The following is a 57,671-nucleotide window of genomic DNA, read 5'->3' on the forward strand; positions in this document are numbered from 1 at the left end:
CGAGCCAGCCTGGTCGACCCCTACCGCGATCACCTCCGGCACGACGTACGGCCGAGCCTGGCGTATCGGTGATGCGCCTTTTCGACGAGATCACAGCCCTTGGCTACACCGGCAGCCTGAACCTGCTGCACAAGTACCTCAACCAGGGCCGAGAGCAAGGGGACCGGATCATCCCGTCCCCGCGGCGCCTGGCCTCGTGGATCATGAGCAGGCCAGCCGATCTGCCCGAGCAGCGCCGCGCCCACCTGGCTGACCTTGTGGCTGCGTGCTCTGATATGACTGCCCTTGCCTCGTTAGTCGGCGAGTTCGCGCAGCTCATTGCCAAACGCCGCGGTCACGATCTCGACATCTGGATCGAACGAGTGCGTGCGGTCGGACTGCCCGAGCTCGATCCGTTCCTCCGTGGCCTCAACCAAGACCACGATGCCGCGATCGCCGGCCTCACCCTGCCCTACAGCAACGGCCCCATCGAAGGCGTCAACACCAAGATCAAGTTCCTCAAGCGCCAGACTTACGGCAAAGCCAGCTTCGCCCTGTTACGCAAGAGGATCCTGCTCGACCAGTGATCCTCGTGCTTGATCACTAAATCAGCGCCAGAGCCGTTCTCCTGACAATTCCCTAAATGGTGCGGGTTCGCTATTAGGGCGTGGCTTTGACGTAGGTGGCGACGAAGTCGGGGTCGGCCAGGGTGTGGTCAAGGTTGGGGGAGCCTCCAGGGGAGCCGAGGTCGGCGAAGATGTCCCGACTGGCTTGTTGGAAGGGTTGCCAGTGTTCGTCGACGCGTTGGGCGGGCCGGATGGCCTCAACGGGGCAGACGGGTTCGCAGGCGGCGCAGTCGATGCATTCGGTGGGGTGGATGTAGAGCATGCGCTCGCCCTCGTAGATGCAGTCGACGGGGCATTCTTCGATGCAGGAGCGGTCTTTGACGTCGATACAGGGTTCACCGATGACGAAGGCCATGGGACGGGTGTTCCTTTCAAGCGTGGTGAGGGTTTTCCCGTAGATGCTCGGGGTTGCTCAGAGGCGTGGCGTGTGAGGAATGTTCGGGGGCCAGGCCAGCCTCGGGGTGCAGCGCGGCGGCGGCGTTGTTGACGGCGGTGGCGACTTCGCCGAAGCCCACGGAGATGAGTTTGACCTTGCCGTCGTAGGTGGTGATGTCTCCTGCGGCGTATACCCGTGGCAGGCTAGTGCGCATCGCGGAGTCGACGGCGATCGACCGCTCGTGCAGTTCCAGCCCCCAAGTGGCGATCGGCCCGAGGTTGATCTTGAAGCCCAGCGCGGCCACCACCACTTGAGCCGGGATCCGGTAAGGTGGGCCGGCGCCGGTGAGTTCGGCGGCCTCGATGTGGCCGTTGCCGTGCAGCGCCTGCACCTGGGCGTCGAGGTGCAGTGTGCACGCTGAGGCCCGCAGTTGGTCCATGGAGTGCTCGTGGGCGCGGAACCGTTGCCGACGGTGGACAAGGTGGACGCTGTGGGCGCGCTGCACGGCGGCCAAAGCCCAGTCCACCGCAGAGTCCCCGCCGCCGACGATGACGACATCGCGGCCCGTGAACAGGTCCAAGTCACTTACGAAGTAGTGCAGCCCACGCCCGAGGTACTCCTCGCCGCAGGGCAGGGGGCGTGGCGTCGCCGCCCCCACGCCGGCTGTAATGATCACCGCACCGGCCTCCACGGTCGCTCCGGTGTTGCTGACCACGATCACCGTCTCACCGGTGCGCTCCAGCCGCTGGGCTTGTTGTCCAAGCAAATAGGTCGGTGCGAAGGGGGCGGCCTGCGCGACCAGGTTGTCCACCAATTCCTGGCCTTTGACGCAGGGTAACCCGGCGATATCGTACAGGTTCTTTTCCGGGTACAGGGCTCCAACCTGGCCGCCCGGATGGGGCAGGGAGTCCATTACCGCGACGCGCAGGCCGCGGAAACCAGCGTAGTAGGCTCCGTAGAGCCCGACTGGACCGGCGCCGATCAACAGCACATCAACGCGGGTAGGGGTGTCGCTCATTGTCTCGTCTCTCACGCGCTCATGGGCGTTGGGCAGTGTGCCGCAGTACACACCGCACCGCGGCACGGGATGCCCGTTACTTAAGCCTCAGCCCGCGTACGAGTGGCCTTGGCGGCTTCGTCCTCGCGGTGAAAGCGTTCTTCGAGGTGCTCGGGGCTGGCGTCGGTGTCGATCGTGGACAGATCGGCCCCCATGGCGGATTGGATCGATTCCAGTCGCCGGGTGCCTTTGTCCATGGCGTAGGAGACCAACTCGTCTTTGCTTAAATCGAACGGTACCTCGTCCACAGCCGCGAAGACGTGCTCGATCTGCGCCACGGCGTGCGGCAGCAGCTCCTGCATCGTCTGCTCCACCACGGTCCAGTTCTCCTCGTCTGCAGCTACGTGCCGTCGGCACGTGAAGGTTCCCCAGGCCATGTGGCGCCGTTCGTCATCGCCAATCATTTTGATGATCTTCTGCATGCCGGGGAAGATGCCGCGACTGCGGCACACCTTGTCCCAGGCGTAGTAGCCGGTCAGCGCCAGCACCCCTTCGACGACGTGGTTGTAGGTCACCGACGCCCGCACCTGGGCCGCGGGACTAGGATCAGCGCTCAGTGCTCGCAGGTTCTGCGGGAGCGCCTCGTAGAACACCGCCCGATAACCCGGGTTGTCGGCCACATGCTCATGCAGATCGCCTGTCAGACCCACCGTGTCCAGCCAGCGCCGGAACACCTCGGTGTGCTTGGCTTCTTCAAAGCAGAACTGGGTCAGGTACAGCTCGTCGTGAAATCGGCCTTCGGCGGCCATGGCGGCCATGAACGGCTGCAAGTCCTGTGTGACTGACTCCTCACCGGCGATGAACTGCGCACACAGCGTAGCCGCCAAGCGCTGCTCTAACTCCGTCAGACTGGCCCAGTCGTGCGCGTCCTGGCGCATGTCAATCTCGGCGGGATTCCAAAACCCCGCGTTGCCCTTGACGAACAACCGCATCGGGAAGGACTGCCAGTTCAGCCCGCCCTCACCCAGACTCGCGAAGCCCTCACGACTCGTCCCCAACATCACATCTCCTTTGACAATGGCGGACTAGGTGTCAAAACTGTGGACTCAAACTGCAAACTTGTCAAGGCGGGTGAAGATGCCGACGGCAAGGGCCCTACCTTGGAGGCGATACCGGCCACCCGGGGAGCCCGGGCGAGGCCGTAGCGTTGGCTGTGTGCCACCGATGGGAAGCTCGTTTCGCCAGATCGTGCGCCAGCAGCTACGCACCACCGCGCTCGACGCCGCCCACAGGTTGGTCAGCGAGCGCGGTTGGGCCAGCGTGCGCATGGGCCAAGTGGCAGCAGCGGTCGGAGTCAGCCGGCAGACGCTATACAACGAGTTCGGTTCCAAAGACGAACTCGGCACCGCGCTCGTGCAGCGCGAAACCGACCAGTTCGTCACCGGCGTCGCCGAACAGCTCGCCCGCCATGCCGACGACCTCGAAAAAGCCGTCACCGCCGCAGTCGGCTACGCCCTCGAACAAGCCGCCACCAACCCGCTGGTCCATGCCGTGCTCACCAGTGCCCGCACCGACACCGCCGGCCTGCTGCCCCTGCTAACCACCCGCTCCGAACCAGTCCTCACCGCCGCCAGCACCGTAGTGATCGACTTCCTGACCCGCACCCGGCCCGACCTCGACACCGACACCGTCGAGATCGTCACCGATTCCCTCGTCCGTTTGACCGTCAGCCACATCGTCCTGCCTACAGACACCCCCGAACGCACCGCCCGCAAACTCTCCACCCTCGCACTCCGGGCCCTCACTGCACCGCACTGACCGGTGGGGGACTGCCGCAGGCGGGACTGTCCGTCGATCGGCTCTGGCTCACTTTCGGTGCTGACGTAGGGTCGGCCGACTGACCACAGAGCGTTGTGCCAGGGTAACGCTGGTGCGACGTTGATCAACTTCTTGCGTTGGAGTTCTCGGGATTGTCTTCCCTGGTCATCCTGGGTATCGAGGATGAGGCTGGGACGATTGCTGTCCGGGCATCGACGCGGTCATGGCCGGTGGCCTGCCCGGGATGCGCTGTGGAGACGGGGCGGGTACATGGCTATGTCGAGCGGTCGCTGGCCGACGTGCCGGTGGACGGAAGACGCGTCGTGGTGCGCGTGCGGGCACGGCGGATGCGGTGTTGCACTGTGGACTGTTCGCGGCAGACGTTCCGCGAGCCCCTAACCAGTGTGGCGGAGCGGTATCAGCGCCGTACCGCCCTGCTGGCCACGCAGGTGGGCCATGTCGTGCGGGAGTCGGCTGGGCGCGCCGGCACTCGGGTCCGGGCGAGGCTCGGTATCGGATTATCATGACACATCGCGCTGCGGACGCTATTGCGGCTGCCGATGCCCGACCGGCCGGTGCCGCCGGTGATCGGGGTGGACGATTTCGCCCTGCGTAAGCGGCAGCGCTACGCCACCGTGATCATCGACGCGGTCACCGGTGAACGCGTCGACGTCCTGGCTGACCGCACGGCGGACAAGCTGGTAGCCTGGTTACGCGGCCTCCCGGGGGTGCCGGTGGTGTGCTGGGATGGCTCCGGGCCTACACCGAAGCGATCCGCCGCGCACTACCCAACGCAGTGCAGGTCACCGACCGGTGGCATCTCTGGCACAACCTCGCCGAGGCCGTCCTCAAGGAAGTCGCCGCCCGCAGTGCGTGCTGGGGCAAGACAGGCCCACCACTACAGGAGGGCAAGCGCGCCACCACGACTCGGGAGCGCTGGCGGCAAGTGCATGATCTGCTTGATCGCGGCGCCGGACTGCTGGAGATCTCCCGCCGGTTGAACCTGGGGTTGAACACGGTCAAGCGCTACGCCCGCATCGAAGCGCCCGAACGACTGGTGCGCGCTCCGCAGTATCGGCCAACCCTGGTCGACCCGTTCCGCGACCACCTACGTCGCCGCCCTGCGGAAGATCCAGCGGTGTCGGTACCCCGGTTGCTTCAGGAGATCACCGAGCTCGGCTGTACCGGAAGCCAGAACCTGCTGTATCGCTACATCACACAAGGACGCGTCGAATCCGACCGGCCCGCGACCTCACCCAGACGACTCGCCCGCTACATGCTCACTCACCCGGACACGCTCCACGACCATCAGCGAGAACGGATTTACGCCGCGACCAGCGCCTGCCCCGAAATGACCGCACTCACCGCCCTTGTCCGCGACTTCGCCGCACTACTCACACCCGACCCCCAACAACGACGAGCGCCTGTCCAGCTGGATCGCGCAGGCCCGAGCCGAGGACCTGCCCCACCTCCACGCGTTCACCCGCGGCCTCGACCTCGATCGGCCCGCCGTGAACGCCGCACTCACTCTAAAATTCCACAATGGACGAACAGAAGGTGTGAACACCAAAACAAAGCTACTCAAGCGACAAATGTGCGGCCGCGTAGGCTACACTCTGCTCCACCACCGCATCCTACTCGGATGAGACACACACCGTCACCACCGAAAGTCAGCCTGAGCCGAAAACCCGACACTCCCCCGGGCCGAAGGCTGCTGGACTGACGGTGCGGGCGGGATCGGACGCAACGGGCGGGCGAGCACGGGTACGTAGGCTCATCATCGCCGCGTTCGTCGGTTTACTCACCCTGCCTTCGATGGTCGTTGACCGGGCGTTGGCCCCTGTTGCGAGATCGCGGAATCTCTCCCACGCAACACGTACTTTTGGATCTTGCCGGTGGCGGTCTTGGGGAGTTCGGATACGAACGTGATCTGGCGCGGTGCCTTAAAGTGCGCGAGGTTCGCGCGCACGAACGCGATCAGCTCGTCACCGGTAACCGGCGTCTCGCCGACGGGAACGACGAAGGCGTGGGGTGTCTCGCCCCATTTCTCGTCTGGCGCGCCCACGACCGCGACCTCTTGAACGCCCTCGTGCCGCAGCAGCACACCTTCCAACTCGACAGAGGAGATGTTCTCGCCGCCTGAGATGATGACGTCCTTGATGCGGTCCCGGATCTCGACGTAGCCGTCGGCGTGGGTGACCGCCGCGTCGCCGGTGTGGAACCAGCCGTCGCGCAGGACTTCGGCCGTTGCCTCTGGGGAGCGGAAGTAGCCATCCATGACCACGTTGCCCCGGATCACGATCTCGCCGATGGTCTGACCGTCCCACGGGACTTCATCGCCGTTCTCCTCGACGACCTTGAGCTCGCCAGAGGTGATCAGCGCGACGCCCTGCCGCGCTTTGACAGCGCTGAGCTCGTCCGGAGACAGACCGTCGTGCTCCGGCAGCGGTTCGCAGACCGTGATGAACGGGGCGGTTTCAGTGAGCCCGTACACCTGCGTGATGGTCCAGCCGAACTCCTGCTCCAGTTGCTGGATGGTGGCTGCCGCCGGCGGGGCGCCAGCAGTGACCACCCGGACGCCCGGAGGGAGGTTTCCTCGGACGTCCTCGGGTGCGCTCACTAGCGAGATCAGCACGGTCGGCGCCGCGCACAGCCACTGCACGTCCTCAGCGCGGATCAGTTCGAATACGCGTGTGGGTTCGACGGCACGCAGGCAGACGTGCTTGGCGGCGGCCGCGGTGACTGTCCACGTGTAGGTCCACCCGTTGGCGTGGAACATCGGTAGCGTCCAGAGGTAGCCCTGCCCGGTGTCCAGACGTAGGTGGATCAGTGTGCCCACCGAGTTCATGTAGGCGTTGCGGTGGGTGATCATGACGCCCTTGGGGCGGGCCGTGGTGCCGCTGGTGTAGTTGATCGTCAGCAGGTCGTTCTCGTCGATGTCCGGTCGTGTGAAGTGTGGCTCGGATGCCGCGAGGAGCGCCTCGTAGTCCTCCCAGCCGTCGCGGGCTTCCTCCAGGGCGACGAAGTGCTCCACGTGGGGCAGCTGATCGCGAATCTTGTCCAGCTTGTCCAGCTGGTCCCCGTGTGCGCACACCACCTTGGAGCCGGAGTGGTTGAGGATGTAGGCGAAATCGTCGGACGCCAGCCGATAGTTGACCGGTACCAGGACCGCGCCGAGCTGCGGCACCGCGTAGAACGATTCCAGCTGTGCATGCGTGTTCGGCGCGATGTAGGCCACGCGGTCGCCCTTGGACACTCCCATCCGCTGCAACGCCGCCGACCACCGGTCGCACCTGGTGAAGAATTCCTCGTAGGTCAGCCGAAGCTCGCCGTCCACCACCGCCTCGCGCCACGGGTGGAGCCTGCGGGTGCGGCGTGCGAACTGCAGAGGGCTCAGTGGAACTTTCATCGTTGGGCTCCGATCTTCGTGATCGTGCAATAAGGCTGTACAACACGGCATTCCTCGTCAAGGTCAATGTGGTCGCGCCGCTGTCATACTTGCCGAGCCGGAGACGCGGCGGCAACCCCATGCGAAGCACCCGGCGTCTCGGTCGGATATCTCCGGAGGACAAACGGCAAGCCTATTCACTTGGACACGCGTTAACCACCGCTTCGGGGTGCCAGCGAGGAATTGTCAAGACCTGTGTTGTGCCCTGAACGCGAAGGAGATGTCGGTGTAGGAAATCTTCAGCAGCGCTGCGTGGGACACCCGTCCGAGGATCACCATGAAAGATCGCGGCTAGATCCAGTCGTCGGTGATGAGCATGGTCACGCCACCTGTGGCGAAATTATCGATGTCCGCAGCGGCGGCTTGGCCCTCTGGGGAAGCGAGTCCGGCCTCGAGGGCTTGTTTCGAGTCGAAGACGAGCTCGGCGACCAGGTAGTACGGCGGCTTGGATCCGTCCGGGGTCGTACACTTGCCAGCATGCCACTGCCGCACTCCAGGGATTTTGTCGGCCAGCGGGCGGTGGGTGGAGTTGTAATACTGGTCGAAGGCGGCCCGGTTATCGGGGTGCCCGTAACACACGATCAAGCGATACATCAGCGGTCCTGCTTCCGATTCTTCGGCTGTTCTGCACCTAACTCAGGAGGTTTAGGCTGGGCGGGCGAGTAGTTCACCGAGGTGTTGGTCGACCTGGGGCATGTAGGTGGGGGCGACGGCGAACAGTGCGAGGTGCCCGAGTACGTCGTCGATCACCCGTAGTTCGCTGCCTTTGACCATTTTTTGCTCGGCGCGGCAGTCGCGCACGGGGAAGAACATGTCCTCGTTGATCGGCATCACGAACATGGGCACGGTAATCCGGCCGAGTGCGGCGGCCAGGTCGCCTTCGGTGTTGCGGGCGACGTCGCCGTGTTGCCATTTCCAGGCCATGCACAGCAGGTCGTTGGGGTCCATGGCGGTGAAGTACGGCTCCAGGAAGCCCTCGAGGAACTCCTCCTTGGTGTGGAACTCCAGAGCGCGCCACACCTCCTGTTTCCAGAACTCGGTGGAGAAGCCCATCACCGCCCAGATGCGGGCGTGCCGTTTCAGTCCCTCGACCACGTCGGCGTTCGACCCGTACTCGCCCCCGTTGAACCCGGGGTCCGAGGTGATCGCCTCGCACAGCACCTGGGCGAACAGGAAGTCGTGCGGCGTGTTCTGCGCGGTGCCCGCGATCGGCGCCGCCCGCCTGACCTTGTCCGGGAACCGGACGGCCCACTCGTAAGTCTGCTGAGCACCCATCGAGCCGCCGACGACCAGTTGCAGCCTCTCGATGCCGAAGTGCTCGCGCAGCAGGCGCTCCTGGGCGACGACATCGTCCCCGGTTCGCACGCGGGGGAACTTCGACATCGCGAGCTCCGCGTTGGCGCCCGCGGCGTTGTGCGGGCTGGTGGAGAGCCCACTGCCGATCTGGTTGATGACGACGATGAAGTACTCGTCCGGATTCAGCGCGTGATCTGCTCCGATGTAGTTCTCCCGCCACACCTGGTGGGTGCCGGAGTACCAGGTGGTGACCAGAATGGCGTTGTCCTTGGCCTCGTTCAGCGTGCCGAAGGTCGCGACCGCGAGCTGACAGTCGGGAATCGAGCCGCCCTCCTCGAGGTCGAGCCTGCCGATGCTGATCAGCTCGTAGTCGCCGTGGAATTCCTGGGTGTAGTACGGGTTGTCGATCATCGTTGGCCTCCCGTTTCGGTCCCTGGCGTGCGCCCACTGTGCATGTGTCGCGGGCCCGCGAAGTGTCCGAAATTGGGACACGTCACGGCCTTGACTTCTGGGGCATCATGGCAACATCTCGCTCTGTGTGTGATGCCACAAGGAGGTGGTGGACCGATGGGCGAACTCGCGGATCAGCGGCTCCTGCTTGCCGCAGCCCGCGCAGACTTGATCGAGAACGCAGACCTCCAACTGCGCGGAGTCCCAGGCCACGTGGCCGCATCCTGGCGGCGCAGCGTTGACCGAGGAGTTCCCCCACACGAGGTGGCTCCCCCCTACTCTCCAGAGCTCGACTTCGACGCTCGTCTCGTCCGCTGCGCACAGCCCGTACTGGATCAACTCTCCAAACAGATCGCCGACCTCCCGATCAGCGTGGCGCTCACCGACGAACGCGCCCGCCTGGTCAGCCGCCGGGACAGCAACTCCTGGATCGCGCGCATGCTCGATCGGGTGTACTTCGCGCAAGGCTTCGACTACGCCGAAGGAGCGGTCGGCACCAACGGCGTCGGCACGGTGCTGGAGTTCGGTGAGTCGATGCACGTGGTGGGCGCCGAGCACTTCGTGGAGTCGCTGCAGGACTTCGCGTGCGCGGGCGCGCCGGTGCGTGACCCGTTCACCGGACGGATCGAGGGCGTGCTCGACCTGAGCTGCATGAGCGAGCACTCCACGCCGCTGATGCACTCGCTGGTCCGCTCCGCAGCACGACAGATCGAGCACAACCTGCTGGCAGACCGCGACCAGGCACAGCAGGCGCTGTTCGACGCCTACTCGCGGGTGGAGACGCGCAGCAGGCAGGCCGTGCTGGCCGTCGGCCGGCGGACCGTGCTGGGCAACTCACCGCTGCGGGACCTTCTCGACGCGCGTGACCAGGAGGTGCTGCAGGACCACGTCCGGTTCGTCATGTCGCGACACGCGACCGTGGACGACGAGGTCGAACTGCCCTCCGGCACCTGCGTCCGCCTGCGCGGCGCCAGGGTCGAGGTGGGCGGTGACATCGCGGGCATGGTCGCCGTCGTCTCGACCCAGCCCGACCTCCCGCGCCCCACCCCGTTGATGATCGAGAACGGCCGGCCGCGTTCCACCACAGTCGACACCCCGCGCCACGGGATGCTGGAGAGCCGGTCGCCGGCATGGCGTGCGGCGGCGGCCACCGTCGAGACCGCGATCCGTGCCGGAACCCCGGTCCTGGTCCTCGGCGAACCCGGGACCGGCCGCTGCACCCTGCTGGCCGAGCTGCACCGGCTCGCCTCCGGATCAGGACAGGTCATCGCGCTGAACGCCGACGAGGTCGCGGCGGCACCGTCGCAGATCTGCGCTCGCCTCCGGGAGCCGGCCTCAGAGCCGACGCTGTACGTACTCAGAGACATCGACCGGCTGCACGCCAAGTCCCTCAGCAGGCTCGCCGAGGCGTTGGGCCCCGCGCCCGACGGTACCCCCGGCAGGGTCTCGGGGACGGTCGCCGCGACGGCCTCGGAGGCTATCGTCGAGCGGGCCTCCTACCAACGGCTGCTGGCCACCTTCGGCGCCTCGGCGATCGTTCCCGCGCTGCGCCATCGCCGGTCCGATCTGCCCGGCCTGGTAGAGGCGTTGCTAACCGATCTCGCGCCGCATCGCGATACCTGCCTGTCCCGCGATGCCATGCGCGTACTCGGCGGCTACGACTGGCCGGGCAACGTCCGGCAGCTCAAACGAGCCCTGTCGGCCGCGCTCGCACGGCGGCCGGTGGGTGTCATCGAGGCCGCCGACCTTCCCACGTTCTGTCAGAGCGTGCCGCGCAGCTCGCTGCGCCCCGTGGACGAGACCGAACGCGACGCCATCGTCACCGCGTTGCGCGAGGCCGGCGGCAACCGGGTGGCAGCAACCAGGGCACTCGGCATCGCCCGTTCCACGCTCTACCGCAAGATCCGCCAGTACGGCATCACGATCTGAGACCCCTCGCCGCACCGCGCTGTCCGGCACTCGATTGTGCCGCCGGGACCGACGGACGTCTGGTCGTGAGTGTTGCGAGTGGTGCTCACCATGCGCAACACTCACGACCGTAGACCAGCGTGAACGCTCTGCCTGACTGCGTCAGTTCATGTCAGGTCATCCGGAAGGACGGGTAGCCCCCGACAGCCTCCTCGTCACACTTCTCGCGGTAGGTGCCCACCCCGCCGATGTAGGACAGCAGACGTCGCGGCTTGCCCGCCACGTTCGAGCCCATGTACCAGGAGTGGGTCTTCGGCACCAGCGTCGCGCTCGCGATCTCCTCATGGTGGGCCACCCAGGCATCCTCGCCTTCCTGGGTCGGCTCGATCACCGACTTGCCTTGCGCCTTCACGTGTCGGATGACGTCGGTGATCCACTCCGTCTGCTGCTGCAGGCAGGTCGTCATGTTGCACAGGGCCGCCGACGGAGCCAGCGGGACGGCGGTGGTGAGCATGTTGGGGTAGCCGTGCACCATCAGGCCCATCGTGGTGCGGATGTCCCGGCTCCAGTCCTCGGCCAGCGACCGGCCGTCCCGGCCGCGGATATCGACTCGAGTCAGAGCCCCGGTACCCGCGTCGAAACCGGTCGCCAGAATGATCACGTCGAGCTGGTGGACAGTGCCGTCGGTGAGCTGGATGCCATCAGGGGTGATTCGAGCAATCGGGTTATCCCGGACCCCGACCAGCGTGACGTTGTCGCGGTGATAGACCTCGAGATAGCCCTGCTCCAGCGGGACGCGGTGGGTGCCGAACCCATAGTCGGTGGGCACCAGAATGTCGATCAGCCGCTGGTCCTTGAGGCGTTCGCGCATCTTCTCCCGGACGAACTCGGAGACCTCCTCGCTGACCTGTTCATCAAAGAACATCTCCCCGAAGCTGGCCAGCCACAGTTTCAGCGACCCGTCCTGATAGATCTCCTCGAGGATCTCCCGACGCCGCTGAGGCGTGTATGCGGCCCACTCGTGCTCGAAATCGTACTCGAACCCGCTGAACGTGTGCGGCAGTGTGGCCCGCAACTCCTCGAACCGGTTCTTGTACCAAGCCTGCTCAGACGGCCCGTAGTCCGGATTCTTCATCGGCAGCACGTACTGCGGCGTCCGTGCGAACACGGTGAGGTGCTCGACCTCGGCGGCGATGGTCTGGATCACCTGGATGCCGGTCGCACCGATACCGACCACACCGACCCGCTTACCCGCCAGCTCGACACCGTCCTTCGGCCAGCGGGACGTGTGGTACACCGATCCGCGGAAGCCGTCCTGTCCCTCGAAAACGTTCTCCAGCGGCGCGGACAGCATACCTCCGCAGGCGACGAAGAACTGCGTGTCGATCGTCTCGCCGCGGTCGGTGCCCACGAGCCAGCGCCCACGGTCCTCGTCGAAGTGCGCGCTAGTGATCGTCGTGGAAAACTGAATGTCCCGGCGCAGGTCGAGCCGGTCGGCGACGTAGTCCATCCACCGCTCCACCTCGTGCTGGTCCGGGAACCGCTGACTCCAGCTCCACTCCTTATAGAGGACCTCGTCGAAGAAGTACTGATAGATGTAGGCCTCACTGTCGAACCGGGCGCCCGGGTAACGGTTCCAATACCAGGTTCCGCCCACGTTGGAGCCCGCCTCGTAGGCCCGCACACGCAGCCCCTGCTCGCGCAACTGGTGCAGCTGATACAAGCCGGCCACCCCGGCGCCGAGCACCACCGCGTCGAGCACGATGTCCGCCTGGCCCTGCCTAACCCGTGGGGCGGTGTCAGTCGCGGCCGTCATGGGTCCACCTCCTAGTGATGCGCGTCATAACCACAGGCATCGTCGACCCTGTCCCCACCAACCACGCTGTCCCAAAATCGAACACCTAGAGCAGCCGCACTTCTGGATGTAGCCAGACCAATCGGTGGCAGCAGGGTCTTTGAAGCGTCCCAAGTCTTCGGGGAGGCTCGTTGTTGGTGTCAGGCGACCAGGCTGGCTAACTCGCACAGGGTCTCGAACTCGGTCGGCAGCCGATGGCCACAGGCCTCGTGAAGTTGTCGGTTGCTATACCACTCCACCCATGCGCGGCGGTGGCGATTTCGACTTCTCGTTTAGGCGCCATGCCCACTACGGCTTAATCAGCTCCGTGCGTACAGGCCGATCATGGTTCCAGGGAGCGTGTTATCAAGAGCACTGCCAACCGTTCCGATCGACGCATCGATGCCCGCGTCAATCAGACACTGGGTGAACCGCAACGAGATGTACTATCCTCCCGGAGTCGGAACGGTGCACACGCTTTAAAAACACCGTCGAATACACGGTAGCCTCGATCGCGCAAACCCCGTTTCGAGAGTATCCATAATGAGATCGTCCTCATGCATACTCTGTCCACCCGACCCGACGATTCTACGGGAGAACACATCCGCGGCGAACACCACATAGACGGTGCCGGACCAGTCGCCACGTGGCTGAAGACCGTACCCCAGAGCCAGTTCGACGCACCCCGCCGCGAACTGCCGTTTCACGAGGTCAGCAGCACGGACGCCGTCCCGGACCAGGATTGTTGCACACTGTCTTGCCGCGCGCCGCCCCAGCCAGGCCGATTCAATCGGCCGCGACTCACTTGGACACCTTCCCGATTCAGCTGTCGCCATATTTTCCGAGCGCCGCACATCTGACAATTGGCGTCATGCACTTGTTGGATCTCTTCCATCAATTCCTGTCTTGCTCGTCACGCTCCGACTTCAGCACAACCGGGCGGCATAATATGTGGACGGGCGATCGTGATGCCAAAATCGGTCGGCACGGAACAGATCGGCTCAACCCCGAGTCAGCCCTTGTGTTCCGTGAAAATCGAACGGGCGTGGCGACCGCGGGTCGAGATCGCGCGCAAAGAAGGCCGACGCCGCCTTAAGTATTTCGTCTGCGCGCCGCAATTACGCATTCTCCGGTGCAGCCGCGTCAACTCGGCCGAATCCTCGCTCGAGGTGCCGGACGTCTGGCCCGCATCAACCTCCGCCGCCTGACCCACTTGCACAGCGTCTCGGTCGAGACGTTCACTTTCGCCGCGATCGAGCGGATCGCCTCCCACTGCGAGTCGTACTCCGCCTGGCGCGCCAGCACCAACGCCATCGCCACCATCGATCGCGCACGCCACGCGAGTAACTCGTCCTCCGGGGCCTGATCCACATCCCTCGCTCAAACGAGGAGTCTCCACCTAATCCGGGGCGCGTCACTCGGTGTGGTGGCCGCGGTGGGACAAGGCAGATCCTGCGCGGCGCAGGCGAGTGGGCCAGCAGCAATTGACGATAAGCGCCCTGCTGTCTATGAGACCCGCCTGTCCGTACCGGAAAGGCCTTGACGGCGCCACCCAGGGTTACCTCGGAGGCGGTTGTCGAGTGTGGCTAGTAAGGAACTCGTCGACGAGGTGGATGCAGAACTGTTCGTCGTTGGGGGTGCCGGTGACGAGGCGGTTGAAGATGAGGGGCCCGATGAGCTGGGCGAGGGCGCTGGTGGTGTCGATGCGAGTGTGGAGTGTGTTCTGGGCGGTGTCGCTGGTGAGGACGGCGTCGAAGGGTTGGCGGTATTGCTCGATGATGCGGCGGCGCAGGGTGTGTAGGCGGGGGCGGTCGCTCTGCGTGGGGGTCGAGGGTGCTGGTGCGATGCTCATGCCGAGCCAGGACAGCACGGTCAGCTGCAGGGGGGCGTGGTCGATGAGGTGGGCTTGGTTGGTCAGCAGCGTGAGCAGTCGTTCGCGTAGGGGGCCGTGGGCGGGTGCGGGTGCGACGGGGGGCAGCAGGCGTTCGAAGGCGGCGGCGAGCAGTTCGGTGCCGGTGCCGAAGTGGCGGTAGAGGGTGGCGCGGGCGATGCCAGCGGTTCGGGTGACCGCGTCGATGGTGACCGCGTCGATGCCGCCTTCCGCCAGTAGCTGGGTGGCGGCGTCGAGCAGCCGTGCGCGGGAGCGCGCCAGCCGCGGGTCTTCGTCGGGAGTGCTGGGTGTGGGGGCGGCGGTGGACATCGATCTCCTGCGAACCCGGAGGACGGCGCGAACATGAGCAAGCTTAATCGAGAACCGGACTTGTGGAACTACTAGTCTAGGTCCAATACTGTCGGTTCACAAATGTCGAGTCTGGTAGGTGATCGTGTGGCGGAGCCGACCGGGGAACCCGGAGGAGTACGCCGTGGCTGGACGCTGGCGGTGTCGTGTCTAGCCGTGGCGTTGGTGATGGCCGGGGTGGCGTCGCTGATGACGGCATTGCCGGAGTTGGCAGCGGATATTGGGGCAAGCCAGACGCAAGCGACGTGGATTGTGGATGCTTACACCTTGGTGCTGGCGAGCGTCTTGTTGCCGGCGGGTGCAGTGGGAGATCGTCTCGGGCGGCGCGGTGTACTGCTGGCTGGGCTAGCCGTGTTCGCCGTGGGTTCGGCGCTGCCGGTGGTGGTGGATACTCCGACCGGGGTGATTGTGTGCCGGGCGGCTGCGGGGTTGGGGGCGGCCCTGGTGATGCCGGCAACACTGTCACTTCTGACCGCGGAGTTCCCTGCCCGGCAGGCTGCGCGTGCAGTGGGAGTGTGGGCGGGGTTCGCTGGGGCGGGTGCGGTGCTGGGCATTCTCGGGGCCGGGGTGGTGTTGGCGGTCTGGCCGTGGCGTGCGCTCTTCGTGGCCACCGCCGCGTTGGCACTGCTGCTGGTGGTGAGTGCCTTGTTCGTGCCGTCGTCACGTGAGCCTGCGGCGCCCGAGCTGGATGTCCCGGGGGCGGTGCTGTCGGCGGTGGCGGTGGGGCTGGTGGTGTTCGGGATGATCGAGGCACCCGATCACGGCTGGGACAGTGCGCTGGTTGTCGCATCGCTCGGCGGTGGGATGCTGGCGGGGGCGGGATTCGTGCTGGTCGAACGGCGACGGGTGGCACCGTTGCTGCAGGTCGAGTTTTTCGGTGATCGCGGATTCGGCGCTGGCGCGGTATCGCTGGTGGTGCAGTTCCTGGCGGCGTTCGGGGTGTTCTTCCTGCTGATGCAGCATCTGCAGCTGGTCTGGGGCTACTCACCACTGCAGGCGGGGTTGGCGTTGGCGCCGGTGGCCGCTCCGCTGGTAGTGGCAGCGGTACTCGCGCCCTGGGTGAGCGAGCGGGTGGGGCTGCGGGTGATGACCGGTGCCGGGCTGGCGCTGGTGGCTGGCGCGCTGGTCGGGATCGGCGGGCTGGGGGTGGACGAGAACTATCCGCGGCTGGTGGTGTTCCTCGGGGTGTTCGGGCTCGGTCTGGGCATCTGCGCGACTCCGGCCACCGCCGCCATCGTGCGCGGCGTTCCTCGCGCCAAACAGGGGGTGGCCTCCGCCGTCAACGACGTCACCCGGGAATTCGGCGCTGCAGTGGGGATCGCGCTGGCCGGCAGTCTACTCGCCAGCAGCTACAGCACCCATCTCGCCCCGACGATCACTCACCTTCCGGAAGAAGCCCGCGCCCACGCCAGTGATTCGCTGGCCGTGGCTCTTCGGATCGCCAGCGACACTCCCGCAGGGCCTGGTCTTGCTGTCGCGGCGCGGCGCGCCTTCGTCGACGGGGTCCACGACACCCTCAGCGCCCTTGCCGTGATTACCGCGGTCACGGCCGTCGCGCTCACGGTGTGGGCGCCCGGACGCAACCGCGGGCACACAGTGGAAACCCACGGCTGCGACGCTACCGACCCTGCGCTTGTCGCCGAACAGGACAGGAGTACCTCGTGACCGGACGACACATCATCAGCGATTACCCACACCAGGTGGCCGGGCACTGCGGGTCGGGAGCGCTGCGCGACCTGATGCACTGGGCCCAGCTGTCCTACGACGAGACGCCACTCGACGAAGGCACCGTGTTCGGCCTCGGCGGCGAACTCGGGTTCACCTACCTGCGCCACCCCGCCATGAGGCCACCGATCTACCTCGTGGGCCGAGGCCCCGACCTCACCGGCGGGTTCACCCGCCGTCTCGGGATCACCGCTACCCAACACGCCACCGACGATCCCGACGAAGGCTGGGCCTGGGTCCGCGAGGAACTCGACCACGGCTATCCGGTGCTGTGCTGGGCCGACATCGCTCACCTCCCGTACCTGCGGGTGCGGCTGAGCATGAGCCGCCACGACATCGTGATCACCGGATACGACGATCACACCCGAACCGCCACAGTCATCGACAACGACCGCGCCGACCCCCAACCCGTCCCCTACGACGCGCTCGCCCGCGCCCGCAGCTCCACCGGATTCCCCGCACCAACCCGGCACACCGGCTACCGCCTGCGCTACCCCACCCACCTCCCACCCCTGGCCAACACCGCCGCCGACGCCTGCCACGCCGCCGCCCGAGGCCTGCGAAACCCCCAGTCACTGGTTCCTGCCAGTCAACTCGATGGAGTGACCGACTGCCCGTATGGCGCCGGCCTGGACGGCCTCAGCGTCTTCGTTGACGACCTGCGGCGCTGGCCCGACGTGTTCACCCCCACGCAACTGGACACGGTGCTCACCGCGCTGGCCGCCTTCATCGACAAGGCCGGCACGGGCGGCAGCCTGTTCCGCCGACTGCAAGCCGACTACCTGCACTACCTCGCCCACCGCACCGGCCTGCCCATCGCAGGACAAGCCGCCGACCTCTACGACCAGCTCACCCAGCTCTGGCACGACCTCGCCCGCATCGCTACTACCGACACCTCCACTACCACCCGCGTCACCGCGCTCGCCGACACCGCGGAACATCTCCCTGAACTCGAACAGCAAGGCGCCGATCTGCTCGACCTCCTCGCCCGCGAACTCAGCCCTGACGCCCCGGAGAATCTGTGACCGCCCCCCATACTCCGCAACTACCGCCGCGCGGGACTCACCCTGGCCGCTAACCACTGGAGCACGCCACCAGCCACCCCACCACGCGGCACCGCCATCCTCCTCCACGGCGCCGGACAAACCCGCCACTCCTGGCACCACACAACCGCCCGACTCGCCGAGCACGGCTGGACCACCCTCACCCCCGTCCGCTCGCGGACACGGAGGGAAGTCCCGGCGTAGTTGGTCGGCGATCTGCTCGGGCTGAGCTTGCGGTCCAGGTGGGCCTGGATGACCGGGTGCAGCTGCAGGTTCGTGGTGATCTTGCGTGGCTTGGGGCGGGGTCGCCGGGCCAGTGCCCGGTCCTGCGCGGAGTAGGGCCGGTATGCCCACTTGCGGATGTCTCCCCGCGGCGGCATCCCGTTGCGGCGGATCTCCCGGCTGATCGTCGACGGTGATCGCCCCAGCTCCCGGGCGATTGTGCGGATCCTCGCCTGTCCCGCCACCGATCCGCGATGTAGAGACGTTCCTGCTGGCCAAGGTACCGAGAACACACATCGGGGTGCCCCGCCGGACGAACCGGTGGGGCACCCTTCGTGTTTCCGGTCGGCTGCCTTCCGTTGCGCCAGCGCTTGCCGGTCCGCGGGTTGATCCCCACGATCCGGCACGCCTCTTTGCTGCTGTACGCCTGCTTCACAAGATCAAAATACGCAGCACTGTAGGGCTCGGAGACGCCCGGGCAGTCGCTCGTTGTGCCGCTCAGCCTCGACGCCACCGATGGCGCGCTGCGCACGCGGAACCGTACCCGCCTCGTGTTGTGCCGCGCATCGTGCTCAGCGGCGCCATCTAGCTGCTCCCGAGGTCAGCTTCGACAGGGGCGCACCGGAGACCACGGTACGCGCCGGGCGGATGAGAGACCGCCCCCGCATCTCACGGGTCCGTCGACCGCGATGCGGGGGCGATCTTCTGTTCGGTGCCCGGCTCGAGGGGGGCGGCCAAGCCGGGTACCGCAAGCCATGGAGGGGGATCATGGCGTCGATGACTCTAGCCGACCAGACCCGCCGAACGGTCGTCGCGCGGCGGAACTGATCACAGTTTTGCTGCGGGAACACCGCGAGGAACTCACCGCCCAGCACGGCGACCCTGGCGTGCTGGTGTGCGCCTCGGGTGGTCGTGCCGAGCAGGCCCGCACGCTGCTGGAGAGCGCCGGGCTCGATCGGCTCAGCGTGCTGCGCGGCGGCATCACCGGCTGGGAGCAGCAGGGAGGCGAGCTTAACCACGGCCGGGGCACCTGGGCCATGGAGCGGCAGGTGCGGCTGGTCGCTGGACTGCTCGTGCTCACCGGCGTCGTGGCCAGCACCGCCTACGAACCGCTGAAGTGGGTCGCCGGCTTCGTCGGCGCCGGTTTGACATTCGCCGCGGTGAGCAACACCTGCGCCATGTCCCGCGTGCTCGGACTGCTGCCCCACAACCGCACTCCCCGCACGGACGGTCGCGCCCTGCTCGAGGCCCTCACCGGCGGGGGCGGGCCGCGCGGCTGAGGGCTGCTCTCTGGCAAGTGCGTGCACGGCGTTGGCGGCGGCGGTGGCGGGCGATGAGTCCGCCACCGGGATAGGTGGTTTCGTTGTTGTTGGCAGTGGTGTTCGGCGCCGTGATCGGGTTGGCGCTGGGACTGCTGGGTGCGGGTGGTTCGATCCTCGCCGTGCCGGCGCTGGTCTATGGCGTCGGGCAACCCTTGCAGATGGCGATCCCCACCTCGTTGGCCGTGGTCGCGCTGTCCTCGCTGGGCGCGCTGATGCCCCGCGAGCGGCGCAGTGCGGTGCGGTGGCCGGTGGCGCTGGTCTTCGGCGCGGCCGGCATCCCGGCCGCCTTTGGTGGCGCCGCGCTCGGCAAGCTCTTCCCGCAGCGCTGGCTGTTGCTGGCCTTCGCCGCGCTCTGTGCTCGCCGGCGCGTCGGTTGGTGTGCTTACCGGACTGTTCGGCGTCGGCGGCGGATTCATTATCGTCCCCGCGCTGTCATTGCTGCTGGGCTTGGGAGCGCAGCAAGCGGTGGCGACCTCGTTGGTGGTCGTCTTAATCAACTCGGGAGCTGGACTCGCCGCGCACGCCGGCTCGATCGCGACCATCGATTACCGGGTCCTGTTGTTGTTCGCAGGCACGTCTCTGGTGGTTTCTATCGTGGCCGCTCGGCTGTCGGCACGGCTGGACTCGTCAACCGTGCGCCGCTGGTTCGCTTTCGTGGTGCTGGCCGTCGCGGTCTTCGTCGCCGTGGCCGCCGTCGTCAACCCCTCGGCTCTCGGATGAGGACCGCCCAGGCCGAATCGACAACTCTCTCAGGAAGAGAAAGGGAAGGTGGAACATGTGTCGTCGCGTTGAGTGCCGCACGTGCGGCAAACCGACATATGCAGGCTGCGGCCAGCACGTGGAACAGGTGCTCGCGGGAGTACCGAAATCCCAACGATGCGACTGCGCCCCGAGCGCCCAACACGGAGGCATCAGTGGGTTCCTGCGGAAGCTCATCGGCCGCGATTGACCGAAATGCCAAGAACGTAATGGAACGATGCACTTGAAGGAACGCCTTTCGCGGTTCTTCTGACGTGTTCGCTATTGATCGAAGGTTGCGCCCGACACCGCGTCTCTCGACTGACAGCACGTCTCCGCGCAGCAGAAGTGAATTGCGCCCGTTCTTCCTGCTTCACCATGTCGGCTTCCCGTCGGAGACGGGCTGTCAGGTCGAAGACACGACAGCCCTTGACCAGGCGCGAGAACAGCTTGATTGCGAAGCCCAGTACACGTAGCCGGGCACGTTGGCTCCTTCACGTTTCTCGGTCAATGCCGTGTGGCATTCCCGTGCAGGGCCTGGATTACAGGTCCGCTTAACCGGGTAGGCCCGCCATGTGCCCGGAGGAAGGAGGCGGGATGCCAGCGGACCGCATGAGTACGGATGGGGCGAGTACGGCAGCGGCGAGCCTACGAGGGCCGGGCATTCTCCTGGGCGTGGGGCTCGGTGGTTTCGTGGATGGCATCCTGCTGCACCAGGTCTTGCAGTGGCATCACATGCTGACCAGCACGAACACCGACAACGTCGGAGTGCGGTACTACGATCCCGAGACTGTTTCGGGTCTCGAAATGAACACCGTGTGGGATGGGCTGTTCCATACTGTGTGCTGGCTGTTCGTCTTGGTTGGCCTGGCGCTTCTCTACTCCCGCGTCACACACCGCCGCCGCCAAGTGTGGACCTCGCGTGTGTTGTGGGGCTGGGTTTTGGTTGGTTGGGGGGTGTTCAACCTCGTCGAAGGCATCTTGGACCACCACATCCTGGGTATCCACCACGTCCATGGCGGGCCTTATCAGCTGTGGTGGGACATCGGGTTCCTCGTCTTCGGCGCGCTGCTGGTCGCCGGTGGCTACCTGCTCCAGCGCGGCGGACAGCCGCTTGATTCCGACGTTGGGAGTGCTCAGCCGACCGAAGGGCGCACCTGATGAACCACCACGACCACGGAGCGGGCGGCGGCATTGTGGAGGTCTTGCTACCCGTACTTGCTCTGCTCGTGATCGGTGCCGTCTATCTATCCCTGGCCCGCCAGGCCCGCCGCAGCAACCCTGTGCAGGGATGGAGCCGCTGGCGCACGGCCAGCTTCCTCACCGGGCTCGCCGTGCTGGCCGTCGCGTTCCTGCCGCCCGTGGCGCCGTGGGCCTACTCCGACTTCCGAGGCCATATGACCCAGCACATGCTCATCGGCATGTACGCCCCGCTCGGCCTCGTACTCGCCGCCCCAGTCACCCTCCTGCTGCGGACGGTGCCCACCGCACGCGGCAGGCAACTGACATCCGTACTGCACAGCGGCCCTGCCCGGGTACTGACCCACCCGGCGACCGCAATGTTGCTGTCCACCGCCAGTCTCGCCGTCCTCTACTTCACTCCGCTCTACAACGCCACCACGGCACATTCGGCCGGGCACTGGCTGCTACACGTCCACTTCCTGATCTCCGGCTGTCTGTTCGCTTACGCCATCGCCGGTCCCGACCCGGCACCGGCCCGGCCTGCTGTGCGCACGCGCCTGGTGTACCTCGGCTGCGCCATCACGATTCACGCCGTTATCGCACAGCTGATGTACGGCGGCTTCTGGGTCGACATCCGCGCCCCGATCAACGAGATCCAGAACGGTGCAGAAATCATGTACTACTTCGGCGACATCGCCGAACTCCTCCTAGCCGCCGCGCTCGTGGCTACCTGGCGCCCCGAGCGCTCTCAGAGAACCGCCCCGCACAGTGGGGTCGGGGCCAAGGCATAGTCACTGGGTCGCTCCTGTGCGCGCAGTGGTTGCAGCGCAGCGAATTCGAAGGCGAGAAAAGAAAGTCGATCGGCGGGGCGGCCAGTAGAACATTGGTCAGACCCCGAACAGAAAGCCAACTACACCACCGCATGTGAACTGACACGGGAAAGGCGCTCGTACAAGCTGACTCCAAGGGTTCGGTGCGGAGTGGGGCCTGGCCCTACTGGCAGGGCTCCCACTCCGGGACCCTGCACGCCCGGCTGCTGACCAACTCGACCAGGGTGCTCGACCTCAGTTTTCTCCCTGGTGTCGTGGGCCACCGCGGCGGCGTCCGGATCTTTCGCCCTCGCCACGAACCTGCCCCTGCGCACCGTGCTCGCCACAGCAGCGGGCGGGCTGCTCGCGGGCTACGGAGCCCGGCTCGTCTACGGCAACGTCGGCTCCTACTTCGGTGGAATTGCTTTGTTCTCCCTGCACGGGTGGATCTGGGCATTCGCCGTGCTCGCGGTAACCTGGCTCGGGCTCCAGACGCGGAGACTCCTTGGCCTCGGTGTCCCCAAGCGGACCGACTCGGTCTGCTGAGGGACTGCTGTGCGTGCATGCTGGGGCCGCCGGGTAGTCATTCTAGGGAACGAACCGATCACCCGAGGAGGGCCGAATCGTGGACTACGCGCTGTCTCGGACGCTCGACGCCCCGTATGCGGAGGCCGTGCCCAAGGTGAAAGAAGCATTCCAAGCCCATGGTTTCGGCACGCTCACCGAGATCGATGTGCAGACTACGCTGAAGGACAAGCTGGACGAGGACATCGAGCCCTACGTCATCCTGGGCACGTGCAATCCACAGCTGGCGCACCGCGCGCTGGACGCGGAACGCGAGATCGGGCTTCTACTGCCCTGCAACGTCGTGGTCCGCGCCCAGGATAACGGTCGCACCCTGGTCCAAGCACTTGATCCGCAGGTCATGGTGACCGTTCCCGAACGGGAAGAGCTGCGTCCGGTGGCCGACGAAGCAGGGCGCCGCATCCGGGAGGCCCTCGACAGCCTCGGGTAGCCCGCCCATCGCGGCATCGGGAAACGCTTACTCGACGGCTGTCAAATCAAGAGCATGTCACTGCTCGAACAAGATCTCCGCTCGCAGGCGACAGCCCTGATCGACTCCGCCATCCCCGCCGAAACCTGGGAAACAGCCGTCGGCCAACTCCTACGCCCGGTTTGCTGCGCTCATGAGCGACACAGAACCCAGCACCACAGCGTTCCGAGTCCGTCTGGGGCTGACCACATTGGACCTGGTCGGCGAGCGATCCACTAAAGCGCCATCACGCAGTTGAGACAGACGGTCGTCTCCGCTGCGCTCTCCGACGCTTACGCCGCACGCGAAGCACTGAGTAACCAGACGCTCTGTGCCTACCTCACCACTGAACAAAGACACCAACTCGCCGCCGTACTCACCGTCTCAGGCCTCGGTCAACGAACGATGTCCGCAGGCCAGAACCAGGACATCAACACCGCGGTCCACCACGCCGAAGATCATTTGCGGACGCTGAGTAAGCCTCGATGACGGGCATGCGGCCCAGAGGTGTTGTTTAGGGCGAGACAACGAGCGCAACTCCGAATGCCAGTGCCGTCCCGTTGGAGGACAGAGCAGAGTTGCGCAGCCAGCCCGGTTGCGACGTCGGGTCTGCCCAGGGACGTTCCTATAAAGGTCAAGTAGCCAGTGCGAGGTTCTTGAGGTCGGCACGGAGTGTGTAGTAGATCTCGCGTGCGATGTAGCGTTTGAGGCAGCGCATGATGTCCTTTTTGGAGAGTCCTTCGGCGGTGCGGCGGGCCGTGTAGGCGCGGGTGCGGTCGCAGTAGCGCATCCTCACGACAGCGATCATGTGCAGGGCTCGGTTTGCATCGCGGTCTCCGAAGGGGTTGAGCCGGTGCCGCAGTGTCTTGCCTGACGAGGCGGGAATGGGGTCGGACCCGCAGAGGTCGGCGAAAGCGGTTTCGCAGTGCAGTCTCGATGTTCTGGCCCGCGGTGGTGAGCAGCTGGGCCGTGTGGAGTGTGCCGACGCCGAGTAGGGCCAGTGTGCGGGGAGCGCTGCGCTGGACGAGGGAGGCGAGCTTGTTCTCGAGATCCTCGGCCTGGTTGGTCAGCTCCTGGATGCGTCGTGCGAGACTGCGCAGAGCGTATTTGGCGGCATGGACCGGGTCGTGCAACCGGGCAGGGTCGGGACGCCAAGTCAGGCATTGGCGCGCTTTGCCTTCCAGACCGCGGGCAGTGAGGCTCGCGCGAACAGCCTCGGGTGCGGTCAGGAGGATTTCGCTGAGCTGGTTGAGTGCGGCCGTGCGCGCTTTCACGGCACTGCTGCGGACTATGAGCAGCTGCCGGATCGATTCCACGACGCCGGTGGTGTCTTTGGGAGCCGTGGTGCACTCGCCGGCCAGGACCTTGCGGGCGGCCGCTTCGGCGTCGATGGCGTCGGTCTTACCTCGCCGGGATTGGGTATGGATGTGGGGCCGATTGACTTCGACGACGGTGATGCCGCAGGCCTGCAAGTACCGGGTAAGCCCGGCTCCATAGGATCCTGAGCATTCGACCCCGACCTTTTCGAGCCGTCCGTGCTGGTGTAACCACGTGGTCAGCTGCCGATAGCCCTCCGCGGTCGTCGGGAACTCGCTGGCTGCGAGCAGTCGGCCACGGTGGTCGATCACGGCCGCGTGGTGGTGTCGGCGTGGCAGTCCACGCCACCGATGACATCGCTCGTGTCCGTCATGCTGCGGTGTCGCCTTCCTTTTCAAGCGGCGACCCGGGTGCCGGGACGGGCGGACACAACAATGACGAGGCAGCGGGTGGCGCAGGTTCCTATCAGGTCACATCCGTCCGGACCGGTCGCCTGAAACGACTTATCCGGTACGGTACCGGCGCGGGACCGACGCGTCCCTAGAAGGACACCCGGAGGGTCAGTTTAGTTGCAGGTCAGGTCCCGAACCGACGCCTTCCGCCATCATCATTGTTTGGTTGAACACCTTGACCTGCCCCAGAGTCAGAGTGTCAACCGAAACCTGGGCAGACCCAGCTGGGAATGTCGTCGCTGCCGGTTGTAGAAGATGAGGAGAACCAACGGCTCCGCGGCCAACTCGCGCGGACTCACGGAGCTCTGCGCGCGGCCAACACCGGTCACGTCTGGACCGGCCGCGGCAAGGGGTGAGCTCGCTCGTCCCGCACGCTGGTTGCCCAGGTCGCCGGGAGTGTTGCGTAGCCGCGGATAGGGCCGGAGTGAAGCCGCTCCGGCCCTTTGGCGGGGTCGAGTTGCCAGTCGGGGAGCCGGTCGAGCATCTCTGCCAGGGCGACTCGTGACTCGAGCCGCGCCAGTGCCGCACCCAAGCAAAAGTGGATGCCGTGGCCGAAGGCGACCTGTCGTTCAGGCTTGCGGGTGATGTCGAGCCGATCGGGGTCGGCGAACACGCGGTCGTCGCGATTGGCCGAGCCGAACAACAGCAAGACTGTCTCCCCGGCTCGCATGCGGTGACCATGTCGTGTCAGGTCACGAGTGAGGGTGCGCGACAAGCCCTGGGCTGGCGAGTCATAACGCAATAGTTCCTCGACCGCGTCCGGGAGCAAGGCGGTTTCGCTGGCTAGCCGACGGCGCTGGTCTGGGTGTTCGGCAAGGTGCACGGCGGAGTTGCCGAGCAGGTTCGTAGTGGTCTCATGACCAGCCACCAGCAACAGAAGACAAAAGCCCAAAAGTTCGTCATCGCCCAGCCGGTCGCCGTCGACCTCTGCCTGGACCAACGCCGACACCAGGTCTTCCCTCGGGTCGTCGCGGCGCTTCTGGATCACCTCGGAGAAGTACTCATACAGCGCAGCGGCAGCCGCCAAGGAGGCATCGCGCTCCTCGGCCACCATTGGATCTCCCTGCACCATCGAGGATGACCAGGTGCGAAACTGGTCGCGGTCCTCGCGGGGCACCCCCAGCATGTCGGCGATCACCATCGCCGGCAGCGGCCCGGCGAAGTCACGCACCACGTCACCCGAGCCAGCCGGAGAAAGCTCATCCAGCAGCTCGACGGCAAGGCTGCGAATCGTTGGCTCGAGCGCCGCAATCCTGCGCGGGGTGAACGCCCGGCTCACTAGCTTCCGCAACTGTGTGTGACGTGGAGGGTCCATCATGATCATCATCGGCAACAGCGCATCCATAATGTCCGGACCCTGGCCCGCTGCATCCCTCGTAGGGAACACGCCGTTGATCGAAGAGAACACCTCAGGGTGGTTCAAGGCGTCCTCGACGTCGTCATAGCGGCTCAGAACCCAGCATCCACGGGTCTCACACCAGTAGGTTGGATGCTCGTCTCTCAGGCGGCGGTAGATCGGATACGGATCGTCGTGCACGGCTGGGTCAAACGGGTCGTAGAGCTCCACCATGGCTGGGCCTCACCTTCCTGGGCGCCGGGACGGCATTGCACCGCAAGGTTAGACTGCTAGTCTAAAACCTCAGCTCAAACTGCGAAAGGGAGTCACTGTGCGCCGCGTTCCCGCCCAGATCGCCGCCCGCCTGCCAGCGGCTGCCGAACTCTTCGCAGACCGCGGGCTCGAGGACACCAAAGTCGAGGACATCGCCGCCGCGACCGGGGTGCCAAAGGCGACGCTCTACTACTACTTCGCGGGCAAGGAAGAGATCCTGGCGTTCCTCTTCCAAGACACTTTGCAACACATGGCCGACGAGGTCGCCATGGCCGTGCAGGCTCCGGATTCCGCGGCGACCCGATTGACCGCGGTCGTGGACGCCCAGCTGCGAGTGATGGCCGATCAGCCCGCCGTCTGCCAAGCCCTCGTGGGAAACCTCGGCCGGGCCGGCCGCATCCCCGAGATCGCAACCGCCATCACCGATGCCTACTACACGCCGGTGCAACAACTTCTCGACGAGGGCGTACGCGACGGATCACTCCGCCCTACCGAGGACCCAACGACCACAGCGATGGTCCTCTTCGGCGCAGTCACCATCAGTGCCCTCTCATATCTGGCCACCGACCGACCGCTCAGCCCCGAGAGCTTGAGCCCCTCGATCCTCGCCGTGGTCCTAGAAGGGCTCCGCTCTTCAGCAGACCAAGCGATCTGAGTTCGTTACGGACACCTGTCCGCGGCGCAGATGTCCTGTTCGCGCCCTCGCCACGCCGCCCCATACGCTTTTATCGACCAGCATGGCGGTCTCCACGATCGACTCCGCGGTGGCGGTGGTCTCGTCGGCGCCGAACCGTAGCGCGAAGTCGCGGCCATGCCGGTAGGAGACGTAGGCCGCGCCCACGGCCACCAGCAGCGTGCACGCGCACTGCAGGTGCAGCGATCGATCGGGGAGGGGCTTGATGTGGATGGTGTGCTGGTCATCGGTCGTCGATCTGTTCCTCGGACAGACTGCGTCGCCGCATCGGGACGCCGTGGAGGTGCAGGATCGTGCTGACGGTGCGGCGCTCGATGCCGTACTGATCACCCAGCTCGTAGACGGTGGCGCCGGACTTGTAGCCTTCGATCAGTTGCTGCACCTGGTCGTCGGGGAGTCGCCGGGTGCGGCCGGGCTTTGCCCGCTTCGGTGTCGGTTAGGACGGTGTAGCCAGGTCCGGCAGCTTCATTTGCAGTGTTTCCAGGGCGCTGACCTGGTCCTTTGTGTTCGAGTAAGCTCCCCCAGCCTCCAGCCTGGCGAGGCATGCAACCTGGTTCAGGCCCGATTGGCGACGGCGGGGCCGTTTTGGCGAGAAGGAGGCTGCTGGAGGGGAGTCAAGGTGCCTCGTGCGAGGTTTCCGAGACCACTCGGACCTAATCAGCTTTCCCGGCGGATAGGGAGCACAGTTGGACGAAAGGGTCATGGCCTGCGATAACACGGGGACGTCAGATCAGTCCTGGTAAACTCCTTTACTGCGCTGGTTAGACTTCACATCGACCTGGGAAAATGGGCTTGAGCATGCCGGTGAGTTCCCACTTGACTGGCAGTTTCGGCGCCACCATGAACATCTTCGCCGCGTGAGCGGTGGTCACACCGTCCTCGACGATCCAACGAGCTAGCCGCAGCGGCCCCTAGGTGGGTTTATGACGTGGACAGAGCCGGTGCTAGCAACCTCTCGCCCAGTGCCTGGTTTCCGGGTCGCTAGCTGCGACGGATGTAGCGGTGGTTCGGTTTAAGCTGATTCGCAGGCCCTGCGGGCCACTTGGAGTGAGTACCTCTGAGCCGAGGTCGTCCACGATGGTCGGGGGTGGAGCAGTTGCGGCGCAACCGAGTTCGGGAGGTGTCAACTCCGTATGCCTGCCGGTTGGATCCGCGTGACCTCGCTGCTGCGGAGAAGATTGCCGATTCCGCTCCTGCGTTGACCAGTGAGGCGGCTGCTGTGCTGGTTGCTCTCCTTGGCAGTCCCAAGCGGTCGGCAGCTTGTCGGGCACATCGCCGTCGGTCCGGTGGGTCTGCCCAGGGTTTGGTTGATACCTGATGTGTGAGGCTTCGGCCTCGCTTGGAAGGATGTCTGTCGTGCCCAAGCCTTATCCGCAGGAGTTTCGTGATGACCTGGTCGCTGTGGCGCGTCGTGGCGAGGCTCCGTTGAAGCAGGTCGCCAGCGATTTCGGGATCTCGACCGGTTGCCTGGGCCAACTGGATGCGTGCTGCCGAGGTCGCCGAGGTGACGGGGTGCCCTTCACGGCCGACTCGGGAAGGGGAAGTTCCCGCAAGTTGTTTACCGCGGGGCTATTTTCTTGCGGTCCTACGATCGTTTGTCCGTCTGCGCCACATCAACACGAAAAGCACCTCAAGTGCTGCCTTGCGACGTGCGGGTTTCTTGGTGAATATGGCTACCGTTGCCGCTAGTGCGATCAATGTTAAATAGATCGCTCCCGCAATTCCCGATATTCCCGGCATGGCGGTGATGGAAACGGGGGTCATTGCGAATCCTCGTTGTGCCTCAGGTTGCCTGCTCTCCCTGTTGAGGCACCTCCGCTCATCTGTTCTTTCTTCCAGAGTGTGAGCAGGCTGTCGGGGAATTCTTCCGGATTCGAGTCAACGTTTTTGTGGCAGGCTGGACACAAAAGAAGAATGTTGTCGTCTGTGTCCGAAAACGCATTCGGGATTGTTGGGTCGTGGCGAGGGCCAGAGGGTGATGCTGAATAGATGTGAGCGTAGCGGAAATTGATGATCGTGGTGCTTGCGTCAATGTACCTGTAAGTGGGCTCCGTGCACTCAGGATTTGCGCACTTGCTTGCTGTTGGAAACGGACGTTTTGCTGTTCGTCGCGGAACTGATTGAGCTGCCTGAAGGGCTTGCCGGTACGAACAGCCGTATTGTGCCTGATACGCCCTCGCTGCGCGCTTCCGCGCTTGGTTTACCTTCCGCTTCGGGGAGGAGTCACCCATGATCGCCTCCACGGGAGCCCACGCCACCCGCACGAGGTCGGGTAACCGGCGCTGCCGTCAGCGACGACTTGTCCTCATCGTCACCAGCTGCGTGGGAGCCAGGTGACTCGGAAGGGGCCCGCGTTCTGCCCGCTCTCGATTATAGCGAAGAGCGCGAACGGCTTCGATCAGCGGGTTGGTCGTTCTGAAAAGTTGCAGGTCAGAAGATGGATGACGGCTTCCCATGTATCTACGGGCCGTCGTCAACCGTGCCTGTGGCATTGTCGATGGTGGACTGGCCGGGTGTGGTTCGGATATGTCGGCGACTCTGCGTGCCCTAATTAACTCACGAGCCGAGACGGTTGGTTGAAATCGATGTCAACGGTGTCGCTCATCAGAGCCCATCGACCCCGCCGATTGGCTTGCAGTGTGACTGTGCAGAGCGCGGCCACAGTTGCTCGCTGCACATCGAGCGTTTGATCAAGAAAGCGCTGTCCAGCGTCGTCGGCGTCGAACAAGTATGTCAGCTGATCAGTACGTCCTAGCGATGCCAGTTCGGAGTTGACTTCCGCCATCCGGCTTTCCAAATGGTCAGTTGCTGTCCTGACTTGACCTGCGGTCAGCGCCCCAGTGGCATATTCCACGCCGAGCGAATCAAGGCGTTTCCGCAACCCGTGAGCCTCAGTGCGCAACTCGGCTGCCCGTGATTTCTGCCCAGTTTCCGCCAATAGTTCTGCGACGTCATCGCGCCGCAGCCGCTCGGCTACGGTGGTCAATACGAATGCATCTACCTTGTCGGCGTGTCGCGAGTTGTGGCCTGTTGCGCGGCACCGGTAGACCCGGCCGTCATCCCGGTAGTTCACTCGCATATCGGACTCGTTGCACACACCGCACCGGTAAAGCCCGCCGCCCATCCACCGCCGTGCCGTGCCGTGGTTCTGACGGCGCTTCGGATCGCTCAAGAAATGAACGGCCGCCTGCCATGTCTCTTCGGAAACGATCGGCTCCCAGGCCGTCTCGACATTGAGTCGTTCGCCCTTGTAGAAACGGATGCCCGCGTTGCGGGGATTGAGCAGCATGGCGCGGACCTCGGTGCGGGTGAACTTCCCCCCGCGGGTCGTGCGGAATCCTTGATTGTCGAGTTCGCGGGCCAGCGACACGAGCGTCTTCCCCGCGAACAGCCCGTCATACGTGGCGAGCACTGCCGCCCGCTCCCGCTCGATCTCGTCCTCGGGCACGGTGATGCGTTCGCGGCCGAGTGGGGTGTCGATCCAGTGTCGGCGCGGGTGGCCGAACGCACCCCGCGTCGGCGGTCTGCCGGCCGTCGCCGCCGCGGCCGCGTCGCGTGCGATCCGGCTGGACTGCTTCCCCGACTCGTACTCGGAGTCGACCGCGTCCTCAAGCAGTGAACGCCGGTCGCGAGGATTCCGGGGGTTGTAGGTGCGGCCGTGAGTGGTGACGTGGACGAACTTGCCGCGTTCCTCCAACAGGTCGCACAGCAGAACCCACTCTCCGACGCGGCGGGAGCCGCGCGAGGACTCCCAGATGATCAGAGCGTCGGCGCTGAAAGTGCCCGATTCAAGATCGGCGATGAGCTGGTCGTACCCCTCGCGCGCCTTCTTCGTGTACCGGGAAGCTGAGATGGACCGGTCTTCGTACGCTTCGCCGAGCGTCCATCCGTTGCGGTCAGCGGCGGCCACGTTGTCGGAGTGCTGTTCCTGGTTGGACTTGCCGCGGCCAGAGCGGTCCTGCGAAACGCGCAGGTACTCGCGTGCTGTCCGGATCTCGCTGACATCCATAGCTAAACATGGTACTTGGCGACAGTACGGATGCGTCTACTGCTTCGCGCGGCGGACTCACACATACCTGGACCTGGATTCGGGGCGTGATTTCGACAGCAAGATCGTGGTGAAGACGAACGCGGCGGCGTTGCTGCGCAAGGAGTTGGCGAGCCCGCGCTGGACCGGTGAGCCGATCGCGATGGGCACCAACACCGATCCGTACCAGCGCGCGGAGGGGCGCTACCGGCTGATGCCGGAGATCATCGCCGCGCTGCGGGATCGGGCGAACCCGTTCTCGATCCTGACCAAGGGAATGCTGATCCTGCGCGATCTGGACCTGATCGTCCAGGCAGCGCAGCGAGCCCCGGTGTCGGTGGCGACGTCGATCGGGTCGGTCGACGAGGCGTTGTGGCGGGAGGTGGAGCCGGGAACACCATCACCGCTGCGCCGGCTCGACGTGGTGCGCCGGTTCGCCGAGGCGGGAATCGGGTGTTCGGTGCTGATGGCGCCGATCCTGCCGGGGCTCAGCGACTCACCGGAGCAGATCGACGCCACGGTGGCCGCGATCGCCGAGGCGGGTGCGACGAGCCTGACGCCGATCGTGCTCCACCTGCGCTCGGGCGCGCGCGAGTGGTACCACCAGTGGCTGAGTGCTCGACGGCCAGATCTGCTGCCCCTTTACGAGAAGCTGTACCGCAACGGCGCTTATGCGCCGAAGTCGTATCAGCGGCAGGTCGTTGATCTGGTTGAGCAGGCCAAGCGTCGTCACGGGCTGACGCCTCCGCTGCGACCGGGGAGCTTCCGGACGCAGCAGCACGATCTACCGCAGTCCGACGTGGACCGGGGCCGGGAGCGCCAGCTCACGCTGTTGTAGTGGGAGGAGTCGGTCGCCACGCCTTCGTAGGCAGCCTGGCGAGCCGGTGGTGGTAGCGGCGTTTCAACTGGTGTCGCTGGTTATCCGGGCGGCCGCCTCTCTGGCCGGTACACCTAGAGACCTCTAAAGTTCGGGAGCGTCTGGTGGTCTGGGCAGTCCCTGTCAAGCGATCACCCCGTGCGGAAGATGGAGATCGCCGCCGGGGTGCGGACGCCACGGGCTCGCGTCGCGTCCGACACGAGGTCGGCGGTGAAACCGGCCATGTCCAGTGACCATTCCCGAACGCGGCAACTGAGGTGAACCTCCACGAAGTCCCCGCCCAATGGCCACCGCCCGTCAAATGTGTCGGGATCGGGCATACCCGAGGCCGGTGCATCCAGGACCTCGACAGCAATTGTGGACAACGACCGGGCTTCCACCTCGGCCACGAGGCCGGCCGGGTCGATCTCGTCCTTCGCGGGCGTGCGTACGGAGATGCCGACTTCTTCCTGATGCCCTTGCCCGACCAGCATGAACCACTGGTGCGAGGTGAGCAGTGGGCAACTCGCCGTTCTGCTCGGCGGTTCAACGAGCTGGACTTTCCCGGCGGGGATCCGCTGCTGGGGCATGATCGCCGCGTTCGGCACGTTCGCGATCGGGTTTCTCAGTCGTCCGCTCGGCGGCGCGTACCTCGGCGAGCTGTGGGACGTCAGTGCGGTGTCACCGTGCCCTGGCTGATGCAGGTGACCGCGCCACGGATGTCGTGCCAGCTCAGTCCCGTGTCCGCGAGCGGCATGATCAGTTCACCGGCCAGGCCGAAGCCGCTGATCGGGCCGCCCCAGTGCGGCACCCGCACCGAGATCCACCGGCCCCGCCGGAGGCGGACTCGTGTGACCGCAGACCAGGGCGCGGTGAACGTACCCGCATCCGAGGTGTAGGTCACCCCGCTGGGGGTGAAGATCAGCTGGAGCCCACGCATCGCGGCGTGCACTCGGTACACGCGCAGGTAGACGGCGAGAACGACAGCAAACAGCAGCGCGAGCAGGTAGTACACGTATCCGCTGATGTTTCCCAGTGCGGTCAAGGTGGTCGCTGCCAGCAACTCGACCACGACCGCCACGGCCTGGGCGATGATCGGGATCCGCATGCGTCGGAGCTCGCGCTGGTGAGCGTGCGGAGTACGGGCGATCACGAAGGTGGTCGCGGCAGGAGGTGGAACCGGATGCACCAGGACAGTGTTCCACCATCCACCAGGAAACAGCGGCAATCCGAGAGTTTGCGGGCAACTCCCGCGCGCAGCAGGGAGAGCTGGCGCAGCCCGACGCAGGGTGGGGTCGGGTGCGGTAGCTCTCCCTGCTGGGGTCGTGGTCAGGTGGTGAGTGCTGCGGGCAGGTCGGCTACTCCGGGGAGGACGAGCGTGGGGTTGTGCTGCTCCAGCTCGGTTCGGGTTTGGGCGCCGGTGAGGACCGCGACGACGTGGCCCGCGCGTGCTGCGTGGCCCGCTTGGACGTCGAGGACCGTGTCGCCCGCGGTGAGAACCTCTGCGGGGTCGGTGGTTCCGGTGAGTTCCATCGCCCGGTGGATCATGGCGGGGGACGGGCGTCCTGCCTCCACTTCGCACGCGCAGACCACGGCGTCGAGCTGATCGCCGACCTCCCAGTCCACTTCGGACATGATCAGCTCGGTGATCCGCCGGTCGAAACCGGTGGTCAGCGCGACCTTCACGCCTGATTCGCGCAGCGCAGCAAGGGTTTCCGGCACGTCCGGGAACGGTTGCGGTGGCGTGCGCGCGTAGGCCTCGCCCAGGCGGGCCACGAAGCGGTCGTGCAACCGTTTTACCGCGTCCGGATCGCCGGTGAGCGCGGACAGGGCCGCTCGCTTGTCCGCGCCCATCCAGTGCCGCAGGTCCGCGTCGGAGGGAGCCGCGCCGTGCTCGGCGACGACCTCGGCGAGGACGCGGTAGACGGCGCCTCCCTCGTCGATGGTGGTACCTGCGATGTCCAGTGCGACCAGGGCGATCACGACGTGCTCCCGAGAAGGCGGCGGATGAGGGCGGAGAGCTGGTCCACCGCGACGATCAGCACCAGCACCACCAGGATGTGGGTGAGCATCTCGTCGAACTGGAACAACTGGATCGACTGGTTGATCAGGAACCCGATGCCGCCGGCACCGACCAGACCCAGCACCAGCGAAGACCGGACGTTGACGTCGAACCGGTACAGCAGCAGACCGACCATCTGCGGCGTCACCACCGGCAGCAGCGCGTGCGCGGCGACCTGGACGCGGCCGGCACCGGCCGAGCGCAGCGCCTGCGCAGGACCGGGATCGGCGTCCTCCAGCGTCTCCGCCCACAACTTGCCCATGACGCCGACGTTGTGGAACACCAGCGCCAGCACGCCCGGGAACGGGCCGAGCCCGACGGCGGTGACGAAGATCAGTGCGAACACCACGTCGGGCACCGCGCGCAGGAACGACAGCAGGCTCCGCGCGGGCTGGTAGACCCAGCCGGGCGCGGTGCCGCGGGTCGCCAGCAGCGCCAGCAGCAGCGATCCCGGGATGGACAGCGTCGTGCCCAGCAGGCCGATCCACAGCGTGACGACCGCGGCCGACGCGCTCTCGGCGAGCACGTCCGAGCCGAGCTCCGGCGGCACGGCCTCGGACAGGAACTCGCCCATGCCGGTGGCACCCTCGACCAGCGCGGACACCGAGATCTCGGTGGCGTTCCAGGCCACCACGTGGGCGGCCAGGAGCAGCGCCGCGACGGACCAGCCGATCATCCGGAGCCGGACGCGCGGCGGTTTCGGCGGAACGGCTCGGCGTGCGGGTTGCAGGGCGGTGGTCACGACGACGTCTCCAGCAGGGCGTGCGGGTACAGGGAATCGACGGGCTGGGTGGGGTCCCCGTCGAGGACGACCGCACCGTCGTGCAAACCGACGATGCGGTCGGCGTAGCGGCGGGCGAGATCGGGCTGGTGCAGCACCGCGAGCACCGCCAGCCGCTCGGTGTGGGCGAGCTCGGCCAGCAGCTCCAGGACCTGCTCCGCAGCGGCCGGGTCGAGCGCCGACACCGGCTCGTCGGCCAGCACCACCGGTGCCCGCTGGCACAGCGCGCGGGCAATGGCCACGCGCTGCTGCTGGCCGCCGGACAGTCCGGAAGCGCGGTCGTGCGCCCGATCGGCGAGCCCGACGCGTTCCAGGCAGGCCATCGCCTCCTCCCGCACCGAGCGGGGGAACAGCGCGGGGGTGAGCGAGCGGTGCAGCGGGAGCCTGCCCAGCGCACCGGTGCACACGTTCTCCAGCGCGCTGCGCCTGCCGACCAGGTGAATCCGCTGGAACACCAAGGCGATGTCCAGCGGCCCCCGGCGTCGGCCGTCGACTGTGACCGTGCCGTCGGCCGGGGTCAACCCGGCGGCAGCGCGCAGCATCGTGGACTTCCCGGACCCGTTGGCGCCGAGCACGGCCAGCAGCTCACCCGAGGAGACCGTCACATCGACGCCGTGCAGGACTTCGCGGGATCCGTAGTGGACGGTCAGACCCGTGGCGGTGAGCATCAGACGTCGCCTTCGGTGAGCTTGAGGGAGGCGGCCAGGTCGAACAGCGGCTGGTAGGTGGAGCGGTCGACGGGCACCAGCGGGCCGGGCGGCGAGACGTCCAGCAGCGCACCGATTTCGCCGACCGTGGACGGGTCCAGGTTCAGCAGCGCGTCGCGGACGGCCTGCTTGAACGCCGGGTCCATGTCGCCGCGAACGGTGATCGGGTCGTTCGGGATCGGCGCGGAGCTCCAGATCTGGCGGTGCGCTGCGGGGTCGAAGAGCCCGGCCGCGGTGGCGCTGGCCAGCTGCTGGGAGTTGATCTCGGCGGCGTCCACCGCGCCGTTGGTCAGCGCCAGCAGCGCCTCCGGGTGGCCACCGGCGTAGTCGATCTTCACCTCGTTCTCGGGGATGTGGTTGTCGGCCAGCGCCTTTCGCGGCAGCGCGTCGCCGGAGGTGGAACCGACCGAGCCCAGCGCCAGCGACCGGCCCCGCAGCTGCTGCACCGAGGTGATGTCGGAGCCCTTGGGAACCCAGATTCCCGCGGTGTAGGTCGACAGCGCGCGGTTGGCGTCGGCGAACGAGGCCACCGCCTCGGCCTCGGCGCGCTGGCTGGCGAAGACGTAACCGAGCGGTCCGAAGATCGCGATGTCGAGCTTGTTGTTCTGCATGGCCAGGACCTCGGCCGAGTACTCCTGGGTCACCTGGACTTCCACCGGGCAGTTGAGCGACTTCGACAGCGCGTCGCCCAGCTTCTGCGCGGCCGGGGTGAGCCGGGCGGGGTCTTCGAAGGGTTCGACGCCGAAGCGGATCTTGCCGTCCGGGCAGGTCGGCGACTCGCCGGCGGTGTCACCGCCGGTGCCGCAGGCGGTCAGCGCCAAGACGGAGCTGGCGGCGATGGCGAGGGCGATCGGGCGTGTGAAGCGGCGCAAGGACATCAGGGGCTCCCGAGGGTTCAGGCGAGGGAATCGACAACGGATGGAGCGAGTCCGAAAGCGGTGGTCATACCGATTCCGGAGGTCACGGCGACAGCGGTGACGCCGGGGGAGACGCGGGTGCGGAGGAATTCGCCGTCGGCGGAGGCGTAGACGCCTTGCCAGCGGCGGACCACCGCGAGGTCGTCGCGACCGAGCAGCGCTCGGGTCTCGGCGAGCAGGAGCTCGTCGAGTTCTTCCGACGACCAGGGTTCGAGGGTGCGGGCGTAGCTGTGGGTGTCGCCGACGACGAGGTCGCCGTCCGGCAGCTGGGTGAGCATGTGGTTGACCGACGCCGCCAGCAGTTCCGGGCGCTGGTCGCTCCAGCGCTCGCGCAGCGCGCGGGCGCCTGCGGTCCCGGCCAGGGCCGGGTAGCGCAGCATCGAGGTTCCGGTCAGCAGCGCCGGGCCGAGCTTCAGACCAGGGGCCCGGAGTTGCAGCATCTGCAGCACGCAGCGGCGAACTCCGGCCGCCTCGGCCGCGTCCGGGATGATCCGGTCGAGGTCGTGGCCCGCGCAGACCACCACGTGATCGCCGTGCAGCGGGCCCTGCCCGGTGCGCACCAGACCGCCTTCGACGCTCAGCACGGGAGTGCCCCACAGCACTCGCGCCCCCGGCTGCTCGGCGAGCCACGCGGCGATCGCGGCTGCGGCGCGCCGCTGGTCGACGCGGAGGTCGCGGGGGAGCAGTGCCCCGCCGTGCAGTCCCTCGGCGGAAACCGATGCGGCGGAGGCGGTTTCGTCCGCGGTGAGCAGCCGGACCTGGTCCGGTCCTCGCAGTTCGGCGAGCTCCTCCAGCGCGGCGGTCTCCTCGGTCGACCGGGCGGCGACGACCGTGCCGCATTCGGCGACGTCGAAGCCCGCTCGCTCGCCCAGTCGCAGCCAGGTTCCCCTGGCGTGCTCGGCGAAGCGCAGCGCCTCGCCGGTCTGGGCGGTGATGCAGGCGTGCCCGAAGTTGCGGACGGAGGCGCCGACGGCGTGGTCGTCGCGTTCGACGACCGTGACCGACATCCCCCGCTCCACCGCCGCGACGGCGTGCGCCAGGCCGACGATCCCGGCGCCCACGACGATCAGGTCGGTTGAACTGCTCGAAACGCTCACATCGCTCACGGTGCCAGCGCGCGGGAAGCAAGGTCAATGACTTGTATGTACAAGTAATCTACCGTTCAACCTGGCTTTTTCGGGCGTCCATGTGCCGTGGGTCCAAGCTTGTATAGTCCACTTCGTGACGACTCCACTGCACCGCGTGCTCGCGAGCGAACTGAGGCAGCGCATCCGGTCGGGCGAGATCGCCGTGGGCGAATCCCTGCCGTCGGAATCACAGCTGTGCCAGGAGTTCTCGGTCTCGCGCGGACCGATCCGGCAAGCGCTGGCCGCGCTGCGCGACGAGGGACTGATCGGTGGCGGCAAGGGCAAGCGGCCGGTCGTGCTCGACGCCGTGCCGAGTCAGCCCTTCGAGTCCTTCCTGTCGTTCACCCGCCGTGCGGAGATCACCGGGCACGTGCCCGGCCAGCAGCTCCAGGAGATCGCGTTGCGCAGGCCCGAACCGGCCGTCGCCGCAGCCCTGCAGCTCGAACCCGACGCCCTGGCGGTGCAGCTGCTGCGGCTGCGACTGCTCGACGGCCGCCCCGCCATGCTGGAGCGGATGACCTACCGCGAGCAGATCGGCCGGAGCCTGCTCGACGCCGACCTCGACGCGGGGTCGATCTACGCCTACCTCACCGAGCAGGGCGTGGACCTGCACGCCGCGCGCCACACCTTCGACGCCGTGGCCGCCGACCCGACCGACTCGCGGCTGCTCGAAGTCGGCGAAGGCGCGCCGCTGCTCAGGGAACGACGGGTGACCACCGATTCCGCGGGCACACCGCTGGAATGCTCCGAGGACCGCTACCGGCCCGACGTCGCCTCGGTAACCGTCACCAACACCCGCAGTCGACGGGCCGACGTGACCCGGTCCGGGCCCGCGTGGACGGGCGCGGCACCTCCGGGACCCGGACTGCGGCCGTATCCGGAGACCTGATTACCGGGGTGTTCCGGGTGCGGTCTCCGGGTGTTGGTGCCCGTTCTCGGGTCAGGGGGTGATGGCCTGGCGGGGGGCTTCGCCTCGGCGTGCGGCTGCGAAGGCGGCGTCCAGCTCGTGCAGGCGGTAGCGGCCCGCGACCAGGTCGGCGAACGGGCGGGTGCGGTGCTGCTCGGTGATGAAGTCGACGGCCGTGAGCAGGTCGCGCGGGTGGTAGTTGTGCACGCCGACGACCCGGTTCAGGCCGCGCACCAGCCGCTCCGGATCCAGCCGGACCGCCGGGCCCGGCGACACCGAACCGGCCAGCACCGCGACCCCGCCGACCGCGAGGGAGTCCAGGCAGGACTGGACCGCACCGGTCGCGCCGGACAGTTCGAGCGCGACGTCCACCTCGGCGACCGGGGTCCCGGCCGGTTCCGCCTCCGAGGCCCCGAAGGCGAGCGCCCGCTCGCGGCGCTGCGGATGCGGATCGACCGCCACCACGTGGGCACCGGCCGCCGACAGCATCGCCACCGCCGTCAGCCCGAGCATTCCGGCTCCGTTGACCAGCGCCCGGGTATCGTCGCCGAAGTGGCCCGCCGCGCCCACCACGGCGGCGACCGTCGCGGTCGCGCAGGACACCGGCGCGGCGACCTCTGCGGGCAGCGACTCGTCGACCGCGGCGATCGCGGTACCCGGCATCAGCAGGCAGTGCGTGGCGAAACCTCCGCGCAGCGGCCGCTCGTCGTCCCACGCCTCGTGGCCGTACTTGCGCAGGTGCACGCACTTCTGCGGCATTCCCGCCAGGCAGCGCGCGCAGCGCAGGCAGGAGGCGGCCACCGACCACACCACGCGGAGGCCGGGCGTCACCGGAGTCGAATTCAGGCAGCGCGGCGCGTCGCCGGGTCCCACCGCGATGACCCGGCCCACCTGCTCGTGCCCGAGCACCCCTGGCGAGGGGGCGGGCCGACCGCCGGTGACCGTGTGCAGATCACTGCCGCACACCGTCGCCAGCTCGATCTCGACCAGGACCTCGCCGGCCTCCAAGTCCTCCGGGAGGGGCGACTCGACGAGGGTGAACGGCTCGCCGACGCCTTCCCACCGGGCGGAGAGGGCGACGCCGAGAGCGCGGGCAGGAGCAGTCATGCGCGGCATCCTGCCAGTCGGGACGACCGCCTGTATAGACAAGTTGTTGGACGTTCACCGAACGGCCACGCCCCGGTCAAGAGCGGGAGGCCGAGCCTGCGCCGGCTCGGCCTCCTGGCAGTTCTCGGAAACGATGGCGCTTTCGTTCGAAGCGGTCGGAATCCGAATTCTTTTGTGATGCGACTGCGTCCGGACCATTGTTTCTCGAATGTGAAGACGCGCTGATCGGGGGTTTTCGGGGTTTCTTGAATTGTTCGAGTCTTCGTTACGGCGCGTGCAGAGGGGTGAGTGAACCGATCGCTGAACCGGGTTACTCCGCTTCCGGGAGCTCCGCCGCGTTCTGCCGCTCGGGCTGCCAGCGGACGCCGAAGACTCCCATGCCGAAGTCCAGGGCGACCGCGTGCGCGCGCCCGAAGCGATCCACCTGCAGCGGCTTGGGCTGCTCGGCCTCCTGCATCGCCGAATCGCCGACGTAGCTCTCGCAGCCCGCCGGCGGGTGCGCCGGATCGAACTGCAACTCCACGACGTACTGGCGCACGGGCAGCCGGAAGAGCCGGCAGAAGCTGTGCTCCGCCTCGTTCGGACCGGTCGGCGGGTCGATGATCTCGTACTCGAGCAGCAGCGTCTCGCCCCGCGCCAGCGCGTGGTCGAACAGCAGCTCGGCGACCACCAGATCGCGCGCGTGGTCGGTGAGCACCTGGCCCAACCGGCACGAGCGGATCGGGCGGATGATCGGCGGCGTGGCCACCGACGACGCGCCGTCGAACATGATCACCCAGCGGTCGGCGTTGTTGGTCTCCGCGCGAACCAGCTTGCGGGTGCGGATTTTGCGCAGGTCACCGTGCTGATCGACGTGCACCACGTCGTGGTGCGACAGCCGGGTCAGCTTGCTGTCGTGGTTGGTGTCGATCTTGGTGAGCAGCTCCGCGGCCGACTCGTGCTCCGACCACAGCGCGCTCAGCGGCGGTGCCTCGGCGGACGCCTGCCGGGTCCGTCCGCGCGGGCGCGGCGGACCGAGCAGCGCGGACAGGGAGCTCTCCGGGACGCCCAGGACCTGCTCCAGCTGGGCCAGCGCGAGCAGCGAATCGGGGCGCTCGGGGCGGCGGCGGCCGGACTGCCAGTAGCTCAGCGCCGTGATGCTGACCGGTGTGCCTCTGGCGCGCAGGCGGTGCTGGATGCGCTCCAGGCTCAGGCGGCTGGAACGGATCGCGGTGCGCAGAGCGGCTTCGAACGGACCTGTTCGGAGCAGTTCCGCCAGCTCGGCCGAGATCGCATTGGCCTGCTGCGTCGGTTGCGGCTTCGTGGCCTGGGAGGGTGGCTGGGTCGGGTGGGCCTGCGGGGCGCCCGGCTGCATGCCGCGAACGGCCTGGCGGGCGGTCGGGCGGGCCTCGGTTTTCGGGCCGGTCATCGTTACTCCTCGTGTCCGGCGAATTCCGAACTTACGCTAATCAGTGGGTCACTGTTGCGCAACGACCGAGTTCCGGTAGGCGTCTCCCACTTTAGGAGTAGCCCACCTCGGGCGATGCCTGTGTTTTGTTGTTCCTCTCTTCCACACGTATGCAACGGCCCACAATGGTTCACTCCACCGAGCATCGAGAATTGTCGATCACGCGGGCGAATGTGGTTTGAACCAGGCTGGCACGCTGGTGGGGCGAGGTCGAGGCTCTGATCGGGTCGGCTCAGATCGCGGGACCGGCCGCCGCCCTGCCCGCGATCGCCCAGGGCAGGTTGGCTAGCCTGGAACCTCGCGTCCCGCCTGCTCACGACGCGGGAAGCGGCCAACGCAGTCGAACGCTCGAAAAGCGGAAGAAGGAGCCTGAGTACCCGTGATGCGCACGCACGAGGCCGGATCGCTCCGCGCCGGTCATGCCGGGCAGACCGTCACCCTCGCGGGGTGGGTGGCGCGCCGTCGCGATCACGGCGGGGTCATCTTCATCGATCTGCGCGACGCCTCCGGCGTCTCCCAGGTCGTCTTCCGCGAAGGGGAGATGGCCGAGCGCGCCCACCGGCTGCGCGCCGAGTTCTGCATCAAGATCACCGGCGAGGTCGTCGTCCGCCCCGAGGGCAACGAGAACGCCGAGATCCCCACCGGCGCCATCGAGGTCACCGTCACCGACCTGGAGGTCCTCAGCGAAGCGGCTCCGCTGCCGTTCCCGCTGGACGACCACCTGGAGGTCGGCGAGGAGATCCGCCTCAAGCACCGCTACCTGGACCTGCGCCGCAGCGAGCCCGGCCGGATCATGCGGATGCGCAGCGACATCAACCGCATCGCGCGCGAGACGCTGCACGGCCGCGAGTTCGTCGAGATCGAGACGCCGACGATGACGCGCTCCACCCCGGAGGGCGCCCGCGACTTCCTGATCCCGGCCCGCCTGCAGCCCGGCAGCTGGTACGCGCTGCCGCAGTCGCCGCAGCTGTTCAAGCAGCTGCTGATGGTCGGCGGCATGGAGCGCTACTTCCAGATCGCCCGCTGCTACCGCGACGAGGACTTCCGCGCCGACCGGCAGCCGGAGTTCACCCAGCTCGACATCGAGATGAGCTTCGTCGAGCAGGACGACGTCATCGAGCTCGGCGAGGAGATCCTGGCCGGCCTGTGGAAGCTGGTCGACCACGAGATCCCGCGCCCGATCCCGCGGATGACCTACGCCGAGGCGATGGCCCGCTACGGCACCGACAAGCCCGACCTGCGCTTCGGTCTCGAGCTCACCGAGATGACCGAGTACTTCAAGGACACGCCGTTCCGCGTGTTCCAGGCGCCCTACGTGGGTGCCGTGGTCATGCCAGGCGGTGCCGACCAGCCGCGTCGTCAGCTCGACGCCTGGCAGGAGTGGGCCAAGCAGCGCGGGCACAAGGGCCTGGCCTACGTGCTCATCGGTGAGAACGGCGAGCTGTCGGGTCCGGTCGCCAAGAACCTCTCGGAGTCCGAGCGCGAGGGCCTGGCCAAGGCCGTCGGTGCGAACCCGGGCGACTGCGTGTTCTTCGGCGCGGGCGGTCGCGCCTCCGCTCGCGGGTTGCTCGGCGCGGCGCGCCTGGAGATCGGTGAGCGCTGCGGCCTCATCGACCACGACGCCTGGTCGTTCGTGTGGGTCGTCGACGCGCCGATGTTCGAGCCCGTCGAGGACATGGAGGCCGGCGACGTCGCCGTCGGCAGCGGCAAGTGGACCGCGGTGCACCACCCGTTCACCTCGCCCAACGCCGACTGGATCGACAACTTCGAGAAGGACCCGGAGAACGCGCTCGCCTGGGCCTACGACATCGTCTGCAACGGCAACGAGATCGGCGGCGGCTCCATCCGTATCCACCGGCCGGACCTGCAGGAGCGGGTGTTCGAGCTGCTGGGCATCACCGAGGACGAGGCGCAGGAGAAGTTCGGCTTCCTGTTGGAGGCGTTCAAGTACGGCGCCCCGCCGCACGGCGGCATCGCCTTCGGCTGGGACCGGATCTGCATGCTGCTGGCCGGTGCCGAGTCGCTGCGCGACGTCATCGCGTTCCCGAAGAGCGGCGGCGGGTTCGACCCGCTGACCGCCGCGCCGGCGCCGATCACCGACGCCCAGCGCAAGGAGGCCGGCATCGACGCGAAGCCGAAGCAGGCCAAGGCCGCCGAGAAGGACGTGACCGGGACGGTCGAGCCGCAGAGCTGATCTTGCGCCCATCGAGTGGTGGCCCGGTCGAGCGCGTCATTCGCGGCGTTCGGCCGGGCTCACTCATGTGCGGGTGGGAGCGATTCGGATCGGAGTTCGCCACCCGTGCAACGTTGCCGAGGATCGGTTCCGTCAACGTCTGAGGGAGTCGTGTGCGTGGGGAGTTCAGGGGTGAACACGCAGCGCATACGGCGGATGCCCGGTCAGGTGTCACTTGACCGGTCATGGCCCTAGAGGTTCAGTTTGTGGGGGTAGTGTCTGGAGACGATGAGCGTGGAGATCACCACCGGCCCCCCGGAGGTCCGGGTCCCGGCCAGCACCGAGGCGACCGACACGGTCGCCACCGCAGAAGCGGTGCTGAGCAAGAGGACCGGAGCTCCGGTGCGGCTTGCCGACGCGGAGGACCTGGGCGGGAGTGACCGCTCGGTCGTGCTGCGGGTGCGGATCGCCGAATCGCCGTTCGAACTGCCGCGCACGGTGGTCGTCAAGCACTACGGAGAGTGCCCTCCGGAGGCGCGCACCGACCCGTTCGCGCATGAGGCGGCGAGCTGCCAGCTGACGACGGCGCTGCCGCCGGAAGCGCGCGTCAGCCCCGAACTCATCGCGCACGACGTCAACGAGCGCTTGCTGGTGCTCGAAGACCTCGGCCGCGGTTCGACGCTGGCCGACGTGCTCTTCGCCGAGGACCCGCGCGCCGCCGAGCGGGCTCTGCTCGCGTGGGCCCGAGCGCTGGGACGCCTGCACAGCAGCACCGCCGGCTGCGCTGCCGACTTCGACGCGCTGATGCGCAGGCTGGGCGCCAAGTCCTGGACCGACCCGGTCGCCGACGACATCGTCGCCTCGGTCGGCGAGCTGCCCGAACTGCTCAGCCAGATCCTCGGCGTGCGCACGCCGCCGGAGCTGGTCGAGCGGCTCACCGCCGCGTCCGAGCAGCTGGGTTCCAGCCGCTACCAGGCGTTCAGCCCGTCCGACATCTGCCCGGAGAACAGCCTCGTCACCGGCTCCAGCGGCGTTCGCTTCCTGGACTTCGAGTGGGGCTGCGTGCGCGACGTCGCGATGGACGCCGCCTACCTGCAGTACCCGTTCCCGTCCTCGTGGTGCTCCTACGCATTACCGGAGAACCTGGCGCAGAGCATGCTCGCGACCTGGCGCTCGGAGATCGCCGAGGTGTGGCCGGAGCTGGACTCCGATGAGGTGCTGCTGCCCAGGCTTTTCAACGCCCAGCTGCTGTGGGTGTGGGTGTCGACGTGGTGGTTCCTGCCGCGCACCGGCGAGAACGACCGGCCGATCGACCTGCACCAGCCCTCGCCGCGTCGCAGCACCGCGCTGGTGGACCGCTGGCGGCACCTGCGCTCCGACGCGCAGGACGCGCAGCTGTCCGACGTCGCGGAGTTCGCCGACACCGTCATCGACGCTCTGGTGGACCGCTTCGGAGCCGGCGCGCTGCACCTGCAGCCGTACCCGGCGTTCCGGACGGAGTGACGCCAGCCGACGTCTGGGCCATCGAGCGGGCGGCGGCGGCGACCTGGCCCGCCTCGACGGTGGTGCGTCGCGACGGCTGGCTGCTGCGGCACTGCGACCTGCTTCGCCGCCGCCGCTCGAACTCGGCTCTGCCCGTGGGTCCGCTCGACGATCCGGAAGCGGCGATCGACGCGGCCGAGCGCTTCTACGCCGAGCGTTCGAGTCCGGCGATCGTGCAGGTCAGCCCGCTCGACGAGCGCTCGGAGCTGGACGAGCTGCTGGCCGCTCGCGGATACCGCGTCGACGCGCCGACCACGGTCATGCGGACCGAGCGGGAGGCGCTGCTGCGGACGTGCCCGGTGTCGGACTTCGACGTCCTGCTGGACGCCGAGCCAGGCTCGCGATGGCTGGACGCGGTCGCGGCCGTCGGTGGTCGGCCTGAGCCGAGCCTGGACCGGGTGCCTGCGCCGGTCGCGTTCGCCACCGCCGTGCACCGGGGTGTTCCGGTGGGGGTCGGCATGTTTGCCGTCTCGGACGGCTGGTGCGGCGTCTACGGGATGCGCACGGCCCCGGAGTGGCGGCGACGCGGTGTGGCCGCCGCGCTGATGCGCTCCGGCGCCGGTCGGGCGTCGGCCGAGCGGGTGTTCCTCCAAGTGGAGACCGGCAACTCCGTCGCGCGGAGTCGTTACGAATCGCTCGGATTCACGCTCGCGCATGCATATCATTATCGCGTTCGGTAGGAATCGCGTTTCTGCGATGTTTCGCAAGTGAATAGGCGGCCACCGGGGCCGTCCCCCGATGCGGTTATACCGGTCACATTTCAAGTGCGCACCGTGACGCCTGATGTCGCGGAACGTAGTGGCTCGCAGGATGTCGACCCGACGACCGGGTGATTATGGGCTCCGGGGTTGCCGCATTAAGGAATTCTCATTTGTTGCGCGGTGGATTCGTCCGATCCGCTACTTGCGTACTCGGGCGTAGCTTCCGATATTGTGGGGTTCGAGCGCTTTCGCTCGTTCACCCCGCAACCGTCGGCGTCGCCGGAAGGGGATCGGCTGCTCGTTTTTTTCGGGAGGCATTCGGTGCGCGGCACGGCATGGCAGATCACGAGAGTGGGACTCTTCCTGCTCTTCTCTGTCGTGCTCGCCGCCCTGGGGCCCACCGACGCGGCGCTGGCCGGTCAGGTCAGCTGCGCCGCCACCAACGAGCACAAACCCGACCCGAAGGAGCACCGGGACGGCGAGAAGCTCCGCGAACGCCTGCCCAGCACGGCCACGCACCGGCGCACCCAGATGCGCCACGAGCACGACCGGGACCTGCTCCTCGGGTCATCCCGCTGGATGGCGGCAGATTTCGAAATCCTCATCCGCTCCGCCACGTTCCCCAGCATCGGGACTGATACCCACCACGCGCACGGCAGGCTCAGACATTCACCGGCGATGCTGCAGGTCATGCGGCACTGATCGGTTCGGACTCCGACTTTTTCCGAGCCGATTAGACCCGGAGATTCGAAAATGAGCTTCGAAAACTTCGTGCAACACGCACGTCGCTATCCGAACCTGCTTTCCGCGGACCAGCGCGAGCAGTTGGCCACGGGCCAGTCACCTTCCGCTTTGTTCATCGGATGTTCAGATTCCCGTGTGACGCCGTCACACATCACCGGGGCTGAGCCAGGAACCTTGTTCGAACTGCGAACCGCTGGAAACGTGGTTCCGAAATACTCACCGGACTCCGGTTCCAGTGAGATGGGCACGATCGAGTACGCGGTTCTTCAGCTGGGGATCCAGGACATCATCGTGTGCGGCCACTCGCACTGCGGTGCCGTCACCGCGCTGACCATCGCCGGCCGCGGGCTCGACGAGCTGCCCGCGCTGTGCACCTGGCTGGGCACCGGCGCCCAGGTCGCCACCGAACCGGAGGACGCCGCCGTCCGCACCGAGAGCAAACGGCACCTCCGGTCGCAGCTGGACGTGCTGCGCGAGTACCCGTTCATCCGCGACCGGATCGAATCCGGGCGGCTTCGCCTGCACGGCTGGTTCTTCGAGATCGACACCGGCCTTGTCTACGTCGCACCGCAGTCCGCGGAGGACGAGGACTTCCTCCCGCTGTAGAGAAAGCCCGCGCCTGCGACATCGATCCGGGTCCCCACCGCGCAGGGTGCCCGGATCGATGCCCGCTCCCGTTTTTCGCCCTGGAGGGCATTGTGACAACGCAAATTGAAGACACGTCGCAAACACGAACCGGGCGAATGCCCAGCGCGCCGACGTTCGGCGCGGATCTCGCCGCCTCCCTGGTGGTGTTCCTGGTGGCCGTCCCGCTGTGCGTGGGCGTGGCCGCCGCGTCCGGTGTTCCCGTCGAGCTGGGCATCGTCACCGGCATCGTCGGTGGCCTGGTCGTCGGCCTGCTGCCCGGCAGCTCGCTGCAGGTCTCCGGCCCGGCCGCGGGCCTGACCGTGCTGGTGGCCTCGGCAGTCAGCCAGCACGGGCTCGCGATGCTCGGCATCATCGTGCTCGGTGCCGGCGTCGTGCAGATCCTGCTCGGCATCAGCCGGCTGGGCACCTGGTTCCGAGCCATCTCGCCTTCGGTCGTGCAAGGCATGCTCGCCGGTATCGGCCTGGTGCTGATCCTCGGCCAGATCTACCCGGTCGGCGGTCTGGCTCAGCCCAACACGACCGCCGAGAAGTTCGGCGGACTGGGCGGACTGGCCACCGCGATGGTGACCACGCCCGAGGGCCTGGCCGGTCTCGGCCTCGCCATCGCGGCGCTGCTGGTCATGACCGGCTGGAAGAAGTTCGTGCCCGCGCCGCTGAACCTGGTGCCCGGCGCGCTGGTCGCCGTGATCCTCACCAGCGCGGCGGCCGCGCTGCTGGCCCTGCCGGTGAAGAAGATCGAGGTCGGCTCGCTGCTGGCGTCGTTGAACCCGCCCGCGCTGACCGACTTCGGCGCGATCAACCTCGCCGTGCTCGGCTCGATCCTCACGTTCGCGCTGATCGCCTCGGCGGAGAGCCTGTTCAGCGCCGCTGCCGTCGACCGGATGCACGACGGTCCGAAGACGCAGTACAACAAGGAACTCGTCGCGCAGGGCGCGGGCAACGCGGTCTGCGGCGTCTTCGGCGCGCTGCCGATGACCGCCGTGATCGTGCGCAGCTCCGCCAACGTGCAGGCCGGCGCGAAGACGAAGCTGTCCCGCGTGCTGCACGGCTTCTGGCTGCTGCTGTTCGTGGTGCTGCTGCCCGGCCTGCTGGCGTTCATCCCGACCGCCGTGCTGGCCGCGCTGCTGATCCAGGCCGGTTGGAAGCTGCTGGAGATCCAGGCGGTCGCCAAGCTGGTGCGCGAGCACCGGTCCGAGGCGTTCGTGCTGGTGCTGACCGCGGTGACGATCGTGGCCACCGACCTGCTCATCGGCACCCTGACGGGTCTGGCCGTCGCGGTGGTCAAGACCGCGGTCGAGGTCTCCCGGCTGTCGGTCAACGCCGAGCACAGCGAGGACCGCGTCCACGTCGAGCTCGGCGGCAACGCCACGTTCCTGCGCCTGCCCCGGCTGCTCGACCACCTGGAGAAGCTGCCCACGGGCAAGCACGTCCACCTCGACCTGAGCACGGTCCGCCACCTGGACCGCGCTTGCCACCAGGCGGTCGAGAACTGGGTCGCCGAGCACCGCCGCAACAACGGCAGCGTCGAGGTCGCCATGCCGGCCAAGGCCGGCTGACCAGACCCTCACCTGGGGTGACCCGATTTCCACTGAAGTCCGGGTTCCGATTTCCACTGAAATCGGGACCCGGACTTCCATTGAAATCGGGTCACCTGGTGCGGGGCCGAGGTCGGGATGGGACTCCGGCACCGTGGTCGGCCTCGGTGGGGGGCGGTGTGGTTCGTGGGGGAGTCGGGGGTGGCGGGTAGCGTTCGCGGCGTGAGCGAGGGGTTGTTCGACGAGGGGCTGTTCGGGGCTGAGACCGAGCAGAAGGCCGGGGAGAAGCTGGCCGAGAACGCGCCGTTGGCGGTGCGGATGCGGCCTCGGTCCCTGGAGGAGGTCGTCGGGCAGCAGCACCTCCTGGTCGCCGGTGCTCCTCTGCGGCGGCTGGTCGAGGGAGCGGCTCCGGCGTCGGTGCTGCTCTACGGGCCGCCCGGGACCGGGAAGACGACCCTGGCGAACCTCGTGTCGAAGGCGACCGGGCGCCGGTTCGCGGCGCTGTCGGCGCTGTCGTCGGGGGTGAAGGAGGTCCGGGCCGTTATCGAGGAGGCTCGCCGCCGCCTCGGACGTTCCGGCGAGGCCACCGTGCTGTTCATCGACGAGGTGCACCGCTTCTCCAAGACCCAGCAGGACGCGCTGCTGGGCGCGGTCGAGGACCGGACCGTGCTGCTGGTGGCCGCGACGACCGAGAACCCCTACTTCTCGGTGGTGGCGCCGCTGCTGTCGCGGTCGCTGGTGCTGCAGCTGCGCAGCCTGGACGACGAGGACATCCGTGCGCTGCTGCGCCGCGCGGTCAGCGAGGAACGAGGGCTGGGCGGCTCGGTCGGGCTGGCCGAGGACGCCGAGGAACACCTGGTCGCGCTGGCCGAAGGAGATGCCCGCCGCGCGCTGACGGCGCTGGAGGCCGCGGCCGAATCAGCGGTGTCCAACGGAGCCGACGAGATCGACCTGGCCACCGTCGAATCCACGGTGGACCGAGCGGCCGTGCTCTACGACCGGGGCGGCGACCAGCACTACGACATCACCAGCGCCTTCATCAAGTCCATCCGAGGTTCCGACGTCGACGCCGCGCTGCACTACCTGGCGCGGATGGTCGAGGCGGGGGAGGACCCGAGGTTCATCGCGCGCCGCCTGGTCGTGCACGCCAGCGAGGACATCGGCATGGCCGATCCGACCGCGCTGCAGACCGCCGTCGCCGCGGCTCAGGCGGTGCAGTTCATCGGCATGCCCGAGGGACGGCTGGCGCTGGCCCAGGCCACCATCCACCTGGCCACCGCGCCGAAGTCCAACGCCGTGATCACCGCGATCGACGCGGCGATGGGTGATGTGCGCGCGGGCAAGGGCGGTCCGGTGCCACCGCACCTGCGCGACGGGCACTACGCGGGTGCGCAGAAGCTCGGCAACGCCAAGGGCTACCGCTACCCGCACGACAAGCCCGAAGGCGTGCTCGCCCAGCAGTACCCGCCGGAGTCGCTGGTGGGGCGCGACTACTACGACCCGACCCCGCGCGGCGCCGAACGCGCGCTGCACGACAGGGTCCCGAAGCTGCGCAACATCATCCGCGACGAGGATTGAGACCTGCTAAGGGATTCGTTGCTTGGCGGTGCCGGTGGCAGAAACCCCCGAAGGGTAAAGCGCAGCGGCTTCGTGGTCTCCGCGCGACGTTCCTTGAGTATGTGAATTACGCGGCGTCCCGGCGTACTCGCCACGAAGCCGCTCAGAACCTGCGGCGGTGCGGGCTGAGTCCCTCACCTGAAGCAGCGGCTCCGCCGCGTTCTTAAGCAGCACCTGGTCCGAACCGACCGGGCGAGGCGGACTTGATCATGGGGCGGCTCGACCAGAACCGCTCGTTGTCCGAGCCGGTACTGTGCCGAACCATGCCGAACCGGGCAGAACGAGCGTGGAGGTCGATGTGAGCAAGGTCGTGGTCACCAGGACGGTTCCGGAGTCCGCCGTGGCGGTGCTGCGCGAAGTCGCCGAGGTCCAGGTCTGCGACCAGGACCGGCCGCTGACCCCCGACGAGCTCCGCGCGACCGTCGGAGGCGCCGACGGCGTCGTCGCGATGCTGCACGACCGCATCGACACCGAGTTCCTCGACGCCGCGGGCCCGAAGCTGAAGGTCGTGGCGAACGTGGCCGTCGGCTACGACAACGTCGACGTCCCCGCGGTCACCGGACGCGGCGTCACCGTCACCAACACGCCCGGCGTGCTCACCGACGCCACCGCCGACCTCGCCTTCGGGCTGCTGCTGTCGGTCACCCGCCGCCTCGGCGAGGCCGAGCGGTTGCTGCGCTCCCGCACGCCCTGGAACTTCCACCTCGGCTTCATGCTCGGCACCGGCCTGCAGGGCAAGACGCTGGGCATCGTCGGCCTCGGCGGCATCGGCCAGGCCGTGGCCCGCCGCGCACGCGCCTTCGGCATGCACATCGCCTACACCGGCCGCCGCCGCGCGCCGCAGGAGATCGAGGCCGAGCTCGACGCCCGGTACCTGTCGCACGACGAGCTGCTGCGCACCGCCGACGTCCTCTCCCTGCACTGCCCGCTCACCGAGAGCACCCGCCACCTCATCGACGACGCGGCGCTGGACGCGATGAAGTCCACCGCGATCGTCGTCAACACCAGCCGAGGCCCGATCGTGGACGAGAAGGCCCTGGCCGCGGCCCTCAAGGAAGGGCGCATCGGCGGGGCGGCGCTGGACGTCTTCGAGAACGAGCCCGACGTCGACCCCGGCCTGCTGGAGCTGGACAACGTCGCGATCGCCCCGCACCTGGGCTCGGCGACCACCGAGACGCGCACCGCGATGGCCGAGCTCGCCGCGCGCAACGTCGCCGCCGTCCTGACCGGTCAGCAGGCGCTCACACCCGTCACCGCGTGATCAACCGGTCATCGCATCGAGACCTCCGGCGCGCGCCCGCCACGTCCTGCGCGGAGAGGCGCGGACCTGCGGTGGGGCCCGGCGGCCCGGGTGCTTGTAGCTGGCGGATACACCGGTAACCTGGCGCACGATCAACGAACCGGCGCAGGTCGCCGGTTCGACAAGGACATGACGTGGACATACGGGAGGGCACGTGACGCCCACGCAGATCGCCGCGCTGATCGTCGCCGGAGCGTTCGTGCTGCTGGTCCTGCTGCTGGCGGTGCCGCTGATCAAGCTCGGCAAGACCCTGGACGAGGCGAGCACCGCGATCAAGAAGGCGCAGGAGAACAGCGACCCGATCTTCACCGGCGCGAACACGACGATCACGCACGTGAACACGCAGCTGGAGCGGGTCGACGGCATCACCTCCAACGCCAAGACCATCAGCGGGAACGTCTCGGCGTTGTCGTCGCTGTTCACGGCTACACTGGGTGGTCCGTTGGTGAAGACGGCGGCGTTCTCCTACGGCGTGAGCAAGGCGCTGAAGGCCCGCCGGAAGCGCAAGCAGGAACCGACCGGACGGCACTTCCGCCGCAAGAACAAAGGAGGGCGCAAGTGAGGCGCCTTTTCTGGTTCGGCGCGGGCATCGCAGCCGGAGTCGCGCTGACCCGCAAGGTCAACGAGACCGCTCGGAAGGCGACCCCCACGGGGATGGCCGAGCAGGTCGGCGGCGCCATGCGTGAACTGGCTGGAGCGGTCGGCTCGTTCGGGGCCGACGTCCGCGCCGGGATGCAGGAACGGGAAGACCAGCTGCAGGATGTGGTCGTGGACGCGGACCAGGTCCGGCGGATAACCGCTGAGCACGACGCCGAGCGGCGAGCTCGTCGGGCGGGCCGCTGACGCAGGCGCGCCGCACCGCGCCGCCGGCCGCTCGCCGACACCGACAGCCGTGTCCGTGACCTGACCCAATTCCCAAGGACTCCCAGTGCAGACCCACGACATCAACCACCGGTTCACCGAGCACTTCAAGGGCCGCGGCCACACCGTGGTGCCCAGCGCGTCGCTGATCCTCGACGACCCGACGCTGCTGTTCGTCAACGCGGGCATGGTCCAGTTCAAGCCCTACTTCCTGGGCGAGGCCCCGGCCCCCTACCCGCGGGCGACGAGCATCCAGAAGTGCGTGCGCACCGGTGACATCGACGAGGTCGGCAAGACCACCCGGCACAACACGTTCTTCCAGATGGCCGGCAACTTCTCCTTCGGCGACTACTTCAAAGAAGGCGCCATGGAGAACGCCTGGGAGCTGCTCACCAAGTCGGTGGCCGACGGCGGCTACGGCATCGACCCGGCCCGCCTGTGGGTGACGGTCTTCGAGAAGGACGACGAGGCCGCCGGGCTGTGGCAGAAGGTCTGCGGGATCCCGGCCGAGCGGATCCAGACCCGCGACGCCAAGGACAACTACTGGGACATGGGCGTGCCCGGTCCCGGCGGTCCCTGCTCGGAGATCTACTACGACCGCGGGCCCGCCTACGGCAAGGAGGGCGGTCCCGTCGTCGACGAGGACCGCTACATCGAGATCTGGAACCTGGTGTTCATGCAGGACATCAGGGGTGAGCTGCCGCCCAAGGACGGGCACCCGCCGATCGGCGAGCTGCCCACCAAGAACATCGACACCGGCATGGGCGTCGAGCGCGTGGCCTGCCTGCTGCAGGGCGTGGAGAACGTCTACGAGACCGACCTGGTCCGCCCGGTGATCGCCAAGGCCGAGGAGCTCTCCGGCCGCCGCTACGGCGCGAGCCACGAGGACGACGTGCGGTTCCGCGTCATCGCCGACCACGCCCGCTCCGGCGTGATGCTCATCGGCGACGGCGTCACCCCCGGCAACGAGGCCCGCGGTTACGTGCTGCGCCGCCTGCTGCGCCGCATCGTGCGCTCGACCCGCCTGCTGGGCGTGCAGGAACCGGTGCTGGGCGAGTTCGCCCAGATCGTGCGCGACGCGATGTCGCCGAGCTACCCCGAGCTGGTCACCGAGTTCGACCGCATCGACTCGGTGATGCGCAACGAGGAAGAGGCGTTCCTGTCGACGCTGACCGCGGGGTCGAAGATCTTCGACCTGGCCGTCACCGACCTGAAGAAGACCGGTGGCCAGACCCTCGCGGGCGACAAGGCGTTCCAGCTGCACGACACCTACGGCTTCCCGATCGACCTGACCCTGGAGATGGCCTCCGAGCAGGGCCTGGCGGTCGACGAGCAGGGCTTCCGAGACCTGATGGCCGAGCAGCGCAACCGCGCCAAGGCCGACGCCAAGTCCCGCAAGACCGGCCACGGCGACCTGTCGACCTACCGCACGCTGCTCGACCAGCACGGGACGACCGAGTTCATCGGCTACACCGACCTGCAGTCGCACAGCCGCGTGCTGGGACTGCTCGTCGACGGTCAGCCCGCGCCCCGCGCCTCGGCCGGCACCGAGGTGGAGCTGGTGCTGGACCGCACCCCGTTCTACGCCGAGGGCGGTGGCCAGATCGCCGACACCGGCAAGCTGGTCGGACCGGGCGTCGCGGTCGAGGTGCTCGACGTGCAGCGCAGCGTGCCCGGCCTGTTCGTGCACCGCGCGAAGGTCCTGGAAGGCGAGCTCGGCGTGGACACCACGCTGGAGGCCGCCGTCGACGCCCACCGCCGCCAGTCCATCGAGCGCTCCCACTCCGCGACGCACCTGGTGCACGCGGCCGTGCGCAGCGCCTACGGCAAGCGCGCCGCGCAGGCCGGTTCGCTGAACTCGCCGGGCCGGATGCGCTTCGACTTCACCGTGCCCTCGTCGGTCTCGGCCGACGTGCTGGCCGGGGTCGAGGAGGAGGTCAACGACTACCTGCAGACCGACGTCGAGGTCAACGCCTACACCACCAGCATGGACCGGGCCATGGAGCTCGGTGCGATGGCGCTGTTCGGCGAGAAGTACGGCGACCAGGTCCGCGTGGTCGACATGGGCGACTACTCCCGCGAGCTGTGCGGTGGCACCCACGTGCCGCGCATCGGCCACCTCGGCGTGGTCAAGCTGGTGTCGGACTCCTCGGTCGGTTCCGGCGTGCACCGCGTCGAAGCGCTGGTCGGCATGGACGCGATGCGCCACATCAGCAAGGAGCACCTGCTGGTCACCCAGCTCGCCGAGCAGTTCAAGGTTCCCGCCGAGGAGCTGCCCGAGCGCATCCAGGGCGTGGTCAGCAAGCTGCGCAGCGCCGAGAAGGAGCTCGCGCAGCTGCGCATCACCCAGGTGCTCAACTCCGCCGGTGAGCTCGCCGACAAGGGCACCGACGTGCACGGCGTGACGCTGGTGGCCGAGCAGGTCCCGGACGGCGTCGACGGCAACGCGCTGCGGGCGCTGGCCGGTGAGATCCGCGGCCGGCTGGGCTCGCGCCCCTCGGTGGTCGCGCTGTTCTCCGCCGAGGAGGGCAAGGTCAGCTTCGTGGTCGGCGTCAACGACGCGGCCCGCGACAAGGGCATCGCGGCGGGCAAGCTGGTTCCCAGCTTCGCCGCCGAGGTCGGCGGTCGCGGGGGCGGCAAGCCGGACATGGCCCAGGGCGGCGGCTCGAACCCCGCGGGCATCACCGCGGCCATCGGTGCGCTGCGCACCGGAGTCGACCAGGTGGTGGCAGGCGGGTGAACGAGCGCCAGCAGACGGATCCCGGCCCGGGACGTCGGCTCGGTGTCGATGTCGGGGCGGTCCGGGTCGGAATCGCTTTGAGCGATCCCGCTCCGATGCTGGCGACCCCGTTGGAGACGTTGCGACGGGACGAGGAAGGCGGCAGCGATCTCGCCAAGATCGCCGACCTCGTCTCCGAGCACGACGTGGTGGAGATCGTGATCGGCCTGCCCAAGACGCTGGCCGGCAGGCACGGTTCCGCCGCGGAGATCGCGCAGTCTTACGGGGCTGCGCTGGTGGATAAGGTCGCACCGGTGCCGGTGCGGTTTCACGACGAGCGGTTGACCACGGTGACGGCCAGCCGGAAGCTGTCGAAACGCGGCGTGCGGGGGAAGAAGCAGCGCGCCGTCGTTGACCAGGCGGCAGCGGTGGAGATCTTGCAGGCTTACCTGGACGGCCGGGGGCAGAGAACACGAGAGGAACTCCCGTGACCGATGATCTCGGACTGTTCGCGGACGAGCCCGGGGACCACCGGCGACGGCGCCCCGATCCGGAACGATTCCGACGTCGCAAGAGGCGCCGATGGGTGACCGCCCTGGCCGGCCTGTTCGTGCTGGTGCTGGTTGGCGGCGGTGTGGGGTACGGAGCGCTGCAGATCATGCGGATCGGCGGCTACGAGGACTACGACGGCGAGGGCACCGGCAGCGTCGTCATCGAGGTCGCCTCCGGCGACACCGTGGGTGACATCGGCAAGACGCTGTCCGAGAAGGACGTGGTGGCCAGCACCAAGGCGTTCACCTCGGCCTCCGCCGAGAACAAGCGGATCAACTCGATCCAGCCCGGTTACTACCTGATGCGCAACAAGATGTCGGGCCAGGCCGCGGTCAGCCACATCCTGTCGGACGCGGCGAAGGTGGGCCGGGTCGACATCCGCGGCGGCATGCGGCTGGAGGACCAGGCCGCGCCCAACGGCGGCAACACGCCGGGCATCCTGACCAGGCTCGCCGAGGCGACGTGCGCGAACAAGAACGAGAAGTGCACCACCTCCGAGGAGATGCACCGCGCGGCCGAGACCGCGGACCTGGCGGCGCTGGGCGTGCCGCAGTGGGCCGTCGCCGATGCGTCGAAGGCAGAGCCCCGGCGTCGGCTGGAGGGCCTGATCATGCCGGGCATCTACGACGTCAAGCCTGGTGAGTCGGCGGAGAACGTGCTGCGCGACGTGGTCACCAAGTCGGCGGCGCAGCTGGAGTCGGCCGGTCTTCCGGATCTTGCGCAGAGCAGCGGTCATTCGCCGTACGAACTGATGATCATCGCCTCGCTGACGCAGAGCGAGGGGCTGGCGAAGGACTTCCCGAAGATCGCGCGGGTGATCGAGAACCGGATCGGCCAGCCCGCGATGAAGCTGGGGCTGGACTCCACGATCAACTACCCGCTGGACAAGCCGACGTTGCTGACCAACAGCTCCGACCGGCAGCGTCCTGGCCCGTACAACACCTACCTGAACTACGGGCTGCCGCCGACGCCGATCTCGGCGTTCAGCAAGGAGGCGCTGCGGGCGGCCGAGCGGCCGGCCGAGGGCGAGTGGCGCTACTTCGTGAAGTGCTACCCGGACGGGACCTCCTGCTTCGCGGAGAACCAGCAGCAGCACGACGCCTTCATCAAGGAAGCGCAGGAACGTGGCGCTTTCTGATCAGCAAGGGGCGGCGGTGCGTCGGGCCGGAGTGCTGGGAAAGCCGGTCGAGCACTCGCTGTCCCCGGTCCTGCACGGTGCCGCCTACGACGCGCTCGGTCTGCCCTGGACCTACGAGCGAGTCGAGGCGGACGCCGAGCGGCTGGTGGAGTTCGTCGGCGGCCTCGGCCCGGAGTGGGCGGGGCTGTCGGTGACGATGCCGGGCAAGCGCGCGGCGCTGCGGGTGGCCGATGAGGCCGCCGACCGGGCCGAGGTGGTGGGGGCGGCGAACACGCTGGTCCACCGCCCGGACGGGAGCTGGTTCGCCGACTGCACCGATGTGGACGGCGTCGTCGGGGCCCTGCGGGTGGCGGGTGGTTTCACCGGCGGCCACGCGGGGCTGATCCTCGGCGCGGGCGGCACGGCGGTGGCGACCCTGGCGGCGTTCGCCGATCTGGGCCTGTCCGAGGCGACGCTGGCGGTGCGCGAGCCCTCCCGGGCGGCGGAGGCGCTGGAGGCGGCCGAGCGCATCGGTCTGCGGGTCCGGGTCGAACGGCTCGACTCGATCAACATCGCCGACGCCGCGACCAGCCACGACGTGGTCGTCTCCACGCTCCCGGCGGGCGCGGTGGACCCGCACGCGGCGGATCTCGCGAAGTCCGCGTGCGTGCTCGACGTCATCTACCACCCCTGGCCGACGCCGCTGGCCGAGGCCGTCGAGGCTGTCGGAGGCCGGTTGGCGACCGGCCTGGACATGCTGCTGCACCAGGCGTTCGGCCAGGTCGAGCACTTCACCGGGTTGGAGGCGCCGCGCGCCACCATGCGGGACGCCCTGGCCGCGGCCACCGGTCACGCCCTGCCCCTGTAGCGCAGCGGTGCGGGCTGAGTCCCACACCTGGAACAGCTCGTTCTCACACAGCTCCTGGACGCGAAACGGCGGCGCCTCCGGGCAGGAAGCGCCGCCGTCGTCTCGATCCCGGGTTCAGTCCATGTCGGTCGCCACGAGCTTGGCGACCTCGTCGAGGGCCGCCTCGGCGCCCTCGCCCTCGGCGGCCAGGATCACCTCGTCGCCGTGGGAGGCGCCCAGGGTCATCAGACCGAGGATGC

The 57,671-nt window shown here is 67.5% G+C and carries 50 protein-coding genes and 5 pseudogenes (1 of these 55 only partly in view); 30 read left to right on the top strand and 25 right to left on the bottom strand.

Translation table 11 applies throughout. The features are described 5' to 3' along the window. The first annotated feature begins 71 nt into the window (after positions 1-71). The gene (locus AB0J78_RS29850; protein ID WP_363794769.1) at positions 72-566 is read left to right on the top strand and encodes a transposase; all 495 of its coding nucleotides are present in this window, start codon (positions 72-74) and stop codon (positions 564-566) included. Between the two features lie 73 nt (positions 567-639). On the opposite strand, the gene fdxA is transcribed toward AB0J78_RS29850, so the two are convergent. The 3 genes from fdxA to AB0J78_RS29865 form a co-directional block, all read right to left on the bottom strand. After that, positions 640-960 (bottom strand): ferredoxin, encoded by a 321-nt coding sequence (fdxA, locus tag AB0J78_RS29855; protein ID WP_363794771.1) that lies wholly within the window; start codon positions 958-960, stop codon positions 640-642. Positions 961-976: 16 nt separating this feature from the next. Next, positions 977-1,999 (bottom strand): NAD(P)/FAD-dependent oxidoreductase, encoded by a 1,023-nt coding sequence (locus tag AB0J78_RS29860; protein ID WP_363794772.1) that lies wholly within the window; start codon positions 1,997-1,999, stop codon positions 977-979. 80 nt (positions 2,000-2,079) lie between these two features. Then, positions 2,080-3,039 carry a R2-like ligand-binding oxidase gene (locus tag AB0J78_RS29865; RefSeq protein WP_363794774.1) on the bottom strand — a complete coding sequence of 320 codons (960 nt, stop codon included), beginning with the start codon at positions 3,037-3,039 and terminating at the stop codon, positions 2,080-2,082. Between the two features lie 163 nt (positions 3,040-3,202). On the opposite strand from AB0J78_RS29865, the gene AB0J78_RS29870 reads away from it, so the two are divergent. Beyond that, complete coding sequence (locus tag AB0J78_RS29870; RefSeq protein ID WP_363794888.1) at positions 3,203-3,796, top strand: TetR family transcriptional regulator; 594 nt, start codon at positions 3,203-3,205, stop codon at positions 3,794-3,796. A gap of 137 nt (positions 3,797-3,933) precedes the next feature. Beyond that, positions 3,934-5,442: pseudogene (locus tag AB0J78_RS29875) on the top strand (ISL3 family transposase). Between the two features lie 155 nt (positions 5,443-5,597). Here the strand turns inward: AB0J78_RS29875 and AB0J78_RS29880 are convergent. From AB0J78_RS29880 to AB0J78_RS29890, 3 genes are all read right to left on the bottom strand, one after another. After that, complete coding sequence (locus AB0J78_RS29880; RefSeq protein WP_363794776.1) at positions 5,598-7,205, bottom strand: long-chain-fatty-acid--CoA ligase; 1,608 nt, start codon at positions 7,203-7,205, stop codon at positions 5,598-5,600. 330 nt (positions 7,206-7,535) lie between these two features. Further along, positions 7,536-7,838, bottom strand: coding sequence for an EthD family reductase (locus tag AB0J78_RS29885; RefSeq protein ID WP_363794778.1), 303 nt, complete (start codon positions 7,836-7,838; stop codon positions 7,536-7,538). 51 nt (positions 7,839-7,889) lie between these two features. Continuing rightward, entirely contained in the window at positions 7,890-8,951 is a 1,062-nt protein-coding gene (locus AB0J78_RS29890) for an alpha/beta fold hydrolase (protein WP_363794780.1), read from the bottom strand. A 303-nt stretch (positions 8,952-9,254) separates the two neighbouring features. On the opposite strand from AB0J78_RS29890, the gene AB0J78_RS29895 reads away from it, so the two are divergent. Further along, a complete protein-coding gene (locus AB0J78_RS29895) occupies positions 9,255-10,919 on the top strand; it encodes a helix-turn-helix domain-containing protein (RefSeq protein WP_363794782.1) in 1,665 nt (554 codons plus the stop codon). 151 nt (positions 10,920-11,070) lie between these two features. Here AB0J78_RS29895 and AB0J78_RS29900 read toward each other — a convergent pair whose 3' ends face one another. Beyond that, the gene (locus AB0J78_RS29900; RefSeq protein ID WP_363794784.1) at positions 11,071-12,714 is read right to left on the bottom strand and encodes an NAD(P)/FAD-dependent oxidoreductase; all 1,644 of its coding nucleotides are present in this window, start codon (positions 12,712-12,714) and stop codon (positions 11,071-11,073) included. 721 nt (positions 12,715-13,435) lie between these two features. Continuing rightward, positions 13,436-13,630: an IS3 family transposase gene (locus tag AB0J78_RS29905; protein ID WP_363794786.1), complete on the bottom strand. Its 195-nt coding sequence runs from the start codon at positions 13,628-13,630 to the stop codon at positions 13,436-13,438. A gap of 234 nt (positions 13,631-13,864) precedes the next feature. Here AB0J78_RS29905 and AB0J78_RS29910 point away from each other — a divergent pair, with 234 nt between their 5' ends. After that, positions 13,865-14,098 (top strand): hypothetical protein, encoded by a 234-nt coding sequence (locus tag AB0J78_RS29910; protein ID WP_363794788.1) that lies wholly within the window; start codon positions 13,865-13,867, stop codon positions 14,096-14,098. Positions 14,099-14,290: 192 nt separating this feature from the next. On the opposite strand, the gene AB0J78_RS29915 is transcribed toward AB0J78_RS29910, so the two are convergent. After that, the gene (locus tag AB0J78_RS29915) at positions 14,291-14,932 is read right to left on the bottom strand and encodes a helix-turn-helix domain-containing protein (RefSeq protein ID WP_363794790.1); all 642 of its coding nucleotides are present in this window, start codon (positions 14,930-14,932) and stop codon (positions 14,291-14,293) included. 195 nt (positions 14,933-15,127) lie between these two features. Here AB0J78_RS29915 and AB0J78_RS29920 point away from each other — a divergent pair, with 195 nt between their 5' ends. Next, the gene (locus tag AB0J78_RS29920) at positions 15,128-16,636 is read left to right on the top strand and encodes an MFS transporter (protein WP_363794792.1); all 1,509 of its coding nucleotides are present in this window, start codon (positions 15,128-15,130) and stop codon (positions 16,634-16,636) included. Next, positions 16,633-17,721, top strand: coding sequence for a BtrH N-terminal domain-containing protein (locus AB0J78_RS29925; RefSeq protein ID WP_363794794.1), 1,089 nt, complete (start codon positions 16,633-16,635; stop codon positions 17,719-17,721). Before AB0J78_RS29920 ends, AB0J78_RS29925 begins: the two co-directional genes overlap by 4 nt. 398 nt (positions 17,722-18,119) lie before the next feature. Here the strand turns inward: AB0J78_RS29925 and AB0J78_RS29930 are convergent. Next, positions 18,120-18,206, bottom strand: a pseudogene (locus AB0J78_RS29930) (helix-turn-helix domain-containing protein); the annotation flags it as partial. Between the two features lie 591 nt (positions 18,207-18,797). Here AB0J78_RS29930 and AB0J78_RS29935 point away from each other — a divergent pair. The 6 genes and pseudogenes from AB0J78_RS29935 to AB0J78_RS29960 all read left to right on the top strand — a co-directional run bounded on the left by AB0J78_RS29935 (position 18,798) and on the right by AB0J78_RS29960 (position 23,027). Then, complete coding sequence (locus AB0J78_RS29935) at positions 18,798-19,241, top strand: rhodanese-like domain-containing protein (RefSeq protein ID WP_363794796.1); 444 nt, start codon at positions 18,798-18,800, stop codon at positions 19,239-19,241. 110 nt (positions 19,242-19,351) lie between these two features. Next, positions 19,352-20,003 (top strand): annotated as a pseudogene (locus AB0J78_RS29940) (sulfite exporter TauE/SafE family protein). 630 nt (positions 20,004-20,633) lie between these two features. Continuing rightward, complete coding sequence (locus tag AB0J78_RS29945) at positions 20,634-21,182, top strand: DUF2243 domain-containing protein (RefSeq protein ID WP_363794890.1); 549 nt, start codon at positions 20,634-20,636, stop codon at positions 21,180-21,182. After that, the gene (locus AB0J78_RS29950; RefSeq protein ID WP_363794798.1) at positions 21,182-21,994 is read left to right on the top strand and encodes a cytochrome c oxidase assembly protein; all 813 of its coding nucleotides are present in this window, start codon (positions 21,182-21,184) and stop codon (positions 21,992-21,994) included. Before AB0J78_RS29945 ends, AB0J78_RS29950 begins: the two co-directional genes overlap by 1 nt. Before the next feature lie 288 nt (positions 21,995-22,282). Further along, positions 22,283-22,558, top strand: coding sequence for a YeeE/YedE thiosulfate transporter family protein (locus AB0J78_RS29955; protein ID WP_363794800.1), 276 nt, complete (start codon positions 22,283-22,285; stop codon positions 22,556-22,558). A gap of 79 nt (positions 22,559-22,637) precedes the next feature. Beyond that, entirely contained in the window at positions 22,638-23,027 is a 390-nt protein-coding gene (locus AB0J78_RS29960) for a DUF302 domain-containing protein (RefSeq protein ID WP_363794802.1), read from the top strand. 652 nt (positions 23,028-23,679) lie between these two features. Here the strand turns inward: AB0J78_RS29960 and AB0J78_RS29965 are convergent. The 3 genes and pseudogenes from AB0J78_RS29965 to AB0J78_RS29975 all read right to left on the bottom strand — a co-directional run bounded on the left by AB0J78_RS29965 (position 23,680) and on the right by AB0J78_RS29975 (position 26,384). Further along, entirely contained in the window at positions 23,680-24,096 is a 417-nt protein-coding gene (locus tag AB0J78_RS29965) for a transposase (RefSeq protein WP_363794892.1), read from the bottom strand. A 235-nt stretch (positions 24,097-24,331) separates the two neighbouring features. Next, positions 24,332-24,673: pseudogene (locus tag AB0J78_RS29970) on the bottom strand (transposase); the annotation flags it as partial. A 466-nt stretch (positions 24,674-25,139) separates the two neighbouring features. Beyond that, on the bottom strand, positions 25,140-26,384 hold the full coding sequence (locus AB0J78_RS29975; protein WP_363794804.1) for a cytochrome P450: 1,245 nt from the start codon (positions 26,382-26,384) through the stop codon (positions 25,140-25,142). A 97-nt stretch (positions 26,385-26,481) separates the two neighbouring features. Between AB0J78_RS29975 and AB0J78_RS29980 the strand changes: the two genes are divergently transcribed. Beyond that, positions 26,482-27,078 (top strand): TetR/AcrR family transcriptional regulator, encoded by a 597-nt coding sequence (locus tag AB0J78_RS29980; protein ID WP_363794806.1) that lies wholly within the window; start codon positions 26,482-26,484, stop codon positions 27,076-27,078. A gap of 268 nt (positions 27,079-27,346) precedes the next feature. Here AB0J78_RS29980 and AB0J78_RS29985 read toward each other — a convergent pair. Continuing rightward, a pseudogene (locus AB0J78_RS29985) lies at positions 27,347-27,649 on the bottom strand (hypothetical protein); the annotation flags it as partial. A gap of 2,019 nt (positions 27,650-29,668) precedes the next feature. Next, complete coding sequence (locus AB0J78_RS29990) at positions 29,669-31,126, bottom strand: recombinase family protein (protein WP_363794808.1); 1,458 nt, start codon at positions 31,124-31,126, stop codon at positions 29,669-29,671. Between AB0J78_RS29990 and AB0J78_RS29995 the strand changes: the two genes are divergently transcribed. Further along, positions 31,056-31,982, top strand: a complete 927-nt coding sequence (locus AB0J78_RS29995) for a radical SAM protein (RefSeq protein ID WP_363794810.1) — start codon at positions 31,056-31,058, stop codon at positions 31,980-31,982. The two genes, AB0J78_RS29990 and AB0J78_RS29995, sit on opposite strands and share 71 nt — an antisense overlap. Positions 31,983-32,152: 170 nt before the next feature. On the opposite strand, the gene AB0J78_RS30000 is transcribed toward AB0J78_RS29995, so the two are convergent. The 7 genes from AB0J78_RS30000 to AB0J78_RS30030 all read right to left on the bottom strand — a co-directional run bounded on the left by AB0J78_RS30000 (position 32,153) and on the right by AB0J78_RS30030 (position 37,564). Next, positions 32,153-32,608, bottom strand: a complete 456-nt coding sequence (locus AB0J78_RS30000; protein ID WP_363794812.1) for a hypothetical protein — start codon at positions 32,606-32,608, stop codon at positions 32,153-32,155. Positions 32,609-32,670: 62 nt separating this feature from the next. After that, positions 32,671-33,108: a hypothetical protein gene (locus AB0J78_RS30005; protein ID WP_363794814.1), complete on the bottom strand. Its 438-nt coding sequence runs from the start codon at positions 33,106-33,108 to the stop codon at positions 32,671-32,673. Between the two features lie 221 nt (positions 33,109-33,329). Further along, positions 33,330-33,983 (bottom strand): phosphonatase-like hydrolase, encoded by a 654-nt coding sequence (locus AB0J78_RS30010; RefSeq protein ID WP_363794816.1) that lies wholly within the window; start codon positions 33,981-33,983, stop codon positions 33,330-33,332. Then, entirely contained in the window at positions 33,980-34,804 is an 825-nt protein-coding gene (phnE, locus tag AB0J78_RS30015) for a phosphonate ABC transporter, permease protein PhnE (protein ID WP_363794818.1), read from the bottom strand. Before phnE ends, AB0J78_RS30010 begins: the two co-directional genes overlap by 4 nt. Continuing rightward, positions 34,801-35,511: an ATP-binding cassette domain-containing protein gene (locus tag AB0J78_RS30020; protein ID WP_363794820.1), complete on the bottom strand. Its 711-nt coding sequence runs from the start codon at positions 35,509-35,511 to the stop codon at positions 34,801-34,803. The genes phnE and AB0J78_RS30020 overlap by 4 nt, the downstream gene beginning before the upstream one ends. Further along, the gene (locus AB0J78_RS30025; RefSeq protein WP_363794822.1) at positions 35,511-36,428 is read right to left on the bottom strand and encodes a phosphate/phosphite/phosphonate ABC transporter substrate-binding protein; all 918 of its coding nucleotides are present in this window, start codon (positions 36,426-36,428) and stop codon (positions 35,511-35,513) included. The genes AB0J78_RS30020 and AB0J78_RS30025 overlap by 1 nt, the downstream gene beginning before the upstream one ends. Positions 36,429-36,445: 17 nt before the next feature. Then, positions 36,446-37,564, bottom strand: coding sequence for a TIGR03364 family FAD-dependent oxidoreductase (locus AB0J78_RS30030; protein WP_363794824.1), 1,119 nt, complete (start codon positions 37,562-37,564; stop codon positions 36,446-36,448). Between the two features lie 124 nt (positions 37,565-37,688). Between AB0J78_RS30030 and AB0J78_RS30035 the strand changes: the two genes are divergently transcribed. Then, entirely contained in the window at positions 37,689-38,483 is a 795-nt protein-coding gene (locus tag AB0J78_RS30035; RefSeq protein WP_363794826.1) for a GntR family transcriptional regulator, read from the top strand. Positions 38,484-38,534: 51 nt separating this feature from the next. Here the strand turns inward: AB0J78_RS30035 and AB0J78_RS30040 are convergent, their stop codons facing one another. Together AB0J78_RS30040 and AB0J78_RS30045 are read right to left on the bottom strand one after the other, a co-directional pair. Continuing rightward, complete coding sequence (locus AB0J78_RS30040) at positions 38,535-39,608, bottom strand: zinc-binding dehydrogenase (protein WP_363794828.1); 1,074 nt, start codon at positions 39,606-39,608, stop codon at positions 38,535-38,537. A 310-nt stretch (positions 39,609-39,918) separates the two neighbouring features. Beyond that, a complete protein-coding gene (locus AB0J78_RS30045) occupies positions 39,919-41,016 on the bottom strand; it encodes a hypothetical protein (RefSeq protein ID WP_363794830.1) in 1,098 nt (365 codons plus the stop codon). A gap of 418 nt (positions 41,017-41,434) precedes the next feature. Between AB0J78_RS30045 and aspS the strand changes: the two genes are divergently transcribed. The 14 genes from aspS to AB0J78_RS30115 all read left to right on the top strand — a co-directional run bounded on the left by aspS (position 41,435) and on the right by AB0J78_RS30115 (position 57,432). Further along, complete coding sequence (gene aspS, locus AB0J78_RS30050; RefSeq protein WP_363794832.1) at positions 41,435-43,249, top strand: aspartate--tRNA ligase; 1,815 nt, start codon at positions 41,435-41,437, stop codon at positions 43,247-43,249. A 267-nt stretch (positions 43,250-43,516) separates the two neighbouring features. Then, positions 43,517-44,731 (top strand): hypothetical protein, encoded by a 1,215-nt coding sequence (locus tag AB0J78_RS30055; protein WP_363794834.1) that lies wholly within the window; start codon positions 43,517-43,519, stop codon positions 44,729-44,731. Then, positions 44,728-45,450: a GNAT family N-acetyltransferase gene (locus tag AB0J78_RS30060; protein ID WP_363794836.1), complete on the top strand. Its 723-nt coding sequence runs from the start codon at positions 44,728-44,730 to the stop codon at positions 45,448-45,450. The genes AB0J78_RS30055 and AB0J78_RS30060 overlap by 4 nt, the downstream gene beginning before the upstream one ends. Before the next feature lie 342 nt (positions 45,451-45,792). Then, positions 45,793-46,173: a hypothetical protein gene (locus tag AB0J78_RS30065; RefSeq protein ID WP_363794838.1), complete on the top strand. Its 381-nt coding sequence runs from the start codon at positions 45,793-45,795 to the stop codon at positions 46,171-46,173. Between the two features lie 51 nt (positions 46,174-46,224). Beyond that, positions 46,225-46,821: a carbonic anhydrase gene (locus tag AB0J78_RS30070; RefSeq protein ID WP_363794840.1), complete on the top strand. Its 597-nt coding sequence runs from the start codon at positions 46,225-46,227 to the stop codon at positions 46,819-46,821. Between the two features lie 137 nt (positions 46,822-46,958). Then, positions 46,959-48,419 (top strand): SulP family inorganic anion transporter, encoded by a 1,461-nt coding sequence (locus AB0J78_RS30075; protein WP_363794842.1) that lies wholly within the window; start codon positions 46,959-46,961, stop codon positions 48,417-48,419. A gap of 201 nt (positions 48,420-48,620) precedes the next feature. Beyond that, complete coding sequence (locus tag AB0J78_RS30080; RefSeq protein ID WP_363794844.1) at positions 48,621-49,976, top strand: replication-associated recombination protein A; 1,356 nt, start codon at positions 48,621-48,623, stop codon at positions 49,974-49,976. 337 nt (positions 49,977-50,313) lie between these two features. Next, positions 50,314-51,276, top strand: coding sequence for a D-glycerate dehydrogenase (locus tag AB0J78_RS30085; protein ID WP_363794846.1), 963 nt, complete (start codon positions 50,314-50,316; stop codon positions 51,274-51,276). A 193-nt stretch (positions 51,277-51,469) separates the two neighbouring features. Beyond that, positions 51,470-51,877 carry a DUF948 domain-containing protein gene (locus AB0J78_RS30090; RefSeq protein WP_132627088.1) on the top strand — a complete coding sequence of 136 codons (408 nt, stop codon included), beginning with the start codon at positions 51,470-51,472 and terminating at the stop codon, positions 51,875-51,877. Then, positions 51,874-52,158: a hypothetical protein gene (locus AB0J78_RS30095; RefSeq protein ID WP_363794848.1), complete on the top strand. Its 285-nt coding sequence runs from the start codon at positions 51,874-51,876 to the stop codon at positions 52,156-52,158. Before AB0J78_RS30090 ends, AB0J78_RS30095 begins: the two co-directional genes overlap by 4 nt. 85 nt (positions 52,159-52,243) lie before the next feature. After that, positions 52,244-54,916 carry an alanine--tRNA ligase gene (gene alaS, locus AB0J78_RS30100; protein WP_363794850.1) on the top strand — a complete coding sequence of 891 codons (2,673 nt, stop codon included), beginning with the start codon at positions 52,244-52,246 and terminating at the stop codon, positions 54,914-54,916. After that, positions 54,913-55,386, top strand: a complete 474-nt coding sequence (gene ruvX, locus AB0J78_RS30105) for a Holliday junction resolvase RuvX (RefSeq protein ID WP_363794852.1) — start codon at positions 54,913-54,915, stop codon at positions 55,384-55,386. Before alaS ends, ruvX begins: the two co-directional genes overlap by 4 nt. Positions 55,387-55,481: 95 nt before the next feature. Next, on the top strand, positions 55,482-56,585 hold the full coding sequence (mltG, locus tag AB0J78_RS30110) for an endolytic transglycosylase MltG (protein WP_363794854.1): 1,104 nt from the start codon (positions 55,482-55,484) through the stop codon (positions 56,583-56,585). Next, complete coding sequence (locus AB0J78_RS30115) at positions 56,572-57,432, top strand: shikimate dehydrogenase (RefSeq protein WP_363794856.1); 861 nt, start codon at positions 56,572-56,574, stop codon at positions 57,430-57,432. Before mltG ends, AB0J78_RS30115 begins: the two co-directional genes overlap by 14 nt. A gap of 114 nt (positions 57,433-57,546) precedes the next feature. Here the strand turns inward: AB0J78_RS30115 and AB0J78_RS30120 are convergent, their stop codons facing one another. Next, positions 57,547-57,671, bottom strand: partial view of an HPr family phosphocarrier protein gene (locus AB0J78_RS30120; RefSeq protein WP_132627094.1) — the 3' end only. 139 nt of this gene lie beyond the right edge of the window; only the last 125 of its 264 coding nucleotides appear in the window; its start codon lies beyond the right edge, outside the window; it ends in the stop codon at positions 57,547-57,549.

Origin of the sequence: Saccharopolyspora sp. NPDC049426, assembly GCF_040676935.1 — a bacterium.
In the GTDB taxonomy this organism is placed as follows: Bacteria; Actinomycetota; Actinomycetes; order Mycobacteriales; family Pseudonocardiaceae; genus Saccharopolyspora.

Coding starts and splice junctions, on each gene's coding strand:
- AB0J78_RS29890 (WP_363794780.1), bottom strand. CDS start 8,951: ATGATCGACAACCCGTACTACACCCAGGAATTCCACGGCGACTACGAG.
- AB0J78_RS29880 (WP_363794776.1), bottom strand. CDS start 7,205: ATGAAAGTTCCACTGAGCCCTCTGCAGTTCGCACGCCGCACCCGCAGG.
- AB0J78_RS30025 (WP_363794822.1), bottom strand. CDS start 36,428: ATGTCCTTGCGCCGCTTCACACGCCCGATCGCCCTCGCCATCGCCGCC.
- AB0J78_RS29915 (WP_363794790.1), bottom strand. CDS start 14,932: ATGTCCACCGCCGCCCCCACACCCAGCACTCCCGACGAAGACCCGCGG.
- AB0J78_RS30075 (WP_363794842.1), top strand. CDS start 46,959: ATGCCCAGCGCGCCGACGTTCGGCGCGGATCTCGCCGCCTCCCTGGTG.
- AB0J78_RS29860 (WP_363794772.1), bottom strand. CDS start 1,999: ATGAGCGACACCCCTACCCGCGTTGATGTGCTGTTGATCGGCGCCGGT.
- AB0J78_RS30055 (WP_363794834.1), top strand. CDS start 43,517: ATGAGCGTGGAGATCACCACCGGCCCCCCGGAGGTCCGGGTCCCGGCC.
- AB0J78_RS30045 (WP_363794830.1), bottom strand. CDS start 41,016: ATGACCGGCCCGAAAACCGAGGCCCGCCCGACCGCCCGCCAGGCCGTT.
- AB0J78_RS30040 (WP_363794828.1), bottom strand. CDS start 39,608: ATGACTGCTCCTGCCCGCGCTCTCGGCGTCGCCCTCTCCGCCCGGTGG.
- AB0J78_RS29990 (WP_363794808.1), bottom strand. CDS start 31,126: ATGGATGTCAGCGAGATCCGGACAGCACGCGAGTACCTGCGCGTTTCG.
- AB0J78_RS29865 (WP_363794774.1), bottom strand. CDS start 3,039: ATGTTGGGGACGAGTCGTGAGGGCTTCGCGAGTCTGGGTGAGGGCGGG.
- AB0J78_RS29850 (WP_363794769.1), top strand. CDS start 72: ATGCGCCTTTTCGACGAGATCACAGCCCTTGGCTACACCGGCAGCCTG.
- AB0J78_RS29945 (WP_363794890.1), top strand. CDS start 20,634: ATGAGTACGGATGGGGCGAGTACGGCAGCGGCGAGCCTACGAGGGCCG.
- AB0J78_RS30005 (WP_363794814.1), bottom strand. CDS start 33,108: ATGCGGATCCCGATCATCGCCCAGGCCGTGGCGGTCGTGGTCGAGTTG.
- AB0J78_RS29885 (WP_363794778.1), bottom strand. CDS start 7,838: ATGTATCGCTTGATCGTGTGTTACGGGCACCCCGATAACCGGGCCGCC.
- AB0J78_RS29975 (WP_363794804.1), bottom strand. CDS start 26,384: ATGGTGGAGCTCTACGACCCGTTTGACCCAGCCGTGCACGACGATCCG.
- fdxA (WP_363794771.1), bottom strand. CDS start 960: ATGGCCTTCGTCATCGGTGAACCCTGTATCGACGTCAAAGACCGCTCC.
- AB0J78_RS29870 (WP_363794888.1), top strand. CDS start 3,203: ATGGGAAGCTCGTTTCGCCAGATCGTGCGCCAGCAGCTACGCACCACC.
- AB0J78_RS29900 (WP_363794784.1), bottom strand. CDS start 12,714: ATGACGGCCGCGACTGACACCGCCCCACGGGTTAGGCAGGGCCAGGCG.
- AB0J78_RS29950 (WP_363794798.1), top strand. CDS start 21,182: ATGAACCACCACGACCACGGAGCGGGCGGCGGCATTGTGGAGGTCTTG.
- AB0J78_RS30020 (WP_363794820.1), bottom strand. CDS start 35,511: ATGCTCACCGCCACGGGTCTGACCGTCCACTACGGATCCCGCGAAGTC.
- AB0J78_RS30070 (WP_363794840.1), top strand. CDS start 46,225: ATGAGCTTCGAAAACTTCGTGCAACACGCACGTCGCTATCCGAACCTG.